The following is a 56,907-nucleotide window of genomic DNA, read 5'->3' as shown; positions in this document are numbered from 1 at the left end:
ATGGCTGGCCTCGAAGTCGAGGAACTGCAGCCCGTCGCACCCGCCTTCACGAGCGTTGTCGTCGCTCAGGTTCTTGAGGTCGTCAAGCATCCGGATGCCGATCGTCTGAATGTCTGTCAGGTCGATATCGGCAGCGGTACGCCGCAGCAGATCGTGTGCGGTGCGCCGAACGTCGCGGCTGGCCTCAAGGTTCCCTGCGCCTTGCCGGGGGCTGAGCTACCCGGCGATTTCAGGATCAAGGTTGCCAAGGTGCGCGGCATCGAATCATCCGGCATGCTCTGTTCGGCGAAGGAACTCGGCATCGCCGAAGAGGCTTCCGGCCTGCTGATCCTGCCAGTTGATGCACCGGTCGGGCAGAGCATTCGCCAGTATCTCGACCTCGACGACCAGCAATTCGAGCTCAAGCTGACGCCGAACCGTGCCGACTGTCTGTCGCTGCTTGGCATAGCCCGCGAAGTGGGAGCCATCACCGGTGCCGCAACCTGCTTGCCTGTCGTTCAGGAAGTCCCGGCGAGTATTGCCGACCAGCGTTCCGTCGTACTCGATGCGCCGGATGCCTGCCCACTTTACTGCGGCCGGGTGATCAAGGACGTCAACGCCAAGGCCCCGACACCGGAGTGGATGAAGCGCCGCCTGGAGCGGAGCGGTATCCGTGCCATTTCCGCCTTGGTCGATGTGACCAATTACGTCATGCTCGAACTGGGCCAGCCGTTGCATGCTTTCGACAATACGAAGCTCAATGGCGCCGTGCATGCTCGCCTGGCCCGAACAGATGAGAAATTGCTGCTGCTCAACGAGCAAACCATTGCGGTCGATTCAGACGTTCTGATGATCGCCGACGATGCCAAGCCGTTGGCCATGGCCGGCATCATGGGGGGAGAGGAGAGCGGTATCACGCTGGAGACGACGGAACTCTTCCTTGAGTCGGCATTCTTCTCCCCGCGCGCGATCGCCGGCCGCGCCCGGCGCTATGGTTTTGCATCCGACGCCTCGCACCGTTTCGAGCGTGGAGTCGATTTTGGCGGTGTTCGTCGCGCCATGGAACGGGCGACGCAACTCATTCTTGACGTCTGCGGCGGCCAGGCGGGTCCGGTCGTCGAAGCGCGGGCCGAGTTGCCGGCGCGCACGCCGGTTCGCCTGCGTACTCCCCGCGCCGAGAAGGTGCTCGGTCTGCCATTGGGGAGCGAGCGCATAGCTGCCTTGTTCAAGGGGCTGGCCTTGTCCTTCGAACAGAATGGTGACGATTTCCTGGTGACGCCGCCAAGCTGGCGCTTTGATATGGAAATCGAGGAGGACCTGATCGAGGAGATCGCACGTCTCTACGGCTACGACAACATTCCGTCGCCGGCCCCGCAGGCGCGTCTGGCCATGATGCCTCAACCCGAGGCCCAGCGTCCGGCCTATCGCATCCGTCAGATGCTGGCTGATCGCGGCTATCAGGAAGTGGTCAATTTTGCTTTCGTCGAGGAGGCCTGGGAGGCTGATTTCGCAGCCCGGACGGCGGAAGCCGACTTGATCCGTCTCGCCAATCCGATCGCCAGCCAGATGGCTGTGATGCGTTCCAGCCTGTTTGGCGGTCTGGTAGCCAATCTGGTGACCAACCTGAAGCGCAAGCAGGGGCGTGTTCGACTCTTCGAAGTCGGTCGCACCTTCCATCGTGATGCCCAGGCTGCGCCGGTCAGCGGTTTCCGTCAGCCATGGAAACTGGCCGGCCTGGCCTTTGGTAACGCATTGCCGGAAGGTTGGGCCGGGGGGGCGCGCAAGGTCGATTTCTTTGATGTCAAGGGCGACATCGAGGCCTTGTTCGCTCCGGCGCAACTGCGCTTCGAAAAATTGCAGCATCCGGCCTTGCATCCCGGGCGTGCAGCCCGTGTGTTGCTCGATGAGCAGGACATCGGTTGCCTTGGCGAATTGCATCCCGAGTGGGTGCAAAAATATGACCTACCGAATGCACCGGTGCTCTTTGAGCTCGACTTTGCGGCAGCCAAGGCGGTTAACGTCCCAGTCTATTCCGAGGTATCGAAATTCCCGCCGGTGATTCGTGACCTGGCCATTGTCGTGGACCAGAATGTCGCTTTGCAGACCTTGCTCGATGGCTTGAAAGGGCAAATTTCCGGCCTTATCCGGGACATTCAATTGTTCGATGTATACGTCGGAAAGGGTGTCCCCGAAAACAAGAAAAGTCTTGCTTTCCGGATAGTTATGCAAGATACTCAACGCACTTTGCAAGATTCGGAAGTTGATGCTGCGATGCAGCAACTGGTGTCCTGTTTCGAACAGGCATTCGGTGCTCAACTGCGTGCCTGACGGAACAATAACGATGACGCTGACCAAAGCGGAACTCGCCGACCTGCTGTTTGAGAAAGTTGGCCTCAACAAGCGTGAGGCCAAGGACATGGTTGAGGCCTTCTTCGAAGAAATCCGTAATGCGCTGGAGACCGGGGACGGTGTCAAATTGTCCGGCTTCGGCAACTTTCAGTTGCGCGACAAGCCGCAGCGCCCCGGGCGCAACCCCAAGACCGGGCAGGAAATCCCCATTACCGCGCGTCGTGTGGTGACTTTCCATGCCAGCCAGAAACTCAAATCGGATGTTGAACTAGCCTTCGATGGAACAACGGCATAAGACTGCGGGCGGCGATGAGTTGCCGCCCATTCCCGCCAAGCGGTACTTCACCATCGGTGAAGTCAGCGAGCTATGCGGCGTCAAGCCGCATGTCTTGCGTTACTGGGAGCAGGAATTCAATCAACTCAAGCCGGTCAAGCGCAGGGGTAATCGTCGCTATTACCAGCACCATGAAGTTCTTTTGGTCAGGCGGATTCGTGAACTTCTTTATAATCAGGGGTTTACGATTAGTGGTGCGCGTAACAGGCTGGACGAAGGCGGGGCTGTTGATATGGCTGCGGCCGAAGTCGCCGATTCCGCCAAGGTTCCAGGGGGCTTGCGCAGCGAATTGACTGCAATTATCGAGATGTTGCGGCTTTGAAATCGGGGCTTTTCAGGTATAATGCTTGGCTCACGTCGGGGCGTAGCGCAGCCTGGTAGCGCACTTGCATGGGGTGCAAGGGGTCGCGAGTTCGAATCCCGCCGCCCCGACCAGTGAAATCAAGGAGTTAGGCCAGTTTCTCGGAACTGGCCTTTTCTTTTGGGCCGAATCAGGCCGGGCTGCCTAACGATTCAGGGCGGTGGCAATCAAGAGACTGTTCTTCGAGGCTTGCCAATGAATCAATCCAATACAATGTTCTCCAGTCTGCAACCAGCGCGGGTGTGGGCTCATTTTGCCACTTTGTGCAGTGTTCCTCGCCCATCGAAAGATGAGGCGGCGCTACGAGACGGCCTGTTGGCCTGGGCTTTGGCACGTGGCCTGGCGGCGGAGGTGGATACGGCGGGTAACCTGATCGTCCGGAAGCCGGCGACACCTGGCTGGGAAAAATCGCCGGGCGTGGTGCTGCAGGCGCATCTGGACATGGTGTGTCAGAAGAATGCTGACAGCGAACACGATTTTTCCTACGATCCCATTATCCCGGAATGCCGTGATGGCTGGCTGGTGGCGGAGAAAACGACACTGGGGGCTGATAACGGGATCGGTGTTGCCTTGATCCTTGCGGTTCTGGAGAGCGACGACATCGCTCATGGCCCACTCGAAGCACTGCTGACGGTGGATGAAGAGGCCGGCATGGGTGGAGCGCGTGGCCTGGTGCCAGGGGTGTTGCAGGGGAGGCTGATGTTGAACCTGGATACCGAGGACTGGGGCGAGTTCTATCTGGGCTGTGCCGGTGGCCTGGATGTCAATGTGGTGCGCCATTCTCCGGCTGAGCCTTGTCCGGCCAGCTACGAAGGCTGGCGTCTGACGCTGCAAGGGCTGCGTGGCGGGCATTCCGGGGTTGATATCCACGAGGAGCGCGGTAATGCCATCAAGCTGCTGGTTCGTACGCTGCATGGCCTGGCGGCTAAATTTCCCTTGCGCTTGGCCAAATGCAAGGGCGGGACTGCGCGCAATGCATTGCCTCGCGAAGCTGAGGCGATATTCGCGCTGCCAGCAGGACTTGGTCAGCCGTTGGCCGAAGCTGTCGCTGGGTGGGAAAAGACCTTGCGGGACGAGTTGAGTGGTGTGGACGATGGCCTGCGGCTGCTGCTCGGCGCCTGTGCCGTGTCATCCGTGCTGCCGGTGGCTGAGCAGGGCGTCTGGTTATCGTCGCTCCATGCCGCGCCCCATGGTGTTCGACGGATGAGCCGACGGGTGCCCGGTGTGGTGGAAACCTCAAACAATCTGGGGATGCTGGATCTCGGGCCGAACGGCGGTACATGTAATTTCATGGTACGTTCGCTGGTCGACTGCGGTGGCCAGGCGTTGGCCGATGAAATTATCAGCCTGTGGGCCTTGAGTGGCACCCCGGCGCTACAGGATGGCCATTACCCGGGTTGGGCGCCGAATCCCGATTCCCCGTTGCTGAAGACCTGCCAAGAGGTCTATCGGCGGGATTTCGGTACCGAGTCGAAGGTGCAGGTGATCCATGCCGGTCTGGAGTGCGGCATCATCGGTGCGAAATATCCGGGTATGGACATTGTTTCGTTCGGCCCGACCATACGCGGCGCACATGCGCCGGGCGAGCGGGTCGAGATCGCCTCGGTCGAGCGTTGCTGGCGACTGTTGACGGCGATTCTGGCCGAGTTGCGCTGAAGGTCCGGTTCAGCGGCCGCGTATGGCCTCGCGACGGGCGAGGCCGAGTTTGCTGGAGCGTTCCATTTTCTGCACGAAGGCCGGAAAGTCGAGACCGAATTTGGCGCGCAGTTCCTTGGCGAAATTGTGCAGCCAGCGCCAGCGCGGTTCGAAATAGCGTTCCTTGAAAGCGTACAGCACGTGGTTGCCGTCGTCCGGCACCGAGATGACGATGACCTGGTCGTCGAAAACATGCATGACTTCGCCGATCAGGCCCGCGTAACTGTCCTTTTCGCCGGCCAGGTTGATGACCAGCACGCCGTTGCCGGCCAGCTTGGCGTAGGCGTTCTCGAAGAACTCACGGTTGGCCAGCGCTGGGGCAAAACCAGTCTTGTCGAAGGCGTCCACGAGCAGGACATCGAGGCCTTTTTCCGTTGACGCAACGAATTCAGCACCGTCACCGGTTACGATTTGCAGGCGCTCGTTGTCGGGCGGCACGAGGAAGGTATCGCGGAAGGCGATGACGTCGGGGTCGAGTTCGACTGCCGTCATGTGTGTCCCGGGCATCCGGTGGTAGCAGAACTTGACCAGCGAGCCTCCGCCCAAACCGATCAGGGCGACGCGTTTCGGGCGCGGCTGGAAGAGCAGGAAGGCCATCATTTTCTGGGTATATCGGATGGCCAGGTCATTCGGTGCCTTGAGCGACATTTCGCTCTGCATCAGGCGGACGTTGAAATACAGGAAGCGCGACTTGCCGTCGTCGATGACGAAGGGCTTGGGGTAGCTCTCGTCCAGCAATTGGGCACGCAGTTCTCCGGCACGTGCCCAAGGCGGTTCATGCAGCAGCACGGTGCCCGTCTCGACTTCGAACGGACTGGGTAATTCGAAGAGTCGGGTCAATCCGGTAGGTCGCTGGCGTGGAGCAGGAAGACGTACTGATCGCCAGCGGCGGTATCCAGCCAGATGAAGGGCAGCGTCGGGTAGGCAGCTTCCAGTGCCTCCCGGTTATGGCCGATTTCGACGACCAGGATGCCGTTGTCGGTCAGGTGCTGCTTCGCTTCGTGCAGGATGATGCGGGTGAAGTCGAGGCCGTCCTCGCCCGAGCCGAGCGCCAGTTCGGGTTCGTGCAGGTATTCCGGCGGCAGGCGGGCAACCGACTCGGCATTGACATAGGGCGGGTTGGAAACGATCAGGTCAAACTTGCGGCCGGCCAGATTCTGGAAAGCATCGGACTGGATCAACTCGATCCGGTTGTACAGGCTGTAATCGGCCACGTTGCGTTCAGCGACGGCGATGGCATCGGGCGACAGGTCGACGGCGGCAACCTCGGCATTGGGGAAGGCGAGGGCGGTCAGGATGGCCAGGCAACCGGAACCAGTGCAAAGATCGAGCGCCGATTCGATGGCCCAGGGATCGTCGATCCACGGCGCGAGTTGTTCATCGAGCAGTTCGGCGATGAAGGAGCGCGGTACGATGACGCGGTCGTCGACATAGAAACGGTGCTCGCCCAGCCAGGCTTCATGCGTCAGGTAGGCGGCCGGCAGACGGTCCTGGCAGCGGCGGGTGTAGATGTCGAGCAGTTGTTCGCGTTCGTGCGGCAAGAGGCGGGCGTCGAGGAAAGGCTCCAGGCGGTCAAGCGGCAGGTTCAGCGTGTGCAGGGTGAGGTAAACCGCTTCGTCCCAGGCATTGTCGTTGCCGTGGCCAAAAAACAGGCCGGCGGCATTGAAGCGGCTGACGGCGTAGCGGATGTAATCGCGAACGGTGAAGAGTTCGGTCTTGGCGGCGGTGGTCATGGCGAGTTGCGAGTTGTTGGCTTTGGGTCGTTAGCAGAAGGGCTTTGCTAGCAACTAACGACGAGTGACTAACAACTGCCGCAGGATGCGGTCATAGATGGCGGAGAGTTTGGGGAACGCGTCGATGGCGATGCATTCGTCGATCTTGTGGCTGGTCGCATTGACCGGGCCGATCTCCAGCATTTGCTTGCAGATGTCGGCGATGAAGCGGCCATCAGACGTGCCGCCGGTGGTCGATAGCTCAGTTTCGAGGCCGCAGATTTCGCGGATGGCTGCTATTGCCGCATCGGCCAGCGGGCCCCGGCCGGTCAGGAAGGGGCGGGCGCCGAGCGTCCATTTGATGTCGTAATCGAGCTGGTGCTTGTCCAGGATGGCGCACAGGCGGGACTGCAGGCTTTCCGGCGTGCTCGCCGTCGAGAAACGGAAATTGAACTTGATCTCGACGCTTCCTGGGACAACGTTGGTGGCGCCCGTACCGCCGTGGATATTGGAGATCTGCCAGGTCGTCGGCTGGTAGTACTCGTTGCCCTCATCCCAGACGGTGGTGGCCAGTTCGGCCAGAGCCGGCGCTGCTTCGTGGATCGGATTGCGGCCTTTTTCCGGGTAGGCGATATGGCACTGGATGCCCTTGACCGTCAGCACGCCGGACAGCGAGCCGCGCCGGCCGTTCTTGATCATGTCGCCGAGGGTGTTGACCGAGGTTGGTTCGCCGATGATGCAGAAATCGATGGTTTCGCCGCGCGCCTTCAGTGCCTCGACGACAGCAACCGTACCGTCGGTGGCATCGCCTTCCTCGTCGGAGGTGAGCAGGAAACCGAGCGAGCCGGAATACTCCGGATGCGCCGCGAGAAAGGACTCGACGGCGGTGACCGAAGCTGCCAGCGAGGATTTCATGTCGGCCGTTCCACGCCCGTAGAGCATGCCGTCGCGGATTTCCGGGGCAAAGGGCGGTGAGGTCCATTGATTGAGCGGGCCGGTCGGCACGACGTCGGTATGACCGGCGAAGACAAACAGCGGCGCCTGCGTGCCACGACGGGCCCACAGGTTGGTCACGCCGTTTCGGTTGATGTATTCAAGGGTGAAACCGAGCGGCTTGAGGCGCTCGCCGATGATTTCCATGCAGCCGCCGTCTTCGGGTGTGACGGAGTGACAGGCGATGATTTGCTTCGCCAGTGCGAGAGTGGGGTCGGACATCAGGAGGTTTCTTCGTCGTGGTCGGCCAGGCTGAGCGTGAATTCCTTGAAGGAGGTGCCGCCTTCGTTGGTGCTGTCGAATTCGAGCGTCGCGTCGGCCTTCTTTTCGTCCTTGCCGTTGCTGCTGCCAAATTCGGAGTTGTTGATCAGCCAGGACAGATTGGTTGGCGAGTCGGCGTTGGCCAGTGCTTCGTCGATGGTGATGGTGCCGGCGCTGTACAGGTTGAACAAGTCCTGCTCGAAGGTCTGCGATCCTGGGGCCAGGGTTTGCTCCATGGCATCCTTGATGCCCTGCACCTCGCCACGCTCGATCAGTTCGCTGATGTGGCGGGTATTGAGCATGATCTCGGTGGTCGGAATGCGCTTGCCATCCGGCTTCTTGACGAGGCGCTGCGAAATGATGGCGCGCAGGGCGACGGACAGGTCGAGGAAAAGCGCCGGGCGGTTCTCGGCGGGGAAGAAGCTGATGATGCGGTTCAGCGCATGGTAGGAGTTGTTGGCGTGGAGCGTCGCCAGGCACAGGTGGCCGGTCTGTGAATAGGCGATGGCTGCCTGCATGGTTTCCTTGTCGCGGATTTCGCCGATCAGGATGCAGTCCGGCGCCTGGCGCATGGCGTTCTTCAGCGCGGCTTGCCAGTCCTGCGTGTCCATGCCGATTTCACGCTGGTTGACGATCGATTTCTTGTGCTTGAAGAGAAATTCGATGGGGTCTTCAACCGTCAGGATGTGGCCGGAACGGTTGGCGTTCCGATGGTCGAGCATCGAGGCGATGGTCGTCGACTTGCCCGAGCCCGTGGCGCCGACGATCAGGATCAGACCACGCTTTTCCATGATCAGTTCGCCGAGGATGTTGGGCAGGCCGAGCTGGTCGAGGGCGGGAATGTTGCCGAGGATGAAGCGGATGACGATACTGGTCGAACCACGCTGCCGGAAAATGTTGACACGGAAATTGCCGACATTCGGGACACCGAAGGAGAGGTTCATCTCCCAGGTGGATTCGAAGGTCTTGACCTGGTCCGGCGACATCAGTTCGTAAGCGATCTTCTCGATCATGTCCGGCAGCATGATCTGCTGGTTGACCGGGATCGTGTTGCCCTGGATCTTGATGTGGATCGGCGCGCCGGCGGATATGAAGATATCCGAGGCCTGCTTTTCAGACATCAGCTGGAACAATTTGTCGAGGATCATGGCAAGACCTTCGTGATGAGTGGAACTCAGGCGCGCAGCAGTTCGTTGATGCTGGTCTTGGAACGGGTCTGCGCATCGACCTTCTTGACGATCACGGCCGCGTACAGGCTGTACTTGCCACCGTCCTTGGGGAGCGAGCCGGAAATCACGACCGAGCCCGGGGGCACCTTGCCGTAGCTCACTTCGCCGGTTTCGCGGTCGTAGATCGGCGTGCTCTGGCCGATGTAAACACCCATCGAGATCACCGAGTTCTCGCCGATGACGACGCCTTCGACGACTTCCGAGCGGGCGCCGATGAAGCAGTTGTCTTCGATGATGGTCGGGTTGGCCTGCAGCGGCTCGAGCACGCCGCCGATGCCGACGCCGCCGGAGAGGTGCACGTTCTTGCCGATCTGGGCGCAGGAACCCACGGTAGCCCAGGTGTCGACCATGGTGCCTTCATCGACGTGGGCGCCGATGTTGACGAAGGAGGGCATCAGCACGACGTTCTTGGCGACGAAAGAACCCTTGCGGGCGAAGGCGCCCGGCACGACGCGGAAGCCGCCGGCCTTGAACTGCTCGTCAGTCCAGCCCTGGAACTTGGTGTCGACTTTGTCGTAGAAACGGACATCGCCGCTTTCCTGGATACGGTTGTCGCGGACGCGGAAGGAGAGCAACACGGCCTTCTTGATCCACTGGTGGGTGAACCACTCGTCGGCGATCTTTTCGGCAACGCGCAGCTTGCCGGCATCCAGGTCACCGATCACGGATTCGATGGCGGCGATGGTCGTCGGGGCGGATTGCGGCGACAGCTCGGTGCGGCGTTCCCAGAGTTCTTCGATGGTGGCTTGCAAGGGATGGGTCATGTGATTCTCTCTGAATGAAGATTACAGTTGTTGGGCAAACTGGCGGATGCGCCGGGTGGCTTCGAGGCACTCTTCCTGGCCGGCGACCAGCGCGATACGGATGAAATTGGCCCCGGGATTGACGCCCTGCGATTCGCGAGCGAGGAAACTGCCGGGCAAAACGACGACATTATAGTGTTCGAGCAAAAGGCGGGCGAAGTCGGTATCGGCAATCGGTGTTCTTGCCCACAGGTAGAAGCTGGCGTCCGGCATGCCAGTGCCCAGTACCTCGGCGATCTGCGGTGTGCAGGCAGCGAACTTGTCGCGGTACTGGTTGCGGTTGTCGAGCACATGGGCTTCGTCATTCCAGGCGGCGACCGAGGCGGTCTGCACCGGAGGTGCCATGGCGCAGCCGTGATAGGTACGATAAAGCAGGAATTTTTTGAGGATTTTTTCGTCACCAGCCACGAAACCGGAGCGCATGCCCGGCACGTTGGAACGCTTCGAGAGGCTGGAGAACATGACCAGTCGCTCATTGCTGCGGCCGAGCAGCTTGGCAGCCTGCAGGCCGCCAATCGGCGGGTTGGCCTCGTCAAAATAGATTTCCGAATAGCACTCGTCGGAGGCGATGATGAAGCCGTATTTATCGGACAGCGCGAACAGCGTTTTCCAGTCATCCAGAGACAGCACCTTGCCGGTCGGGTTGCCTGGCGAGCAGACATAGAACAGTTGGACGCGAGCCCATTCGGCTTCGGTCAGCTGGCCATAGTCAAAGGCAAAGTCGTTTTCCGGCAGATTGTTCAGGAAACGTGGTTCGGCGCCGGAGAGGTAGGCGGCGCCTTCGTAGATCTGGTAGAACGGGTTGGGGCTGACGACGATGGGAACGTGGCCGCGGCTCGGGTCGATCACGGTCTGGGCGAAGGAGAACAGTGCCTCGCGCGAGCCGTTGACCGGCAGGATCTCGGTTTCCGGATTCAGGAAGAGGCCGTAGCGACGGTCGCACCAGGCGGCGATGGCCTGACGCAGCATTGGCGTACCTTGGGTGGTGGGGTAATTGGCCAGCCCCTTCAGGCCGCCGGCCAGGGCATCCATGATGAATTGCGGCGTGGCGTGCTGCGGCTCGCCGATGGAGAGCTTGATCTCCTTGTATTCGGGATTCGGCGTCACGCCGGCGAACAGGGCGCGCAGCTTTTCGAAGGGGTAGGGCTGGAGATGGGCGAGATGCGGATTCACGTCGAGCGTCGAATGGGTGTAAAAGGTCGATTATCGCCGAAAACGACTTGCCTGCCTCATGAACCCGCGCACCGTCCTGCTGATCACGATCATGTCCTTGTTGGCCGCTGGCTGTGCCTTCGGCTACCACGCACGCGGTACGTTGAGCGATATTCCCGGCGAGATGCGGGGCAAGGCTTTTCCCGGTAACACCCAGGGCGGTGGGCGCTTCATGTTGGTTGACGCGCGGGGCGCCCTGCGTTGCGACGGCGAGATGGCACCGCCCGATACCGCGCCGCAGCCCGGGAGTTGTCTGGGCGAGTCGGGCCGGGGCAGCATTCGCTGCAGCGATGGCCGGATTCTGGCGGCCCGTTGGCGCGCGCTCTCCTGCCGTACCTTCGAGGGCGAGGCGGCTGATGCGCAAGGTAACCGCCTGATATTTCAGGTGGAACGCAAGCGCTGACCTATCCTGTTTGACATATTGTTAAAACTGTAACGATCGACTAGATTTCTCCGGATGGGGCTCCGACTTTTCGGGCGCCTGTTCGACATGGATTCGGGAGGGATATGGATAGTCGATCGTTTTCCTATTTGCCCGGTGCGCTGCTCATCAATGTGCCCGAGATCGATGCGCAACATGCCGATCTGTTCGAACGTCTGGCGTCCCTGAAGATTTCCTGCATCGAACACAATACCTACATGAAGGAAGAAGCAGATGAGCTTTTTGTAACCTTGGTGGAACATTGTGAAACCGAGGGGCGGCTGGCCCGGGAGGCCGGGGTCGATTTCCGGCGGCACGGCGAGAAGCATCTGGCCATGCTGCACGGTATCCGGAAACGCCTGGATGAGATGGAACACCCCGAGGCCGATGTGTACGGGGTGATCCGCTATATCGAATACTGGCTGGAACGACACATTCGGGAAGAGGACACGTTGCTAGGCAAAAGCCTGGGAGCGTCTGCCTTCAGCGGTGTGGTACAGGCACATGCCGGGATGTGGCTGAGTCAGGACGGCGCCTGTTGATCACCTGCTTGCTCAGCCGAGCAGGGTGATCCGTATTTTCTGTACCAGGTTGAGTTCCGACCACCAATGCAGCCCGGTTTCGCGGAACTGGATGCCGGTTTCAGTCAGCGCCAGTTTCCGGGCGCCCAATTCGGTCTTGCCGATGTCAACGACGAAGCCAGATTCCATCAAATAGCGGGCGATCGCCGGTTGGATCTGCTGGCCGCCAATAGTCCACCGGGAGCCGCAGCCATCATCGTCGCCGGCCAGCATCAGGATTGGTTCGCTGACGATGAGCCGCAATACCTGCAGGGTTTCGGCGCGATGGGGGATGGAGGGGAGCATTGTGGCGGGCGCTTCAGTACGCCACGCGATCGGGATTGCTCGACCAGTGTTCGAGTGGTCGGAGGGCGCCTGGCATCGGATGGTGCTCCATGATGATGCTGCGCTGCGCGAAGTGCCGGTTCAGTTCGCCATACAGTTCGTCGTCGCAAAAACCGATGGCGGCAGCCTCGGCCCGGCTGTTGGCAAAGACGATGCGCTCGATGCGTGCCCAGTAGGCGGCCGACAGGCACATCGGGCAGGGTTCGCTGGAGGCGTAGAGGGTGCAGCCGGGGAGGTGGAAGTGCCCGGCCCCGGCGCACGCGGTGCGGATGGCGCCAATTTCGGCATGGGCGGTCGGATCATTGCTGGCGACGACACGGTTCCAGCCCTCGGCAATGATGTGACCGTCACGCACAAGGACGGCACCGAAAGGGCCGCCTTCGCCGGCTTGGCTACCCCGCGTTGCCAGTTCGATGGCGCGGGCGAGGAAATAGTCGTCGTCATGCATCGCTTGCGGGCTCCGTAGGGGCTGAAGGACGGGTGCGGGACAGGCCTGAGCGGGATGCTATCATACGCCCCCCGTTGCGGTGCAGCATGAAACGCGCCACGGTCCACACCATGCGCCTGACCAAACTCAAACTCGCCGGCTTCAAGTCCTTCGTCGATCCGACAGCCGTTGCCCTGCCCGGGCAACTGGTCGGGGTCGTCGGCCCCAATGGTTGCGGCAAGTCCAATATCATGGACGCCGTGCGCTGGGTTCTGGGCGAATCCAAGGCCTCGGAACTGCGCGGCGAGTCGATGATGGACGTCATCTTCAACGGTTCGACCAACCGCAAGCCGGTGTCGCGCGCTTCCGTCGAACTGATTTTTGACAATTCCCTGGGCCGGGCGATGGGCCAGTGGTCGCAATATGCCGAATTGTCGGTCAAGCGGATGCTGACCCGTCAGGGACAATCGGATTACTTCATCAACAACCTGAAGGTCCGTCGCAAGGACATCACCGATCTCTTCCTCGGCACCGGACTCGGGCCGCGCGCCTATGCCATCATCGGCCAGGGCATGATCTCACGCATCATCGAGGCCAAGCCGGACGACCTGCGCGTCTTCCTCGAAGAAGCGGCTGGCGTGACCCGCTACAAGGAGCGGCGCAAGGAAACGCAGGGGCGGCTGGAAGATACCCGCGAGAACCTGCTGCGTGTCGAGGATATCCGCGAGGAACTCGGCCACCAGATCGAACGCCTGGAGTCCCAGGCCGAGGTGGCGCGTCGTTACCATGCCCTGAACGAGCAATTGAGCCAGCGCCAGCAGCTGCTCTGGCTGCTCCGGAAGCGTGAAGCGGAGGCCGAGCGCCAGCGCCTGGCACTGGAAGTCGAACGGGCGACGACCGAACTCGAAGCGCAGAGCGCCGCATTGCGCGAGACTGAAGCTCATGCCGAGGAAACCCGCGAGGCCCATTTTGCCGCCGGCGATGCGCTGCATAACGCGCAGAGCGAGATGTACGCCGCCAACGCCGAGGTTGCCCGGCTCGAAGCGGAAATCCGCCATCGCCGCGAATCGCGCAGCCAGTTGGAAGCGCGCCTGGTGCAACTGGAAGGCGAACTGGCGCACTGGACGGCGACTGCTGAAAAGCTGGCCGAAGATCGCCTGAAATGGGAAGAAACCCAGGAAATCGCCCGCCTGCGCGTCGAGGAAGCCGAGGAGCGCCTGCATCAGCAGATGAACATCGCACCGCAGGTCGAGGAAGACCACGCCCAGGCCCAGGAGGAGCTGCTGCGCCTGCGTACCCGCTCCAGCACGGGTGAGCAGAAGCTGGAAGTCGAACTGACCAACAAATCGCACGCCCAGCGCGCCCTGCAGGCCATTGCCCAGCGCCGGGAGCGCCTGCGCGAAGAGACCTTCGGCGAGGCGCCGGACGAGCTCGAACTGGCCGAGCGGGAAGAGGAACTGGCGATGCTGCGCGAGGAGCTGGCCGGTGACCAGGATCACCTGCAGCAGTTGCAGCAGGAAATGCCACAGCTCGAAGCCCGCCGCCGCGAGGCCCAAGGCGAACTGCAGCGTATCGAGCGCGAGCTGGCCGCCGGTCAGGCACGCCAGGCCGCGCTGGAACAGATGCAGACGCGCTCGCAGCAGAGCGGCAAGTTGCCGGAATGGTTGCGTCGGCACGGCCTGGAAAATGCTCCGCCGCTGTGGCAGACAATTCATGTCGAGGCTGGCTGGGAGGATGCTGTCGAGGCCGTCCTGCGCGAGCGGCTGTCGGCCATCGCCTGCGACGATCCGGGTAAGCTGGGTGAATGGCTGAGCGATCGCCCGGAGGCGCGTCTGTCGGTCGTACTCGGTGGGGCAGTGGGTGAGATGGCAGGTAATCCGGCTTCCCTGTCCGCCCGCGTGCGCAGCGACGACCCGGCCGTCCGCGCCGTACTGGTCGACTGGCTGGGCCAGGTGCGCGTCGCTGAGAGCCTGGCCGACGGTCTCGCAATGCGGGGCGAGTTGCCGCTCGGGGCGGCCATCGTCACCCGGGGCGGCGATCTGCTGACGCAGCACAGCGTGACTTTCTTCGCCCCCGACCAGGGCGAACATGGCCTGCTCGAACGGCAACGCGAGATTGAGACCTTGGCCGGCGGTATTGCGCAGGCGGAGGAGCAGGCCGAGGCCGTGCGCGAGCAACTGGTGATGTTCGATGAGCAGGTAGCGGACAAGAAGGAGGAGATGGACGAAATCCGCCAGTACGTCACGGATCGCCAGCAGCGTGTGCATGTCATGCAGATGGAGGTGCTGAAGCTGACGCAGGCCATCGAGCGCTACAAGGAGCAGAAGGAACGCATCGCCGAACAACTCGCCGAACTGGCCGAGGAAGAGGAGGGCGAGCGCGAGCGCGAAATGGCGGCCGACGAACGGATCGAGGAAATCCGCGACGGCCTGGGCCGCATCCGCGTACTGGTCGCCGGCGCCCAGTCAAGGCTGGATGAATGCGAGCGGGCCGTGCGCGCCGAGCGTGAGCGCAATGCCGACCTCGACCGGGCCCTGCGTGAAGCGCAGTTCTCGTTGCGCGAGGCTGACGGCAAGTTGCAGGATGTTTTCGCCCAGCAGGCCATGGCGCAGCGCGAGCTCACCCGAATCGAGAAGGATCGCGCCCAGTGTGCCGAGCAGGTGCAGGCGGCGCCGGCTGACGTGATGGAGGAGGCGCTGCAGGCAGCGCTCGAAGCCCGGCAGGCGGCTGAAAAGGTCCTGGCCGGCAAGCGCGATGCGCTGGAAGCGGCGACGGGCGCGCTGCGGGCGCTGGAGGAGCAGCGCCTGAAGATCGAGCAGGGCCTCGAACCCTTGCGTGTGCGTATCGGTGAGCTGAAGTTGAAGGAACAGGCCGCCGCACTCAACACCGAACAGTTCGCCATGCAACTGGTTGAGGCCGGGGCTGACGAAGGTGCGTTGCTGCTCGAGATCGGCCAGGCCAAGGCACCGTCCCTGCAGGGTGAAATCACCCGTTTGAACAATGCCATCGCCGAACTCGGTGCGGTCAACCTGGCTGCCTTGCAGGAGCTGGAAACCGCTGCCGAGCGCAAAGGTTACCTCGATATGCAGGCAGCTGACCTGACCGAGGCGATGGAAACCCTTGAAAACGCCATCCGGCGTATTGACCGCGAAACCCGCGAGCTGTTGCAGAACACGTTCGACACGGTCAACGGCCATTTCGGCACGCTGTTTCCGGAACTGTTCGGCGGTGGTCGGGCCGAGTTGGTGATGACCGGCGAGGAAATCCTCGATGCCGGTGTACAGGTCATCGCCCAGCCGCCGGGCAAGAAGAATTCGACCATCCACCTGCTGTCCGGTGGGGAAAAGGCGCTGACCGCCATCGCGCTGGTTTTTGCCATGTTCCAGCTCAATCCGGCGCCGTTCTGCCTGCTCGACGAGGTTGATGCGCCGCTCGACGATACCAATACCGAGCGCTTCTGCGGCATGGTCAAGAAAATGTCAGGTGCAACACAATTCCTGTTCATTTCCCATAATAAAATCGCGATGGAAATGGCCGAACAGCTGGTCGGCGTCACCATGCAGGAAAGCGGCGTGTCGCGCGTGGTGGAAGTGGATATCGAAGAAGCCTTGAAGATGAGCGATGCTGCCTGAGGGCGGCGTCGGGAAGAGATCGAGATGACCGAATTGCAGATGGGATTGATCGGGCTGGGCGCAGCGGCGGTGGTCGGTGTGTTCGGCTACAACAAGTGGCAGGAAATGCGCCAGCGCAAGCTGGCCGAGGCAGTCCTCAAACCGCAACACGAAGATGTCCTGCTGGCCAGGGTGAAGACAGGCGAACCGGTCGCCGTAGCGCCGGAAAGTCCGCGCCAGGAACCGGAACTGCGGGTCGAGGAGAGCGAGCCATCCCTCGAGCGCGTCGAGCCGGTATTGGTCGACCCGACGCCGACCGAGGTCGAGGACGCGATGGCCATGGCGCCAACCCCGGAGCCCGAGCCGGCCATACCGGCGCCGGCGATTGCCGCCGAACCGGTGGCGCCGCTGCCGGTTGTCGGCGGGGTTGCCGAAGCGGCTCCGGAAATCGATGCCGGCCCGGTACCCGCCGAACTGCTCGACCCGCGCCTCGAATTCGTCGTCGCCATGGAACTGGTCGAGCCGGTCTCCTCTCTGCAAATCCTGCATTCCCAACGTTCGGCACTGCATCGCCTGAACAAGCCGGTGCACTGGATCGGTTTCAACGAGAAGACCCGGGAGTGGCAACGCCTGGCGCAGGATGGGGAAGTGGACGTGCGTCGCCTGCGCGTCGGCCTGCAATTGGTAAACCGCCTCGGCCCGGTGTCGGAAGGCGATCTCGCCATCTTCACCAACGCCATGCAGGCGCTGGCCGATGAGCTGATGGCCGTGGCCGACATGCCGCCCTCCCGCGTGCTTGACCAGGCTGCGGAGATCGACCGCTTCTGCGCCGCGGTGGATCTGGAAATCGGCCTCAATCTGGTTAGCCGCGGTTCAGCCTTCCCGGGTACCAAGATTCGCGCCCTGGCTGAAGCTGCTGGCATGATGCTGGGGGCCGACGGCCTGTTCACCCGTTACGACGATGCCGGCCGGGCCCAGTTCAGCTTGCAGAATTTCGAGAGCACGCCGTTTTCCGTCGAAGCCCTGCGCAGCCTGACGACGCATGGCCTGACCTTCCTGCTCGACGTGCCGCGGGTCGATCATGGCGAGCGCGTCTTCATGCAGATGACGGAAGTGGCCAAGCGCTTCGCCGATACGCTGCAGGGGGCCCTGGTCGACGACAACCGGCAGCCGCTGTCCGATGCGCAGCTTGACCACATCCGCCGCGAATTCATTGGCAAACCGCAGGCGACCATGGCCGGTTTCGGCCTCGCTGCCGGTTCGCCGCAAGCCCTGCGCCTGTTTTCCTGATGCCACCGCAGGGGGTAGTTGAGCGGGCCGCCTGGCTGCGTGGAGAAATCGAGCGGCACAACCATGCGTATTACGTCCTCGACGCGCCAACCATCCCGGATGCCGAGTACGACAAGCTGTTCCGCGAACTGCAGGATCTGGAGCAGCAGTATCCTGACCTGCTGACAGCCGATTCGCCGACCCAACGCGTCGGTGCGCCGCCGCTCAAGGAGTTTCAGCCGCATGCCCACGGCGTGCCCATGCTGTCGCTGAACAATGCGTTCGCACCGGAGGAGGTCGAAGCCTTCGACAAGCGGGTGCGTGATGGCCTGGAGACCATCGCGGCCATCGATTACGCGGTGGAGCCGAAATTCGATGGCCTGGCCATCAGCCTGACCTACGAAAATGGCATTTTTTTGCGTGGCGCGACCCGCGGCGACGGAGTGACCGGCGAGGAAGTGACGCCCAACTTGCGCACGCTGCGCGATATCCCGCTCCGCCTGCAGGGTGAAGGCTGGCCGAAGCGGATAGAGATTCGCGGCGAGGTGCTGATGTTCAAGGCGGATTTCGCCGAACTCAACGCGCGCCAGCGGGAGCGGGGCGAAAAGGAGTTCGCCAATCCGCGCAATGCCGCGGCCGGCAGCCTGCGCCAGCTCGATTCGCGCATTACCGCCGGCCGGCCCTTGTCCTTTTTTGCCTATGGCGTCGGGCTGGGCAGTGATGCGGTGGCCGCGACGACCCATGCCGAGTTGATGGACAGGCTTGCCGCCTGGGGTTTCCCTGTGGCGGCAGAACGCCGGGTGGTGCAGGGGGCGCGCGGTCTTCTCTCTTATTTCAACGAAATCGGCGAGAAGCGGCCGGAGCTGCCCTACGATATCGATGGCGTGGTGTACAAGGTCAATCGCCTCGATTGGCAAGCTGCCCTCGGTTTCGTATCGCGTGCGCCGCGCTTTGCCATCGCCCACAAGTTTCCGGCGGAAGAGGCATTGACCGAGGTGCTCGGCATCGACGTCCAGGTTGGCCGCACCGGTGCCATTACGCCGGTGGCCCGCCTGAAGCCGGTTTTCGTCGGCGGCGTGACGGTCACCAATGCCACGCTGCATAACGCGGACGAGGTGCGGCGCAAGGATGTGCGTGTCGGTGATACGGTGATTGTCCGGCGGGCCGGTGACGTGATCCCCGAGGTCGTGGCCAGCGTTCCGGAAAAGCGGCCAATGCGCGACTTGTTTGGCGGGGAGCCGCTGCAGTCGCCATTCGAGTTGCCGGGGAACTGTCCGGAATGCGGTTCCCGCATCGTGAAAGGCGAGGACGAGGCAATCGCCCGCTGCACCGGCGGCCTCTACTGCCCGGCCCAGCGCAAGCAGGCACTGTGGCACTTCGCGGCGCGGCGGGCAATGGATATCGAGGGGCTGGGCGACAAGCTGGTTGATCAACTGGTCGAGGCCGGCTTGGTCCACACCCCTGCCGACCTCTATGCCCTGACGGTCGAGCAATTGGCTGGGCTGGAGCGCATGGGCGAGAAATCGGCCCGCAATCTGGTTGACGCCATCGCTGCCAGTCGGCAGACGACGCTCGCCCGTTTCATTTTTGCGTTGGGTATCCGCAATGTCGGCGAGGCGACGGCGCGTGACCTGGCCAAACACTTCGGCAGCCTCGATGCTCTGCTGGTCGCCGATAGCGATGCCCTCCAGGCGGTGCCGGATGTCGGCCCCATCGTCGCCGCGAGCATTGCGGCCTTCTTCGGGGAGGCGCACAACCGTGAGGTGATCGAGGGGTTGCGGCGGGCTGGCGTGCAGTGGCCGGAGGGCAAGCCGGAGCCGGCCGGGCCGCAGCTGCTGGTCGGCAAAACACTGGTTCTTACCGGTACGTTGCCAACCCTGAAGCGCGATGAGGCGAAAGCGCGTATTGAAGCAGCGGGCGGCAAGGTAGCCGGCTCGGTGTCGAAGAAGACGGATTACGTGGTCGCCGGCGAAGAGGCGGGTTCCAAGCTGGAAAAGGCATTGGAACTGGGTATCCCGGTGATCGACGAGGCAGCATTATTGAGTTTGCTAGAACAGGGAGTTCAAGAATGAAAAAAGTTCGCAAAGCAGTTTTCCCGGTTGCCGGCATGGGCACCCGTTTCCTGCCGGCGACCAAGGCCAGCCCGAAGGAAATGCTGCCCATCGTCGATAAGCCGTTGATTCAGTATGCGGTGGAGGAAGCGGTGGCCGCCGGCATCACCGACATGGTGTTCGTGACTGGCCGCTCCAAGCGGGCCATCGAAGACCATTTCGACAAGGCCTACGAGCTGGAGAGCGAACTGGCGGCGCGGGGCAAGAACGAGATGCTGGAATTCGTGCGCAACATGATTCCGAAGAACATCAACTGCATCTATATCCGCCAGGCCGAGGCGCTTGGCCTTGGCCACGCGGTGCTGTGCGCCAAGCCGGTGATCGGCGACGAGCCGTTTGCCGTGCTGCTCGCCGACGACCTGCTCGACGGCACGCCGGCCGTGATGAAGCAGATGACCGACACCTACGATTACTACCGGTGCTCGGTGCTCGGCGTGCAGGATGTGCCGCGGGCTGACACCAAGAGCTACGGCATCGTCGATGCGCGTAAGGTGGCCGAGCGGGTCGAGCAGGTCAACGCCATTGTCGAGAAACCGAAGCCCGAGGATGCCCCGTCCACACTGGCCGTCGTCGGTCGCTATATCCTGACGCCACGCATCTTCCACCATCTGGAGAACATCAAACCGGGGGCTGGCGGCGAGATCCAGTTGACCGACGGCATTGCTTCGCTGCTCGCCGAAGAGCAGGTCCTCGCCTACCGCTATGACGGCATCCGCTACGATTGCGGCTCCAAGCTGGGCTACTTGCAGGCGACGGTCGATCTCGGACGGCGCCATCCCGAAGTAGGCGCCGCTTTCGATACTTACCTGAAGAGCCTGGGAGGCTGAATGGATCTGCAAAAAGCCAAGGCCATGCTGGCCAATGCCGAAGTCGTCCACGACGAAAAGGCAGTGCAGGAAGCGCTGGATCAGGTGGCGAAGGCCATTACGGCCCGCCTGGTCGACAAGTATCCGCTGGTGTTGTGCGTGATGACCGGCGGTGTCGTGTTCTGCGGCCAGTTGATGACCCGCCTGCAGTTTCCGCTCGACTTCGATTACCTGCACGCCACCCGCTACGGCCCGGAGACCCAGGGTGGCAAGATTTCGTGGCGTACGGCGCCGTGGACTTCGGTTAAGGGGCGCTCCGTGCTGGTGGTCGATGACATTCTTGACGAAGGTGTCACCCTGGCGGCGGTCAAGGAAAGCCTGACCCGCATGGGGGCCGCCGAGGTGCTGACGGTGGTTTTCGCCGACAAGCTGAATGGCAAGAAGAAGCCATTGTCGGCCGACTTCGTCGGCCTCACCGTGCCGGATCGCTTCGTCTTTGGCTTCGGCATGGACGCCGGTGGTGCCTGGCGCAACCTGCCGGCCATCTATGCCATGAAGGACGAGGCGTGAGCGGTCAGACCGTCGCGGAGTTCATGGCCTATTGGGAAACCGAGGGCCAGTCTTATGTGCGGCGGGGCGATTACGCCTGGATGGCCGGGCTGATTCCCGGCCAGCGGGTGCTGGAAATCGGCTGTGGCGTCGGGTATTCGACGGCGGCCCTGCTCGGCAGGGAGCTCGCCGTGCTGGCCATCGATGCGCTGCCCGAGTGTCTGGCAGCGACCGGGCAGCGGGCGACTGGCCAGGGGCTGACGCTGCTGCAGGCTGATCTGGCCGATCTGAACGCAACGCAGCGTGACACCATCAGAATCTTTCAGCCCGATACCGTCGCCTGCTGGCTGATGGGCGCCCCGGCCGAGATCACCGGTGCCACGCCGAGCGAGGCCGGGCAACAGGCGGTGGCCGCCTACCGCGAGAAAATGCACCGCCTGGTCGCCGAGCTGGCGGTCGACCTGCCGTCGGTCCGCTACCTGCATCTCGTCGACCGGACGGCCATTCCCTGGCAGGCCAAGGATATCGGGCGCGATACCCTGGTCCGCTACCACAACGACAAAACCCTGCGCGACCTGCCTTTCGTCGGCGAGCGGCGCCATGCGCTGTATCGCAAGATCGAGGACGGCGCGGCGCCATTGGCGCAACTTCGCAAATCTCACCCCGCGCTGAAGGGCGTGGTGCCTACGCTGGCCTCGCTGCTGGCGGAAAGGAAGCAATAACATGTTGGCAATCATCGGCGGCAGCGGCCTGACCACGCTGTCCAATCTCGACGTCTCGCACCGCGAAGTCGTTCGCACCCCTTATGGCGAGGCTTCCGGCGCGCTGGTCTTCGGCCAGATCTGCGGCAAGCCGGCGGTTTTCCTGCCGCGCCATGGCTACGGCCACACCATCCCGCCGCACCGGGTCAATTACCGCGCCAACATCTGGGCCCTGCATCATCACAAGGTCAGCGGCATCATTTCTGTGGCGTCGGTCGGCAGCATCCGCAGCGACCTGCAGCCTGGCGACATCGTGCTGCCCAACCAGATCATTGACTACACCTGGGGGCGCAATTCAACCTTCTTCGATGGCAATGGCACGCCGGTCAATCATGTCGATTTCACCGAGCCCTACGATGCCGAACTGAGCCGGCGCATCCTGGCGGCTGGCCAGGAGTTGGGAATCGAGATCAAGGTTGACGCCGTCTATGCCGCGACACAGGGGCCGCGCCTTGAAACGGCGGCGGAAATCAACCGCTTGGAGCGGGACGGGGCCGACGTGGTCGGCATGACCGGCATGCCGGAAGCCGTGCTGGCCCGGGAATTGGGGGTTCCCTACGCCGCCATCAACGTCGTTGCCAACCACGCGGCCGGGCGTGGCGACAGCGCCAACGGCATCCATTTCGAGAGCCTGGAACATGTGCTGCACGAGGCGATGGGCCGGGTGCGCAGCATCATCGAGCGCCTGGTCGGCTGCCAGGACAACTGCACACCGATGGGGATGTCAGTCTGATCGGTTGAGCGGCAATCAGCTTGTCGGCGGGGGCCGACAAGCTGTGATCCTCAAATTTTCAACCGCTCCATCAACTCGGTTTCCAGCCGGATGCGATGCTGCGTGTCGCGCAGGTCGCCACCACTGATCAGGAAAACGTCCTCAGCCCGCTCGCCGAGCGTGGTGATCTTCGCGGTCTGCAGGCTGGCCCCATGTTCGGCCAGCGTATTGGCCACCGTGTACAGCAGGCCGGGGCGGTCGGCGGCGATCAGCGACAAAATGAAATGCGTACCCTTTTCATCGCCGCGGATACTGACCTCCGGCTTGATCGGGAAGTGCTTGACCTGGCGCGACAGCCGGCCGCTCGACGGAATCTCCGGCGGCAGTTGATGCAATAGCCGGTGCTCCAGTTCGTGCTCGATGTAGGGCACCATCTCGCGCTCGTTCTCGCGGTTCTCGACATCCAGGACAACGAAACTGTCCAGCGCATAGCCGTGGGCCGTGGTGTGGATCTTGGCATCCACGATGCTGTAGCCGGCCCGGGCAAAAAAACCGACGATGCGGGCGAAGAGGTCGGGCTGGTCCTGCGTGTAGACCATGACCTGCAAGCCTTGACCTTCCTGGTAGGGACGGGCGCGAACCACAGGCTGGTTGTTGAAGATCCGGTAATGCAAAGACCGTGTGTGCCAGGCGATTTCCTCGGCCGAATGGCGCAGGAAATAGACGGTGTCGAGCTGCTTCCACAGGCGTTCGTGGACGGTATCCGAGAGGGCGAAGAAACGCAGCAGGCGCATCGCTTCGGCCTGCCGTTCGGCAATCACGCCGTGCGCTTCTGGTGCCTTGCCCTGCGTGATGTGGTGCTGCGCCTGGAAGTAGAGGTCAGCCAGCAGTTTGCCCTTCCAGTGGTTCCAGACCTTCGGGCTGGTGCCCCGGATGTCGGCATGGGTCAGCAGGTAAAGCGCCTGCAGATGGCGCAGGTCGCCGACCAGCGTGACGAAGCGGGCGATGACCTCCGGGTCGGTCAGATCCTCTTTCTGGGCGACCTGCGACATGACCAGATGGTTGCGCACCAGCCAGACGACCAGTTCGGTGTCTTCCTCGCTCAGGCCGTGATCGACGCAGAATTCGCGGGCATCGACCGTGCCCAGCTCCGAATGATCCCCGCCACGCCCCTTGGCGATGTCGTGGAAGAGGGCGGCGACATAAAGCAGCCAGGGGCGGTCGAGTTCACTGGCGATGCGCGAGCACATCGGGTACTCGTGAGCAAATTCGCTCATCGTGAACCGGCGGATGTTGCGCATGACCTGCAGGATATGCTGATCCACCGTGTAGACGTGGAACAGGTCGTGCTGCATCTGGCCGACGATCTTGCCGAAGTTGGGCAGGTAGCTGCCCAGGATGTCGAGCTGGTTCATGCGCCGAAATTCGTGCACGATGCCTCGCTCGCTCTGCAGCAGCTTGAGAAAGGCGGCGCGGTGCTCGGGATTGGCGCGAAATTCCGGCGTGATCAGGTCGCGTGCCCGCCACAGTGCCCGTAGCGTACGGGTCGTCATGCCAGACAATTCGTGGCATTCCTGCATGACCAGAAAACTGTCGAGGATGGCCGACGGCATGCGCTCGAACAGCTTTTCGTCCCGGATGTCGAGCAGGTTGCCGATCATCTGGAAGTTGTCGTCGAGCGGCTGCGGTACCTGTTCGGTCTTCGGCGTCAGCGCGGCACCGATATTCTGGGTAAGCAGCGTGTTGAGCACCGTCACGGTCTTGGCGTGCCGGTAGTAAACCTGCATCAGTTGTTCGGAAGCGCGCTTGGCTTCGTTATTCGCGAAACCGAACTTTTCGGCCAGGTTGTTCTGGTAGTCGAAGAGCAGGCGATCCTCACGCCGGCCGAGCATGAAATGCAGGCGGATGCGCAGGTGGGTCAGGTATTCCTGGCAGGCCTCGGTCATCCGCGCGCCTTCCGGCGTGATGATTCCGTGTTCCTGTAACGCAGTCCAGGTCGAACCGTAACCGGCTGCCTGGGCCATCCAGAAAATGACCTGCAGGTCGCGCAGGCCGCCCGGCGATTCCTTACAGTTCGGTTCCAGACTGTAGGGCGTTTCGTTGAAGCGCTGGTAGCGTTCCCGTTGCTCCAGCCGCTTGGCTTCGAAGAAAGCCAGCGGGTCGAGATTGTCGTACAGGCGCTTTTCGAAGCTGGCGAATAGTTTGGCGTTGCCAGTCAGCAGGCGGGCTTCGAGCAGTGCCGTTTGCACCGTGATGTCGTTGGTCGCCGCCTCCAGGCATTCCGGGATGGTTCGTACGCTGTGGCCGATTTCCAGGCCGATATCCCAGAAGTGGCCGACCAGGCGTTCCAGTTTTTCCTGCGTCGTCTTGCTGGCATCCTTGGGCAGCAGGATCAAGAGGTCGATGTCGGACGACGGGAACAATTCCCCGCGGCCATAACCACCGACAGCGGCCAGCGCCAGCGAGGATGGGAAGTCAAAGGACGCCCACAGCTTGACGAGGGCGGCATCGACGAAGGCGCTCCGCTCGCGAAGGAGGGCCCAGGCGTCGTTGCTGTGTTCGTAGTTCTGCTGAAGTCGTTGCTGATTGGCCTTGATCTCGGCGCGCAGGGCGGCAACGTCGCAGGTCATCAGGCAATCCAGTCCGGTTTGGCCCGACAGCCGGCCGACAGGGTCAGCACTTCGTAGCCGGTCTCGGTGACCAGAACGGTATGTTCCCATTGCGCCGACAGGCTGCGGTCCTTGGTGACGATGGTCCAGCCGTCAGCCATTTCACGGATCGCAGCCTTGCCTGCATTGATCATCGGCTCGATGGTGAAAATCATGCCCGGCTCCAGCTTCGGGCCGGTTCCCATCCTGCCGTAGTGCAGGACCTGCGGATCCTCATGGAATTTCTTGCCGATGCCGTGGCCGCAGAATTCCCGAACGATCGAATAGCCGTTCTTTTCAGCGTGCTTCTGGATGATGGCGCCGATATCGCCGAGATGGCCACCCGGTTTGACGACCGAAATGCCCAGCCACATGCATTCAAAGGTGATTTCGCACAGGCGCCTGGCCTGGATGGAACTTTCCCCGACCACGAACATTCGGCTGGTATCGCCATGGTAACCGTCCTTGATGGTCGTGATGTCGAGGTTGATGATGTCGCCGTTTTTCAGAATGCGCTCACCGGGAACACCATGGCAGACCTGTTGGTTCACCGAGGTGCAGATCGATTTCGGATAAGGATCGTATCCGGACGGGGCGTAGTTCAGCGGGGCAGGAATGCAGCCCTGCACGTCGACCATATAGTCGTGGCAAAGCTTGTCGAGTTCGTCGGTAGTAATGCCGGCCTTGACGTAGGGCTCGATGAAGTCGAGAACCTCGGCGGCGAGACGCCCGGCAACCCGCATTTTTTCGATTTCGTCCGGGGTCTTGATGGTGATGCTCATGGCTGTTCTGGGGTGCGTTGGAGGGAAACAAGGATAAATGATGGGGCGGCAATCGCAAAGCAGATGCCCGGGAAATGGCATACTGCGCGGGTTTTCAGCTTGTCGGTGATGTCATGAAGATTCTCCTGCTCGGTAAGGATGGCCAGGTCGGTTGGCAATTGCAGCGTTCGCTGGCCCCCCATGGCGAGGTCGTCGCCTGCGGGCGCTCCGAATGCGATTTGTCCGATACGGACCGGATTCGTTCCGTCGTCCGCGCCGTCAGGCCATCGATTATCGTCAATGCGACGGCCTACACCGCGGTGGACAAGGCGGAGTCGGAGCCAGAGCTGGCCTATCGCGTCAATGCCGAAGCGCCCGGCCTGCTGGCCGAGGAGGCCCGGGCGCTGGGTGCGCTGCTGGTGCATTACTCGACCGACTATGTTTACGATGGCGGCAAGCCGACCCCTTACGTCGAAACCGATCCGACCGGGCCGCAAAGTGTCTATGGCCGCAGCAAGCTGGCCGGTGAGGAGGCCATTCGTGCGGTGGGTGGCCGTTCGCTGATCTTCCGGACGAGTTGGGTGTTTGGCGCTCGCGGCGGCAACTTCGTGAAAACCATCCTGCGCCTGGCGCGGGAGAAGGACAGTCTCAATGTCGTCGCCGATCAGGTTGGCGCCCCGACCCCGGCTGCGCTGATCGCGACGGTCAGCGGTGTCGGGCTGGCCATGCTCAAGCATGGTCGGTTGATCGAGCTGGGGGAGAGTCGCCTCTACCACCTGACCGCGGCGCGGCCGGTCAGCTGGTGCGAGTTTGCCCGCACCATCGTCGGCCTGGCCGGTCAGTCGCCCGGCTTTGACCTCCGCCTCAAGCCGGAGGCGATCCAGGCGATCACGACAGACGAGTATCCTACGCCGGCCCGACGCCCGGCCAATTCCCGTCTCGACTGCAGCCAGCTGGAGCGCGATTTCGGCTTGCAGATGCCCGACTGGCAGCCCTACCTGGAGCGCATGCTGCAACTCCTCGCCCTCAAGCGGAACGGGTATTGATCCGCCTGGCTGGAAACAGGCTGTTTGACGAGTCCTGTGCAGCACTACGGGGCTTTTGGCTTCGCGCTTCTGCTGCTATAATCCGCAGGTTTTTCTCGGTCGTTTCGATCGTGAAGAACGGTTGCCTGCGTGGTGCAGGTGGCCAAAATCCACACATCCGCCGATTAAGGGTGCTCGTCAAAATCCAAGAATGACGGGCGTTTCCGGCGGGTGGCGGTTCAACCCTTAAAAGGAATATTGCAATGTCCGTTACCATGCGCGAAATGCTGGAGGCTGGTGTTCACTTCGGTCACCAGACCCGTTTCTGGTCCCCCAAGATGGCTCCGTACATCTTCGGTGCCCGCAACAAGATTCACATCGTCAACCTCGAGAAGACCCTGGCCAAGTACAACGAAGCCATGGAATTCGTCAAAAAGCTGGCGGCCAACCGCGGTACCATCCTGTTTGTTGGTACCAAGCGTCAGGCTCGTGAAATCATCGCCGAAGAAGCGGCCCGCGCTGGCGCGCCGTATGTTGATCAGCGCTGGCTGGGTGGCATGCTGACCAACTTCAAGACGGTCAAGACCTCCATCAAGCGCCTGAAGGATATGGAACTGGCTGTTGAAGCCGGTGACCTCGAGCGCATGCCGAAGAAGGAAGCGCTGACCTTCCGTCGCGAACTCGAGAAGCTGCAGAAATCCATCGGCGGCATCAAGGATATGGGCGGTCTGCCGGACGCCATCTTCGTTGTCGACGTCGGCTACCACAAGATCGCCATCACTGAAGCCGAAAAGCTGGGTATCCCGGTTATCGGCGTGGTTGATACCAACCACTCGCCGGAAGGTGTTTCCTACGTCATCCCGGGTAACGACGATTCGTCCCGCGCCATCCAGCTCTACGCCCGTGGCGTGGCTGACGCGATCCTCGAAGGTCGCAGCCAGGTGGTTGCCGACATCGTGGCAGCCGGCGGCGATGACGAGTTCGTCGAAGTCGAAGAAGCGGCTGAATAAATACGGATGTAACGGCGGAGCCCCAGGCTCCGCCAGTTTTATAAGCTCAGGAGAAAGAAATATGGCGGCAATTACCGCAGGTATGGTGGCAGAACTGCGTGGCAAGACCGACGCACCGATGATGGAATGCAAGAAGGCGCTGACCGAGGCCGATGGCGACATGGCCAAGGCCGAGGAAATCCTGCGCGTCAAGCTGGGCAACAAGGCCTCCAAGGCTGCCACCCGCATCGCTGCCGAGGGCATCGTCGCGGTCAGCGTCTCGGCCGATGGCAAGACCGGCGCGATCATCGAAGTCAACTCCGAAACCGATTTCGTTGCCAAGAACGACGATTTCATCGCCCTGGCCAACGGTTGCGCCAAGCTGGTCGCCGACCACAACCCGGCTGACGTGGCTGCGCTTTCTGCCCTGCCGATGGGCGAAGGTACCGTTGAATCGACCCGTACTGCCCTGGTCGGCAAGATCGGCGAGAACATGACCATCCGCCGTTTCGCCCGTTTCGAAGCCAAGGGCAAGCTGCTGACCTACATCCACGGTGGCTCCAAGGTAGGCGTCGTGGTCGACCTGGTTGGTGGTGACGAGCAGCTGGGCAAGGACCTGGCCATGCACATCGCCGCTTCCAAGCCGAAGTCCCTGGATGCCTCCGGTGTTCCGGCCGACCTGCTGGAAACCGAGCGTCGCGTCGCCATCGAGAAGGCTCGCGAAGCCGGCAAGCCGGAAGCCATGCTGGAAAAGATCGCCGAAGGCACGGTCCAGAAGTTCCTGAAGGACGTGACCCTGCTCGGCCAGGTCTTCGTCAAGGCCGAAGACGGCAAGCAGACCATCGAGCAACTGCTGAAGGCCAAGGGCGCTTCCGTCGCCGGCTTCACGCTGTTCATCGTTGGCGAAGGCATCGAGAAGAAGGTTGACGACTTCGCTGCCGAAGTTGCCGCCCAGGCTGCTGCCGCTGCTGCCAAGAAGTAATCGAAAGGAAGGCTGATGACCACCCCCAAGTACAAGCGCATCCTCCTCAAGCTCTCCGGCGAGGCCCTGATGGGCAATGACGCCTACGGCATCAACCCGCAAGTGATTGCAGGGATTTGCGGAGAGATCAAGGCGGTTGCCGACCTGGGGGTGGAAATCGGTGTCGTGATCGGCGGTGGCAACATCTTCCGCGGTATGGCCGGCACGGCCACCGGGATGGATCGCGCCACGGCGGATTACATGGGCATGCTGGCCACGGTGATGAACGCCATGGCACTGTCCGACGCGATGCGTCAATGCGGCCTGAATGCCCGTGTGCAGTCGGCCCTGAATATCGAGCAGGTGATCGAGCCGTACATTCGCGGCAAGGCCATCCGCTATCTGGAAGAGGGCAAGATCGTGATCTTCGGCGCCGGCACCGGCAACCCCTTCTTTACTACCGATACCGCTGCAGCGTTGCGCGGCTCGGAAATTGGCGCGGAAATCGTGCTGAAGGCGACCAAGGTCGACGGTGTCTACACGGCTGACCCGAAAAAGGACCCTTCGGCCACCCGCTACGACAAGATCAGCTTCAATGAAGCGATCTCGAAGAATCTCGCAGTGATGGACGCCACAGCTTTCGCACTGTGTCGCGACCAGAAACTGCCGATCAACGTATTCTCGATCTTCAAGGCCGGGGCGCTGAAGCGCGTGGTCTGTGGCGAAGACGAGGGTACGCTGGTCTATTGCTGACGGAGAGACAGATGATTGCCGAACTCAAGAAGAGTGCCGAACACAAGATGCAGAAGTCGCTGGAGGCACTGAAGAACGACCTCCAGAAAATCCGTACCGGCCGTGCCCATGTCGGCTTGCTCGACCATGTGATGGTCGACTATTACGGTTCGCCGGTTCCGGTGAATCAGGTTGCCAACATTACCCTGGTCGATTCCCGCACGCTGGGTGTTCAGCCGTGGGAAAAGAACATGGTGCAGAAGGTCGAGAAGGCGATCCGCGATTCCGATCTCGGTCTCAATCCCGCGACCCAAGGTGACTTGGTCCGTGTGCCGATGCCGGCGCTGACCGAAGAGCGCCGCAAGGAAATGATCAAGGTCGTCAAGAACGAGGGCGAGGGCGCCAAGGTGGCGATCCGCAATTTGCGCCGTGATGCCAATACACATCTCAAGGATGCGCTGAAGAAGGGCGAAATCCCGGAGGACGACGAGCGCAAGGCGCAGGACGACGTCCAGAAGCTGACCGACAAATACATCGCCGAAGTCGACAAGATGCTCGCCCAGAAAGAGGCCGAGCTGATGCAAGTTTGATCGTCGGCTGAATGGCCCTGTTTTCCAGTTCGACACGTGACTTGCCCAGTGTAGCGGCCGTGCCCGGGCACGTTGCCGTCATCATGGATGGCAATGGCCGCTGGGCAAAGAAACGCTTTTTGCCGCGCGTGGCGGGGCACGTCAAGGGCGTCGAACTCGTCCGTGAAATGGTGCGTGCCTGCCTGGAGCGGGGCGTCCAGTACCTGACGCTGTTCGCCTTTTCCTCGGAAAACTGGCGTCGTCCGCAGGAAGAGGTCTCGCTCCTGATGCAGTTGTTCGTCAAGGCATTGGAGCAGGAGGTCGATAAACTGGACAGGAACGGCGTCAGGCTACGCGTTATCGGTGATTTGTCGCGCTTCGATCCGCACCTGCAGACCCTGATCCGCAAGGGCGAGGAAAAGACGGCCAGCAATACGCGTCTGGATCTGACCATCGCCGCCAATTATGGTGGGCGCTGGGACATCATGCAGGCCGTCAATCGCATGCTGGCTGATCAGCCGGAGAAGCGCGATGGCTGGCTGGAAGCCGATCTCGAACCCTATCTGTCGATGAGCTTTGCGCCGGAGCCCGATCTGTTCATCCGGACGGGGGGCGAGGAGCGCATCAGCAATTTCCTGCTCTGGCAACTGGCCTACACCGAGCTTTACTTCACCCCGACATTGTGGCCAGATTTCGATACTGCAGAGTTCGACAAGGCCATCGCTTCCTACCAGCAGCGTGAGCGCCGGTTCGGCAGGACTAGCGAGCAACTGGCAAAGACCCATGCTTAGGACGCGCATCCTGACGGCGCTGGTCATTGCCGCGCTGCTGATCCCGGCTATTTTCTGGCTGGATGCGTCGCTATGGGCAGTACTGACCGCTGTCATCACCGGTATCGCCGGCTGGGAGTTCGCTCGTCTCGCCGGTTTGGCCAGGCCGTTGCAGTTCGCCTATGGCGTTCTGGTGGGGGCGCTGGCGGTGGCGCTTGGCTGCTTGCCTGCCGAGCAGTTGCGCGATGCGGGACTTATCTTGCTCATCCTTTCAGTGCTTTTCTGGCTTGGCGTTGTCCCCTTCTGGTTGCGGGCTCGTTGGGCGGTCAAAGCGCCGACCACGATGGCGCTGGTGGGCCTGCTTGTCCTGCTGCCAACCTGGTATGCCTTGTTCGCCATTCGCGGCCAGGGCCCTGCTTGGTTGTTCGGGGCGCTATTGCTGGTTGCGCTGGCCGACATTGCCGCGTATTTCTTTGGACGTGCCTTCGGGCGACGCAAGCTGGCTCCCAACATCAGTCCGGGCAAGACCTGGGAAGGCGCCTATGGTGCGATGTTTACGGTGACACTCCTGGCCCTGCTTACCCAATGGGTGGTCGGCGGGCCGGACCTGGTTCGCCTTGTCGCACTTCTGCTCGTCATGCCGCTGCTGACGCTGGTGTCGATCGCCGGCGACTTGTTTGAATCACTGCTCAAGCGCCAGGCCGGCCTGAAGGACAGTAGCCAGTTGCTGCCCGGCCATGGCGGCGTGCTCGATCGTATCGATAGCCACACTGCTGCGCTGCCGCTCATCGCCCTGTTGCTGACGGTGCTGGCATGACACGGCATGGGGTGACCGTCCTCGGGGCGACCGGCTCCATCGGCCAATCGACGCTGGATGTCATTCGGCGCCACCCGGAGCGCTATCGTGTCGTTGCGCTGACGGCGCATCGTCAGGTCGAACGCCTGGTGGCCGACTGTATCGAATTCAACCCACAATTGGCCGTCGTGGGTGATGCCCGAACGGCAGCGCAGGTCCAGGAGCGTCTGGCCGCCACTGCTTGCCGCTGTGAAGTGACCTGGGGCACGGAGGCACTGGTAACCGCAGCGACGCTCCCTGATGCGGACATGATCATGGCTGCCATCGTCGGAGCTGCCGGACTGGAGCCGACGCTGGCTGCAGCCAGGGCCGGCAAGCGCATTTTGCTGGCCAACAAGGAAGTGCTGGTCATGGCAGGCGAATTGTTCATGCATGCGGTGCGTACGCACGGTGCAACTTTGTTGCCGGTCGATAGCGAGCACAATGCAATCTTTCAATCGTTGCCGGCCGATTTTGCACGTGGCCTGGCGGCCTGCGGCGTGCAGAAAATTCTCCTCACCGCTTCTGGCGGGCCGTTCCGCAGCAAGGCACTGAGCGAACTGGCGCATGTCACGCCGGAGCAGGCCTGTGCACACCCGAACTGGGTCATGGGGCGCAAGATATCGGTCGATTCGGCGACCATGATGAACAAGGGTCTGGAAGTCATTGAGGCACGCTGGTTATTCGATGCGCCGCCCGAGATGATCCAGGTTGTCGTGCACCCGCAGAGTGTGATCCATTCGGCAGTGCAATATGCCGATGGCTCGGTACTGGCCCAGATGGGCAACCCGGACATGCGGACGCCGATTGCCTACGCCATGGCCTGGCCGGAGCGTATTGCCGCTGGTGTCGAACCGCTCGATCTGTTCCGGATTGCCCGCCTTGATTTCTACGCGCCGGATTTCGAACGCTTTCGCTGCCTGCAGTTGGCCTACGACGTGCTTCATGCCGGCGGGACTGCACCGGCCATCCTCAATGCGGCGAACGAAGTCGCGGTTGCCGCATTTCTCGATGGTCAGTTGCCTTTCCTCGGAATCGCCCGCCTGAACGAGAGTGTCCTGCAATCGCTAGCCGCAGGGCCGGAGGGCAGTTTGGCCGATGTGGTTGCTGCCGACGCCGAGGCGCGCCATCTCGCAACCGGCCTGGTACGGGAACGTCGTTTCGCGTGAGCGACCTGCCGTTCTACCTGGCTGCCTTTGCAGTCGTCCTCGGTGTCCTGATTGTTGTCCATGAACTGGGCCATTTCCTCGTTGCCCGCTGGTGTGGCGTCAAGGTGCTGCGCTTCTCGGTTGGTTTTGGTCGCGTCCTGTGGCAACGCAGGCTTGGCCGGGATGGTACCGAGTGGGCTGTCAGCGCTTTTCCGCTGGGGGGCTACGTCAAGATGCTCGACGAGCGGGAGGGCGAAGTTGCCAAGACTGAACTGCATCGCGCTTTCAATCGGCAGAGTGTCGGCAAGCGCAGCCTGATCGTTGCGGCTGGGCCGCTGGCCAATTTTGCCTTGGCGATTCTTCTTTATTGGGTTGTCTTCATGTACGGCAGCAATGAGTTGCTGCCGGTCCTCGGGACGCCGCCTGCTGGTTCGCCCGCCGCCATCGCGGCCATCACGAATGGCGAACAGGTGCGTTCCGTCGACGGCCAGCCGGTCGCGACTTGGAACGATCTGCGCTGGTTGCTGTTGGAGAAGGCGGTTGACTACGAAACGGTCGAAATGGAGTTGGTCAATGAAAGGGGCGAAATCGCCTTTCGTCGTCTCGCCCTGAATAGCGTAGCCGAACAGGGCTGGGAAGGTGATGCGCTCGATCATCTCGGCATTCGTTTCTTTCGCCCAAACGTGCCGCCCGTGATCGGAGATGTCGTGAAAGGCGGGCCTGCTGCCACTGCCGGCTTGCTGACCGGGGATCGGGTCGTTGCCGTTGATGGGCAGCCGGTTGATCTCTGGCTCGATTTTGTCTCGATCGTGCGCGAGTCGGGTGGGCGCTCGTTGCATCTGGACATCCGGCGAGGCGATGAAACCCTGGGTTTCGATATTGTTCCGGAGAGCGTTTCGGAGCGCGGTCGTGCCGTCGGAAAGATCGGTGTTGCCGTCAAGGAAGTTCCAGGCAGTCCGCGCGAAATACGCACCTTCATACGCCACGGCTTCGTCGAATCGGGCCGCCTCGCGGTGGCAGAAACCTGGAACAAGGCGGTTTTCAGCCTGGTTATGATGGGAAAAATGCTGGTCGGCGAGGTGTCCTGGAAGAACCTCTCCGGCCCGGTGACCATCGCCGACTATGCCGGGCAATCGGCACGCCTTGGGCTCGACTACTATCTGAAGTTTATGGCCCTGGTCAGTATCAGCCTGGGTGTCCTGAATCTGCTTCCCATCCCGGTTCTGGACGGTGGGCATTTGTTGTATCATATGATAGAAGTCGTCAGGCGCAGGCCGCTCTCCGAGCGGTCAATGGAGGTTGCCCAGCAGGTTGGCATGTCCTTACTGTTTGCCTTGATGGCTTTTGCCTTTTTTAACGATATTGCCCGCCTGTTCAACGGCTGAATAATGAAGAAAACCCTGTTGTCCGTCCTGATTGCCAGCGTATTCTCCGCCCCGGTATTGGCATTCGAACCCTTCACGGTCAAGGACATCCGGGTCGAGGGGATTCAGCGTACCGAAGCCGGTACCGTTTTCGGCTATTTGCCGGTCAAGGTCGGCGAGACCCTGAACGACGAGAAGGCTGCACAAGCCATCAAATCCCTTTTTGCTACGGGTTTTTTCAAGGACGTCCGGATCGAAGTCGAAAAGGATGTCATGGTCGTCGTCGTCCAGGAGCGGCCGGCTGTTGCAACGATCAACTTCGTCGGCCTCAAGGAGTTCGACAAGGACGTCATCATCAAGGCCTTGAAGGAAACTGGCATCGCCGAAGGCCGTATTTTTGATCGTTCGTTGCTCGAAAAGGCCGAGCAGGAACTGAAACGGCAGTATCTGACGCGCGGCAAGTATGCGGCGAATATCACGACTACCGTGACGCCGCTGGAACGTAACCGTGTCGGCATCAACTTCAACATCGAGGAAGGCTCGGCTGCCAAGATCAAGCAGATCAACATCGTTGGCGCCAAGGCTTTCCGCGAGAAAGAATTGCTGGGGCTCTTCGAGTTGACGACGCCGGGTTGGCTGACGTGGTATACCAAGAACGACCAGTATTCGCGCCAGAAGTTGTCGGCAGACCTCGAGAAGGTCAAGTCCTTCTACATGAACCAGGGCTATCTCGAGTTCGCGGTCGAGTCCACCCAGGTCTCTATCTCGCCGGATAAACAGGATGTTTACATCACGGCGAATATCGTCGAGGGTGAGCGCTATCAGGTTTCGGCTGTGAAGATTGCCGGTGATTTCTCGCTTGCCGAGGACGAGTTGAAGAAACTGGTCAAGGTGAAGGCCGGCGACGTCTTCTCCCGTGAAAAGTTGAATGAAACGACGAAGGCGATCAGCGATCGCCTCGGCAAGGAAGGCTATGCCTTCGCCAACGTTAATGCCGCACCGGAAATCGACAAGGAGAAGCGCAAGGTCGCTTTCACCATTTTCGTCGATCCGGGCAAGCGGGTTTATGTGCGCCGTATCAATGTCACCGGCAACACGAAGACGCGCGACGAGGTCATCCGGCGCGAAGTCCGCCAGATGGAGGGCGGCTGGTACGATGCCGACAAGGTGACAGCCTCGAAGCAGCGTGTGGACAAACTTGGCTTCTTCTCCGAAGTCGCTGTGGAAACGCCAGCGGTCAGCGGTACATCCGATCAACTGGACGTCAATATCAACGTGACGGAGAAGCCTACTGGCAACCTGATGCTCGGTCTTGGCACCTCCAGCACCGACAAGGTCATCCTGTCTGGCTCGATTGCCCAGAACAACTTCATGGGTAGCGGCAACAACGTGGCGATCCAGGTTAATTCGGCGAAAACCTACCGGACCTATGTCTTCTCCTACACCAACCCCTATTTCACGCAGGATGGTGTAAGCCAGGGCTTCGACGTCTACCACCGGACCTTCAACACGACGTCAACGACGCTGGCTTACTATTCCTCGTCGTCCACCGGTGGCGCGATCCGTTTCGGTTTCCCGATCGGTGAGAAGGAGTCCATTGGTGTCGGCCTGGGCATCGACTCGACCAGCATCAAGACCTACGAGCAGACGCCGCAGTACTATAAGGATTACGTTGCCAAGTTCGGGGAGACGAACTTGTCGGTTCCGCTTACGCTGAGCTGGGCCAGCGATGGCAAGGACAGCTTTTTCTTCCCGACCAAGGGTACTTTCCAGCGGGCCTCGCTGGAACTCGCTCTGCCGGGGGCAGACCTGACCTATTATCGCGCCAGCTACCAGCTTCAACACTTCATTCCGCTGAATTCGAAATTCACGCTGATGCTGAATGGCGAGTACGGCATGGCGAACGGCTATGGGCAATCCGGCCTGCCGTTCTTCAAGAACTACTATGCTGGTGGTGTAACATCGGTGCGTGGCTACAAGGCATCATCGCTCGGTCCGATCTATACCGATCCGTCGACGACAACGCAGTATCGCCTCGGCGGTAACCGTCGCCTCGTCGGTAATGCCGAACTGCTGTGGAGTCTGCCGGGAATGGACAAGTCTTTCCGCATGGGCTGGTTCTTCGACGGTGGTCAGGTCTATGGCAGCGACGAGAAGGTGGAGCTTGCTGAGTTGCGTTATTCGACGGGCTTGACCGCCGCCTGGATCTCTCCGATCGGTCCGTTGAAATTCAGCATCGGCAAGCCTTTGAACAAGAAAGAGGGCGACAAGGTTGAAGCCTTCCAGTTCCAGATGGGCACTACGTTTTAATTCAGGAGTATCAAGTTGAAAGTTAAATCCCTTGTCCTGGCATCCCTGATGTCCGCATTGTTCGTGACCGGTGCTTCCGCTGCCGAATTGAAGGTCGGCTACGTCAACACCCAGCGGATTTTCCGTGATGCTCCGGCTGCCCAGAAGGCGGCGAAGAAGCTGGAAGGCGAATTCGCCAAGCGCGATCAGGATCTGCAGCGTATGGCCAAGCAATTGCAGGGCCTGCAGGAAAACCTGGAAAAAAATTCGGTCACGATGGCGGAGAGCGAGCGCCGCTCCAAGGAAAAGGAATTCGGCGAACTGTCGCGTGAATTCCAGCGTCGCCAGCGTGAATTCCGCGAGGACCTGAACCTGCGCCAGAACGAAGAGAACGCTGCCGTGATCGAAAAAGCCAACAAGGCGATCAAGCAGATTGCTGAAAGCGACAAGTACGACCTGATCCTGCAGGATGTCGTGTGGGTTAGCCCGCGTCTGGATATTACGGATCGCGTGATCAAGGCGCTGTCGGAAGCCAAATAATGGCCGAGACGAACGAGCTTTCGTTCACGCTTGCCGAGATCGCCGCCCAATTGGGCGGCGATGTGCTTGGAGATGCACAAACGCGTATTTCGCGGGTGGCGTCACTGGCGGCGGCTGGTGATGGAGACATCGCCTTCCTGTCCAACCCGAAACTGCGGAGCCAACTGGCGACTTGCCGGGCGTCGGCCATGATTCTGCGGGGCGATGCGGCGGCAGATTTTCCTGGAGCCCGCATCGTAACAGCCAACCCCTATGCTTATTACGCACGGGTGGCGACCTTGCTGAACCCGTATCAGGCAGGTTTCAATGGCATTCACGCTAGTGCGGTACTCGAATCGGCAGTGCCCGCAAGCACTTCCATCGGCCCACATGTTTCGGTCGGCAAGGGTGTGACGCTGGGCGAAGGGGTCGTCATCAATGCCGGTTGTGTCATCGGTGACGGTGTCTCTATTGGCGATGGCTCGGTGCTTTATCCCCGCGTGACGGTTTACGACGGTTGCCAGATCGGTCAGCGCTGCATCATCCATGCTGGTGCGGTGATTGGTGCCGATGGTTTCGGTTTCGCGCCGGATGGCCAGGAGTGGGTGAAGATTCCGCAAATCGGTCGAGTCCTGATCGGCAATGATGTCGAAATCGGGGCCAATACGACAGTTGACCGCGGGGCGCTGGACGATACCATCGTCGAAGATGGCTGCAAGCTCGATAATCTCGTGCATATCGGTCATAACTGCGTAATCGGCAGGAATTCGGTGATGGCCGGGTGTGCCGGTATTGCGGGTAGTACGGTATTTGGTGAGCATTGCATTGTTGGCGGCGCCGGGATGGTTTCCGGGCATCTCAATATCGCGGCCGGGACGACGATTTCCGGCGGGTCGACCCTGATGAAGAGCATTGCCAAGCCGGGTGTATATACCAGCGTCTTCCCGATCGATACGCATGAGGAGTGGTTGCGTAACGCATCGCATCTGCGTCGTTTGTCCAAGCTGGCCGATCGCATTTCTGAACTTGAGAAAATACTTAAACAAAAAGATATAGAGGGTTGATTAAATGGATATTCACGAAATTCTTGAGTACTTGCCGCACCGCTACCCCTTCCTGCTGATCGACCGTGTGGTCGAGGTTGTTCCGGGCAAGTCCATTCACGCGTACAAGAACGTGACCATTAACGAACCCTTCTTCGTTGGCCACTTTCCGCACCACCCGGTGATGCCGGGCGTGCTGATCATGGAAGCCCTGGCCCAGGCCGCCGGCATTCTGTCGTTCAAGACTGAGGACAAGAAGCCGACGCAGAGCGATGTTTTCTATTTCGCTGGGATCGACGAGGCGCGCTTCAAGCGCCCGGTCATGCCGGGCGACCAGTTGCACCTGCATGTCGAGATCGAGCGCCAGATGCGTGGTGTCTGGAAATTCAAGGGCGAGGCCCGTGTCGATGGCCAACTGGCGGCCGAGGCCCGCCTGATGTGCGCCAAGCGGGATCTCTGACATGATCCACGCGACTGCACTGGTCGATCCGGGCGCCAAAATCGGCGCCAATGTCGAGATCGGCCCCTATTCGATCATCGGTCCGCACGTCGAGATTGGTGACAACACGATCATCGGACCGCATTGCGTGATCCGGGGCCATACCCGTATCGGGCGCGACAACCGCATCTTCCAGTTCTGCTCGCTGGGTGAAGTGCCGCAGGACAAGAAATATGCCGGCGAACCGACCCGTCTGGAGATCGGCGACCGCAACACCATTCGCGAGTTTTGCACCTTTAACCTGGGCACGGTGCAGGATCGCGGCGTGACCTCGATTGGCGACGACAACTGGATCATGGCCTACGTGCATATCGCGCACGATTGCCAGGTCGGCAACAAGGTAACCTTCGCCAACAATGCCTCGCTGGCCGGTCATGTGGTGGTCGATGACTGGGCAATTCTCGGCGGTTTCACCGGCGTGCATCAGTTCTGCCGCATCGGGGCTCATGTCATGACGGCAGTCAGCACGGTCATCCTGCAGGATGTGCCGCCTTACCTGATGGCGGCCGGCAATACGGCGCAGCCTTACGGTATCAACGTCGAGGGCTTGAAGCGGCGCGGTTTCACGGCGGATGCGATCACCTCGCTGAAGCGGGCCTACCGCACCCTGTACAAATCGGGCCTGTTGCTCGAAGAGGCGAAGGCCAAGCTGATCGAGGACGCCAAGACCCAACCGGACGTTCAGCGTTTCGTCGATTTCCTCGAGGTCTCGAAGCGCGGCATCATTCGCTGACATGGGGAAGGCAGTTCGTATCGCCGTGGTGGCGGGAGAGGCCTCCGGGGATCTCCTGGCCAGCCACTTGATTGCCGCGTTGAAGCAGCATCTGCCGGATGCCGTTTTCTACGGCATCGGCGGACCGAAGATGCAGGCGCAGGGTTTCGACAGCTGGTGGCCGATGGAAAAGCTATCGGTCATGGGCTATTGGGACGCGCTGAAGCATTATCGCGAAATCGCCGGCATCCGCCGCCAGTTGAAGCACCGCTTGCTGGAACTGCGGCCTGATGTCTTCATCGGGGTCGATGCACCGGATTTCAATCTCGGTCTGGAAGCCGATCTCAAGGCGGAGGGCATACGCACCATCCATTACGTCAGTCCGTCAATCTGGGCCTGGCGCGGCGGGCGCGTCAAGAAAATCGCCCGAGCGGTTAACCGGGTTCTGGCACTTTTCCCGATGGAGCCGCCGCTCTATGAAAAGGAGCGCGTGCCGGTGACCTATGTCGGGCATCCGCTGGCCGACATCATTCCGCTGGAAACCAACAAGGTAGCGGTACGCGAAAAGCTGGCGCTGCCCCGCAACAACCCGGTCTTTGCGCTGTTGCCGGGCAGCCGGCGCGGCGAACTGGAGATGATGGCGGAAACCTTTGTCGAAACGGCCAAGATCATCCGCGAGCGCTTCCTGCCGCAGGCGGTTTTCGTCGTGCCGCTGGCGACGCGCGAGACGCGCCTGCAGTTCGAAACGGCGATCTACAAGCGGCAGGCCACTGAAGTACCGTTCCGTCTGCTGTTTGGCCATGCCCAGGATGCGCTCGGTGCGGCTGACGTATCGCTGGTGGCGAGCGGGACCGCGACGCTGGAGGCGGCCCTGCTCAAGCGGCCGATGGTCATCACCTACAAGATCGCCAAGTTTTCGTACTGGCTGATGAAGCGCATGGCCTATCTGCCGTACGTCGGGCTGCCCAACGTGCTGGCCGGGCGTTTCGTCGTGCCGGAAATCCTTCAGGATGAGGCGACGCCCGAGCGGTTGGCCGAGGAACTCGTCAAGCTGTATGGCGACAAGGAAAACGCCGCGGCGGTTGAGGAGGCGTTCACCGACATCCACCTGCGGTTACGCCAGAACACCGCTGACAAGGCTGCCCGGGCGGTCATCGAATGCCTGAACTGATCGTTCCCGGCGGCCTCGTCTGTGGTATCGACGAGGCCGGGCGCGGCCCGCTGGCCGGACCGGTCGTGGCAGCCGCCGTCATTCTCGATCCGGCGAGGCCGATTGCCGGTTTGAACGATTCCAAGAAGTTGAGCGAACGGAAGCGTGTGGCGCTCGCCGATCTGATTCGACAGAATGCCCTGGCCTGGTGTGTCGCCGAGGCGAGCGTCGAGGAGATCGACCGCCTCAATATCCTGCAGGCGACGTTGCTCGCCATGCAGCGGGCGGTGGCCGGCTTGTCGGTTCGGCCGGAAAGTGCGCTGGTTGACGGCAATCGTTGTCCCCGCCTCGATATTCCGGTCGAAGCCGTGGTCAAGGGGGATGGCAAGATTGCATCGATCGCGGCTGCCTCCATTCTGGCCAAGACCGTCCGCGATGCCGGGATGCTCGCCCTGCACGCGCAGTATCCACAGTACGGTTTCGATCGGCACATGGGCTACCCGACTGCTGCCCACTGTGCCGCGCTGCAAGCGCATGGCGCGTCGCCGGTGCATCGCAAGAGCTTCGGGCCGGTCGCTCAGCAACTTTCGCTGTTATGAAACTGATCCATTCCCGCGACAACGCCTTTTTCAAGCAACTCAGGAAACTGGCGGAGTCCGGGCGCGAGCGGCGCAAGGCGGGGCGCATCGTTCTCGACGGTGTGCATCTCGTCGAAGCCTACGAGCAGGCCATCGGTCCGGTAGACAGCCTGATCGTTGGTGAATCCGCCCTGGCGGGAGATGAAATTGTGCGCCTGGTGGCTGGGCGGGAGATCGTGGTACTGGCTGATGCGCTGCTACAGGATGTCGCTCCGGTCGATACACCAAGTGGCCTGCTGGCGCTGGCCGCCTGGCCCATGGCGACGCCCCCCCTGCAGCCAGGCAGGGACGCTCTGCTGCTCGACGGCGTGCAGGATCCCGGCAATGTCGGGACCTTGCTGCGTACGGCGGCGGCGGCTGGCGTGACGCAAGCGCTGCTCAGCCCCGGCTGCGCTGCTGCTTGGTCGCCGAAGGTGCTGCGCGCCGGACAGGGCGCTCATTTCGCGCTGGCCATTCACGAAAATGCCGATCTCGGCGAATTCGTTTCGCGCTATCAAGGAACGACGGCTGTCACCTGTCTGGATGGCGCCACTTCGCTCTATGCCGCGCAGTGGGGTGGGGCGGTTGCCTGGATTTTCGGCGCCGAGGGGCAGGGGGTTCGCCAGGAACTGATTGCCGCAGCGGACTGCCGTATCCGGATTCCCATGCCGGGTGCGGTCGAGTCCCTCAACGTCGGAGCCGCCGCCGCGGTCTGCCTGTTCGAGATGGTGCGCCGCCGCCAGGCCTGAACTGCACCGCTTATTACGCTGCCTGGCGACGGACTGGCCAGCGGCGATCATTTTTCCGCAAGGCCTCAGAAAACCCCGCTGGACTTTACTCAATAGTTCGATAGCACTCGGACCATGGAAACGTTGAGTGCTGCCGAACTGCTTGCTGCCCTGAGGGATGAATCCCGGTTGGCGATCTTCCGTCTGTTGGTCGAGGCCGGACCAGAAGGCATCAACCCCAGTGCGATTGGCGAGCAACTGGGCATGGCGCCGGCCACGCTCTCCTTCCATCTAGCCCATTTGAGCCCGGCGGGCTTGATTGGCGGGGAGCGGGAAAGCCGTTTCATCCGTTATTCGGCCAATTACGCCACGATGGACGACCTGATCGCTTTCCTGGCCAGCAACTGCTGCGGTGACGCTCTTCTGCCTGCTGCTGATTCCGCTGACCCGACGCTTCGAGGCCCGGGACGTGCAGCAATGGCTGTGGGAAACCTGGCGTTTTGTGAAGATGATTTTCCCGTTGCGGGTGGTCGGTGTCTTCCTGGTCGGCGTCATTCGCAGATTCATTCAGCCCGAGTGGATTCGGGGTGTTCATGTACTTCCCGACCCTCGTCGAAGTGCCTATCGCCAATATGTTCCTGTCGCTCGGCATGCATCCGGGGCCGCTCATCGCTTACCTGATGGCCGATCCGGAACTGTCGCTGCAAAGCATCCTGATTACTGCCGCCATTATCGGCAAGCTGCGGGCCTGGACCTATGTTGGCTTGGTCGCCCGGTTCTCAAGGGAGCTTCGTCGCGCTCATCGTGGGCGCGCTGCATTGGATCGAAATCCGCCGCAAGGCGGGAGAAAGGAGCGCACCATGCTGATCAACATACTCGGCACCGGCCGTGCCAAGTGCAACCGTCTGGAGCAACTGACCCGCGAAGCGGTGGCCGCGTTGGGGATCGACGCACGCTTCGAGCATGTCAAGGAGATGGACCGGATCATATGGCCTATCCGATCGTGATGACGCCGGCTCTGGTGATCGACGAGGAGGTCAAGGTGTCCGGGCGAATTCCAGCCAGGGATGAATTGCTGGCCTTGCCGAGCGGGCGTTGAGGGAGGCCCGACGCGCGGAAGTCTGCTCTCCCCCAAAGGAAGACGGCGCACTGGAAAGCATGCGCCGTCTTGTTGTCGGGGGGGACCACCGCGATTCAGCGCAGCTTGAGTTCCTGCAGGATGGTGGTCGAGATTTCCTCGATCGACTTGCTGGATGAGTCGAGCCAGCGGATACCCTCGCGACGCATCATCTTCTCCGCTTCGGCAATTTCGAAGCGGCAGTTGGCCAGCGAAGCGTACTTGCTGCCAGCCCGGCGTTCCTCGCGGATCTGGTGCAGGCGCTCGGGCTGGATGGTCAGGCCGAACAGCTTGGCGCGGTGCCGCTCCAGTGTGCCGGGCAGGCGGCCACGGTCGAAGTCTTCCGGAATCAGCGGGAAGTTGGCCGCCTTCAGGCCGAACTGCATGGCCAGATAAAGCGAGGTCGGTGTCTTGCCGCAGCGCGAGACAGCGACCAGGATGACGTCGGCTTCTTCGAGGTCGCGGTCGGTGATGCCGTCATCGTGGGCCAGCGTGTAGTTGATGGCCTCGATGCGGTTCTTGTAATCCGAGCTGTCGGCTGAACCATGCGAGCGGCCGACCGTGTGGTTGGACTTGATGCCAAGTTCGGCTTCGAGCGGCGCGAGGAAGGTGTCGAAATAGGACAGGCTGAAGGCGTCGGCCTGATGGACGATGCCGGCCAGTTCCGGATTGACCAGCGTGGTGAACACGATGGGTCGCATGCCGTCGGCTTCACCCTGGGCGTTGATGCGGGCGACGGCCTCCTGGGCTTTTTCAACGTTATCGAGGAAAGGGATGCGAATCTGCTTGAATTCGATATCCTCGAACTGGGTCATCAGACTGTGTCCGAGGGCCTCGACCGTGAGGCCGGTGCCGTCGGACACGAAGAAGACGGTGCGTTTGATTGAAGTGGGCATGGCCGGATTTTAACCGCTGTTGCGCAGCCCGGAAGCGATGCCGTTGATCGTCAGGTGGATGCCGCGGGCGATCCGCTCGTCGGTGTCGCCGGCACGATGGCGCTTGAGCAGTTCGACCTGCAGATGGTTCAGCGGGTCCATGTAGGGCGCGCGCAGCTTCAGAGAATTGAGCAGCATCGGGTTGTCGGCCAGCAGCTCGTCGCGCTCCTCGATGGCCAGCAGGTGGCGGCGGGTGAGTTCCCATTCCGCCTTGATGCGGCTGAAGATGCGCTCACGCAGCTCGACGTCGGCGACCAGCTCGGCGTAGCGCGAGGCAATGGCGAGGTCGGTCTTGGCCAGCACCATGTCCATGTTGGAGAGCAGGGTGCGGAAGAACGGCCAGGACTTCAGCATGCGGCGCAGCGTGGCCAGGCCGTCCGGATTGTTCGCTAGATAACCCTCCACGGCCGAGCCGAAGCCGAACCAGCCGGGTAGCATCAGCCGGCACTGCGCCCAGCTGAAGACCCAGGGAATGGCGCGCAGGTCTTCGATGCGGTCGGAGGCCTTGCGCGAGGCGGGGCGGCTGCCGATGTTCAGCGAGGCGATCTCGGAAACGACCGTCGATTGCCGGAAATAGGTGGTGAAACCCGGCGTTTCATAGACCAGGCCGCGATAGGCGTTGAAGGCGCGAGTAGACAGGTCGTCCATCACGGCATGGAAGGGCTGGGCAGGCTCGATCTGGTTCTCGTGGTCGGTCAGGCTGGCTTCCAGCGTGGCGGCCAGCAGCACTTCCAGGTTGCGACGGCCGGTGTCCGGGTTGCCGTATTTGGTCGAGATGACCTCGCCCTGTTCGGTCAGACGGATCTGGCCAGACACGGCACCAGCCGGCTGGGCCAGGATGGCATGGTAGGACGGGCCGCCACCGCGGCCGACCGAGCCGCCGCGGCCGTGGAACAGGCGCAGGCGTACGCCATGCTGCTGGAAAACGCGGGCCAGTTCGATTTCGGCCTTGTAGAGCTCCCAGCCGGAAGTCAGGAAGCCGCCATCCTTGTTGGAGTCGGAGTAGCCGAGCATGACTTCGTGCTCGTCGCCCCGGCCGGCGATCAGGGTACGGTAGGCCGGCAGCGTGAAGATGCCCGCCATGGTGACGGCACTCTTCTGCAAATCCTCGATGGTTTCGAAGAGCGGGATGATGTTGACGTCGAGGCGCGGTTTTTCACCCGGTAGCAGCAGGCCGGCTTCCTTGAGCAGCAAGGCGAGTTCAAGCAGGTCGGAGACGCCGTCGGTCTTCGAGATGATGCAGTTGGGCAGGGCCGCGTTGCCGTATTTCTGGCGCAGCTCACGGGCGGCGAAAAAGATGGCGAGCTCGCCCTGGCTTTCTTCCGAGTAGTCGAGGTAGGGCGAATACAGCGGGCGGGGCGTGGCGATTTCCTCGATCAGCAGCTCGATGCGTCGCTCTTCGGCAAGCGCCTCGTAATCCGGGCAGCGGCCGGCCTGTGCCAGCAGCTCGGCCACGGTGCGGGCGTGTACGTCGGAGTTCTGGCGCAAGTCGATCGGCGCGAGGTGGAAGCCGAAGACCTGCACGGCACGCAGCAGTCGGCGCAGGCGTCCGCCGGCCAGACGGGCGCTGCCGTTGAGCTTGAGGGAATTGGCCAGTACCTTGAGATCGGCGCGCAGGGCATCCGGTGTGGCATAGGGCTCGGCACTGCCGATTTCGTGGCGCACCGGCTCGATGCCGTCGAGAAAACGGGCCGTGGCCGCCAGGCGCGCGTAGATGCCGGACAGGGCGCGGCGATAGGGCTCGTCGGCACGTTGCGGCGACTGGTCTGTGGAGTGCTCGGCGAGCGCCAGCAATTCGGGGGTGACCTGGATCAGCAGGTTGGAGAGCGGCAATTCGCCCCCCAGTTCATGCACTTCGGTCAGGTAGTGGTTGAGGGCGGCGGCCGATTGCAGGCGCAGGGCTTCGCGCAGGATATCGGCGGTGACGAAGGGGTTGCCGTCACGGTCGCCGCCGATCCAGGAGCCCACGCGAAAGAAGGGGGGCAGGGCCCAGACTTTTTCCGGGTAGCGCTTCTGCAACTGCTGGGTGGCCTGGATGTAGAGGCGCGGCAGTTCGGTGAAGAAGGTTTCGTTGAAGTAGGAAATACCGTTCTTGACCTCGTCGATGACCTTCAGCCGCACCGGGCGCAGCATGCGCGACTGCCACAGGGTGAGGATCGCGGTGCTCAGCGCCCAGTCGTTCTCGGCCTCCTCTTCCGGCGTCATCTGCAGGCGTTCGCGCTGTTCAAGCAGGCGGGCGATGTCGCGGTGGTTGCGGATCAGGCTCTGGCGCTGCACCTCGGTCGGGTGAGCGGTGAGCACGGGGGCGACCAGGGCATGGGCGAAGAAATCGGCGATGGTGTCCGGCGAGACCTGGGCGGCCGCCAGCGAATCCAGCGCAAAAATCAGGCTGCCCTCGCGCGGCGGAGAACCCGCCAGGTCATGGGCGCGACGCCGGCGGATGTGGTGCTCGTCCTCGGCGATATTGGCCAGTTGCAGGAAGTAGGAAAATGCGCGGACGACAGCCTGCGTCGTATCACGTGGCAAGGGATCGAGCAGGGCGGCCAGTTCGGCGCGGGCGGCCGGGTCGTTGTCGCGGGCAAAGCGCACCGCTGTCTGGCGGACACGCTCGACGATCGTGAAGACGGCATCGCCCTCCTGCTCACGTACGGTATCGCCGAGAATGCGGCCGAGCAGGCGGATGTCGTTGCGGAGGGGTTCGTTCTTGTCGGTGTCGAGCGTGTGCAGGTGCATTAGTGTTTCCTGACGAGAAGGACGGAGGCGTCAGCGATCTTGGCCAGTTGTTCGGCGACCGAGCCGAGGATCAGGGTGGCCAGGCCACGGCGGCCATGACGGCCGATGATGATCAGGTCGCAGCCGAGTTCCCTGGCCTTGTCGGCCAGCGTTTCGGAAACGCGGCGCTGGCGGGCTTCGAGGAGCAGCGGTTCGGCATCAAGGCCGGTGATGCCCTGCATGGCCTCGTCGAGCAGCTTGCGGCCGGCTTCGGCGATGGCGGCCAGGGCGTGGTCGAGGTTCATGGTGGTGCTGAAGGTACGGCCGTGCATGCCCATCAGCGTTTCATCGGCGACATGGGTGACGTAAAGCTTGGCATTGCTGCAGCGGGCGATGTGCGCCGCCTCGACCAGGGCGCAGCGCGAGGTTTCGCTGTCGTCGATGGCGACCATGATGTTCTTGTACATGGGAGGACTCCTGAGAAAAATGTTCAACGGGCAGAAGGTACCAAGGCCGCGGTCTTGGCACAGTTAGGGAAATCCTGAGGCAACCGGGAAGCTCGTCTCGCCCGCTGGACAATGCGATGTGGCAGTCACACGAAACGATTTCGTACTGGCTGGCCTCCTCAGCAGCCCATCGCCTCCTCCTTGCGCGAGCAGGCTTCGAGCAGATAGGCCACCGAACGATAGGTGACACCGGTTTCGGCGGTCAGTCCGATTTCGCAGGTACGGTTGGTGGAGACGCCGCAGGCGCAGTCGGCCGGCAATTCGGCATGGATGTGGCGCAGGGCGTGCTGGTTCAGTTCCGGCACCATGAAGCCACGGTCACCGCCGAAGCCGCAGCAGGTGGTGCTGGCCGGCTCGATGACCTCATTGACGCAGGCCTTGAGCAGGGCGCGCAGCTTGCCGTCGGCCCCCGTCCGCTTGACGCTGCAATTGATGTGCAGGGCGATCGGGCCGGGCTGCTTGGTGATCATCAGGCGTGGCAGCAGGGCGTCGTGGGCGAATTCGTGGAAATCGTAGAGCTTCAGCCGGCCGGCCAGGTGCTTCTGCATGCGGGTCGAACAGGCGCTGGCGTCCATGATGACCGGGATGCGGCCGTTGTCGGAAGCCTTCATCAGCGCGGCTTCGAGCGTGTTCGACATGTCTTCGGCTTCTTGCTGCATGCCCTTGCTGGCCAGCATCTGGCCGCAGCACAGCTGGTCGAAGCCTTCCGGCAGGATGGGGCGGAAGCCGGCCCGGATCAGCAGTTCCTGCACGACGTCGCCCAGTTGCGGGTCGGTATGGTTGGCCGGCCCGAAGATGCGGGCGCCGCAAGTCGGGAAATAGACCACCGGGTCGCCTTGCGCGGTGCGCGGGGCAGGCGGTCGGGCGGCGGACGGCATGTGGTTGCGCCAGGCGCCGCCACTGACGCGTTTGAGCAGCTTGTCGCCCAGCACGCCGGCAACGGCATGGCCGACCTTGAGGCCGGTGCGGCTGAGGCTGGCGAAAGTGCCGAAGTTCTCGCCCGTCCAGTTGTGCAGGGCGCGGGCCTTGTCGCCGAGCTGGCGGCCGCGCAGGCGGCGGGTCAGGTCGCCGGTGTCGATACCGACCGGGCAGGCCGTCGAGCACAGGCCACAGCCGGCACAGGTGTCGAGGCCCATGTAGGCATAATCCTCGGCCATCTGGCCGGCATGCTCGCCGGCTGCGGCACGGCGGGCCAGTTCGCGGACGCTGGTGATGCGCTGGCGGGGCGACAGGGTCAGGCGGTGCGACGGGCAGAGCGGCTCGCAGAAGCCGCATTCGATGCAGCGGTCGACGATGTCCTCGGCGGCCGGCATCGGCTTGAGGTTTTCCAGGTGGGCGTGCGGGTTGTCGTTGATGATGACACCGGGGTTGAGCAGGCCTTCCGGGTCGAACAGTGTCTTGATGCGGCGCATCAGGTCGGCCGCTTCCTTGCCCCATTCCATTTCGACGAAGGGTGCCATGTTGCGGCCGGTGCCGTGCTCGGCCTTCAGCGAGCCGTCGTATTTTCTGACCACCATGTCGCACAGGTCGTCCATGAAGCGGGCGTAGCGGTCGATCTCGGCCTGGTCGCCGAAGTCCTGGGTGATGACGAAGTGCAGGTTGCCTTCCAGCGCATGGCCGAAAATGATGCCCTCGTGGTAGCCGTGATGGCGGAGCAGCGCTTGCAGGTCGAGCGTGGCGTCGGCCAGCGACTCGATCGGGAAGGCGACGTCCTCGATCAGCACCGTGGTGCCGGTGCGACGCATGGCGCCAACGGCCGGGAAGGTGCCCTTGCGCACCTTCCAGTACTTGTCGCAGGTGGCCGGGTCGGTCGAGAACTGGACAGGCTCGACGGTGGCGACGCCATCCATCGCGCCGAGCACGGTGGCGATCTTTTCCTGCAGGCCGGCCGGGGTTGGCGAGCGGACTTCAATCAATAGCGCGGCGGCCTCTTCGCCCAGTTCGCGCATAATGGCCGGCAGGCCGGGCTTGTTTTCGACGGAATGGATGGCCGGGCGGTCGAGCAGTTCGACGGCCGATACCGGTTGCGGCTTGAGGCGGATGACGGCTTCGCAGGCGGTGCGGATATCCGGGAAGAAAACCAGAGCCGAGGCCTTGCACGGGTCTTCGACGACGGTCTGGTAAGTGATGCGTGTCATGAAGCCCAGCGTGCCTTCCGAGCCGATCATCAGGTGGGCCAGGATGTCGATCGGGTCTTCGAAATCGACCAGGGCGTTGAGGCTGTAGCCGGTGGTGTTCTTGATCTTGAACTTCTGGCGGATGCGGTTGGCCAGGGTGACATTGGCCCGCGTGTCGCGGCCGAGGCGTTCCAGTTCGCCGAGCAGCACGGCGTGCGACTTGGAGAAGGCGGCGATGCTGAGCGGGTCTTCGGTGTCGAGCAGGGTGCCGTCGGCCAGCATGACGCGCACGCCGGCCAGGGTCTTGTAGCTGTTCTGTGCCGTGCCACAGCACATGCCGGAGGCATTGTTGGCGGCGATGCCGCCGATCTTGGCCGCACCAATCGAGGCCGGGTCCGGGCCGATCTTCTTGCCGAGGGGCGCGAGGCGGCGATTGACCTCGCCGCCGACCATGCCGGGGCCAACGCGCACCTGGCTGGCATCGTCAGCCAGTTCGAAGGTGGCGAAACCTTCGCCGATCAGGGCCAGCACGCCGCTGGAGATGGCCTGGCCGGAGAGGCTGGTGCCGGCCGCGCGGAAAGTGACGGGTGCCTTGTGCCGGCGGGCCGTGGCAAGGACGGTACGCGCCTGTTCCTCGTCTTCGATGACGGCGACGACCTGCGGGATCAGGCGATAGAAGCTGGCGTCGGTTCCGTAGGCGAGACGGCGGAGATCGTCGGTGATCACTTGCCGCGTGGGCAGGGTGGCGAGAAGGTCTTGGATCAAGGTATTCATTTCTCGTGTGTCTTAATTGGACTTGCGGTGGCGAGCGGCAGGGCTGAGAAAAAAATCCCGGAAGCCGGTGTTGCCGGCCCTCCGGGAAAGAGGGATCAATGCCGTTCCTTGATCAGGTCGCGCAAGCGCTTGGGGGCGGGTTGCAGCGGCGTTCTGACGCTGGTCCAGCCGGCTTGCCGGCGCGGTGTCAGCCAGCGGAAGCGGCTGGCCAGCCAGGAGGCGGTGCGATACAAGGCCGGCGAACTGTACACCGCCGACCAGCCGCGCCAGATGGCCGAAATCAGCGCATTGTGCCCGGCACCCTGGCCCCGCATGGCGGGGTTCGCCTGCGGCGCGGAGAAGGCTTCCTCGCGCAGGCGGATGAGCAGGTCGGGAATGGGAATCTTGACCGGGCAGACCTCGCCGCAGGCGCCGCACAGCGACGAGGCGGTGGTCAGGCCGGCGGTGGCTTCCAGACCCAGCATGTGCGGCGAAATGATCTTGCCGATCGGTCCCGGGTAGGTCGTGCCGTAGGCGTGACCGCCGATGCGGGTGTAGACCGGGCAGTGGTTCATGCAGGCGCCGCAACGGATGCACTGCAGCGTCTTGCGCAGTTGCTCGTCGGCATAGGCCTGGCTGCGCCCATTGTCGAGCAGCACCAGGTGCACTTCGCCCGGACCGTCCTTCTCGCCCGGCTGGCGCGGGCGGGAGATCATGTTGAAGTAGGTCGAGATGTTCTGGCCGGTCGCCGAGCGGGTGAGCAGCGAATAGAGCGGCGGCACATGCTCCAGCTTTTCGACGATCTTCTCGATGCCGGTGATGGCGATATGTACCGGCGGCGCCGTGGTGCACATGCGGCCGTTGCCTTCGTTCTCGACCAGGCACAGGGTGCCGGTCTCGGCGACGGCGAAATTGACGCCGGAGAGGCCGATGTCGGCGATCTCGAATTTCTCGCGCAGCACCTGGCGGCCAATCTGGATCAGCGCATCGACGTTGTCGGTGTACTCGACACCCGGTACGTGCTCATGGAACAGCTTGGCGATCTGCTCCTTGGTCTTGTGGATGGCCGGCATGATGATGTGCGACGGCTTCTCACCCGCCAGCTGGACGATGTACTCGCCCATGTCGGACTCCAGCGCACCGATGCCGGCCGCTTCGGCGGCATGGTTCAGCTCGATTTCCTCGCTGACCATGGACTTGCCCTTGACCATCAGCTTGGCCGAGTGCTTCTGGCAGATGCCGAGGATGATGGCGTTGGCTTCCTCTGGCGTCTCCGCCCAATGGACCTGGATACCGTTGCGCGTCAGGTTGGTTTCGAGCTGGACGAGCAGGTCGGGCAGCTTGGCCAGGTTGTACTGGCGGATGCGCTCGCCCAGGCTGCGCAGGCTTTCCAGTTCTTCCGGATCGGGAAACTGGGCGGCGCGCTTGGTCATCAGGAAATCCATGGCGCCGCGGAAACTCTGGCGCAGGAAGGGATTCTCGACGACATCCTTGGCCCGGGCGCGGAAGCCGGCCGAGGGCATGAAGTGCAGGGCGTGCGGGGTCTGCGGGGCGTTCATCAGACGTTCTCCTCGATCATCAGCACGACCAGTTCCTTCGGGCCGTGGGCGCCGTAGGCCAGGGTCTGCTGGATGTCGGCGGTTTTCGACGGGCCGGAGATCAGCAGGGAATTGGTCGGCAGGCAATCCTTCCAGCCTTCCGTCTGCATGGCTTCGTAAAAGGTGTTGTAGATATGGGCGGCGTCGAGCAGCACGATATGCACGGGCGGTACCAGCGACATCAGGCGGGGCTCGTCGACCGTCGGCCACAGGATCAGCGTGCCGGTTTCGGCGATGGCGCCGCGGGCCGCGGTGAAGCTGGCCGGCGTTTCGTTGAACATGGCAGCCTTCCAGCCTTCGATCGGGGCATCGTAGCCGGGGCAGGCGATGCCCAGAGGCGGCAGTTCGGCCTGGGCGCGGGCGCCGTGCGGCGTACCGGGGGCGACCAGGAGTTTGTCGATTTGCTTGGCGCTCAGCACTTCGTAGAGCTTTTGCAGCCAGCCGCCGCGCGAGACGGCATAGACCTCGGCATGCGCCAGTTCGATGAAGTGGCGGAAGCGCTTGGCCTTGTCGGCATTGCTTTCCTCGCCGCGGTGCGCGGCGTACCAGGCGGCGACATCGGGCAGTTCGCCGGCGGATGCCGGGGCATTGGCCTTCAACTTGGCCAGGATACGGTCACGGGCGCTCATTGGGCGTTCTCCTTGGCAGTACGGCGGAGCAGGAAGGTGGCAATGTGTTCGCCGGGCAGGCTGGGTGTGGTGCGACCTTCCTGCTGGTCTTTCCAGGCGGCGTGGCCAAGGATGTTCATCAGGCAGCCGCAATCGGCGCTGACGACGCGCTCGGCGCCGGTGGCCTTGAGCGACTTGACTTTGTCCTCGACCATGGCTGCGGAGATTTCCGGTTGCTTGACCGAGAAAGTGCCGCCGAAGCCGCAGCATTCGGATTCGTGGTCCTGCTGGGCGATGGTGACATGGTTCAGGTCGCCGAGCAGCTTGCGGCCGGTGAGATGCACGCCCATCTCGCGGCGGGCGGAGCAGGAGGTGTGCAGTACGACGGTGCAGTCGCTGCCCACATCTTCCGGCTTGAAGTTCAGCACGTCGACCAGGAACTGGGTGAATTCGTAGATGCGTGCCGACAGTTTTGCCGCTGCAGCCTGGCGAACCGGATCCTGGGCGAACAGCGTCGGGTAGTGGTGCTTCATCATGCCGGCACAGGAGCCGGAGGGCACCACAACAGGCCAGTCATTGGGGAATAGCGTCAATTGGTGCGCCGCCACCTTGCGCGCCTCATCGGGAAAGCCACTGGTGTAGGCCGGCTGGCCGCAGCAGGTTTGTTCTTCCGGAAAGTGCACGCGGATGCCCTGCCGTTCGAGCAGCGTGATGGCATCCATGCCGGCGCCGGGGAAAAACTGGTCAACGACGCAGGTGGCAAAGAAATAGACGTCGGTCGGACGCGCAGGCTGTGCGGGCATTTTGTCTCCGTTGCGAATTATTTTTCGGTAAAATGGTAAGACCAATAATTACTACGAGACAAATTTTGCGTGAATACCGATACTTAGTCAAGAAACCATGGGGAAATCCCTAGGCTTGCGCTTTCCAAAATCGATGATTAGAATGTGCTGGTCTTACCAATCAATGTGGTCTTACCAATGCCGAGCAAGCTGCAGGTTCCACGTATTTCCGATGCGATTGCCGCCACGCTGGAGCGTCGCATCCTCGAAGGCTCGCTGAAGCCCGGCGACCGCCTGCCGCCTGAGCGCGAACTGGCGGTGGACCTCGGCGTTTCCCGACCCAGCCTGCGCGAAGCCATCCAGAAACTGGCCTCGAAGGGGATGGTGACCAGCCGCCAGGGTGGGGGTACCTATGTGACAGATGCGCTGGAGTCGAGTTTTTCCGACCCGTGGCAAGACATGATGGGCAAGCACCCGAATCTGCGCGAAGACATGCTGGAATTCCGTCGCATGCTCGAAGGCCAGGCGGCAGAATGGGCTGCCGAACGGGCAACCGATGCCGACCTGCAGCGCCTGGAACAGAGCTTCAGCGCCTTGATGGCAGCTTTCGAGTCCGACGACGCTCAGAAACGCTCGGATGCCGACATCGCCTTCCACCAGGCCATCGGCGATGCTGCGCATAATGTGCTGATCGGCCACCTGTCCGGTGCGCTGCTCAACCTGATGCACGACAACATCCGCCTCAACCTGGGCGAACTGAAGAGCGTGCCGGCGGCCAGCCGTCTGCTGATGAGCCAGCACGAAGCCATCTTCCGCAGCATTCGCGAGAAGAAGCCGCAGGCAGCCCGTTCTGCCGCCGAAACGCACATCGATTTCGTCCGCGAAACCCTGGCCCAGACGCTGCGTTCCGTCGCCCGCCGCGAAACGGCCGAGCGCCGGTTGAATACCGAATTCACCAATTCCTGATTTTTGACTGACTTTTGATTCGACCCCCGAAAGGACCCCTCCCCATGGAACAGCTTGTCATCCCCTTCGAAAAACTGCGCATGACCGACGTGGAACAGGTCGGCGGCAAGAACGCCTCGCTTGGCGAAATGATCAGCCAGCTGGCTGACACTGGCGTGCGCGTGCCGGGCGGCTTTGCCACCACGGCCCATGCCTACCGCGTCTTCCTGGCTCAGTCCGGCCTCGACGCCAAGATCAATGCCGCGCTCGATGCGCTGGATGTGGACGACGTCAACGCCTTGGTCAAGACCGGTGCTGAAATCCGTCAGTGGGTGCTCGATACCCCGTTCCCGATGGACCTGACCATTGCCATCACCGAGCAGTACCAGCGCCTGGTGGCCGATTCCCATGCCGACATGTCCTTCGCCGTGCGCTCCTCCGCCACCGCCGAAGACCTGCCGGATGCTTCCTTCGCCGGCCAGCAGGAAACCTTCCTGAACATCGTCGGCCTGGAAAACATCATGCACGCGATCAAGGAAGTCTTCGCTTCCCTGTACAACGACCGCGCCATCTCCTACCGCGTGCACAAGGGCTTCCTGCATGCCGACGTCGCGCTATCGGCCGGCATCCAGCGTATGGTCCGCTCCGACAAGGGCGCCGCTGGCGTGATGTTCACCCTCGACACCGAATCCGGCTTCCGCGATGCCGTGTTCGTTACCTCCAGCTACGGCCTGGGCGAAACGGTCGTGCAGGGCGCCGTGAATCCGGACGAGTTCTACGTGCATAAGCCGATGCTCGACGCCGGCAAGAAGGCCGTCGTCCGCCGCAACCTCGGTTCGAAGATGATCAAGATGACCTTCGCTGCCGAAAAGGTCGCCGGCAAGTCCACGATCACTGAAGACGTCGAAGAATCCCTGCGTCACCAGTTCTCGATCAATGACGAGGAAGTCATGGAGCTGGCCCGCTACGCCCAGATCATCGAAAAGCACTACGGCCGTCCGATGGACATCGAGTGGGGCAAGGACGGTGTCGACGGCAAGCTGTACATCCTGCAGGCTCGTCCGGAAACCGTGCAGTCGCAGGCCGCCGCCGGCAAGCAGGAAAAGTTCAAGCTGAAGTCCTTCTCCAAGGTGCTCGCCTCCGGCCGCGCCATCGGCCAGAAGATTGGCATCGGTCCGGTCCGCATCGTTCATGATCCGAAGGAAATGGACAAGGTCCAGCCGGGCGACGTGCTGGTGGCCGACATGACCGACCCGAACTGGGAGCCGGTGATGAAGCGCGCTTCCGCCATCGTCACCAACCGTGGCGGCCGTACCTGCCACGCGGCGATCATCGCCCGCGAACTGGGCATCCCGGCCATCGTCGGTTGTGGCGATGCAACCGAGACGCTCAACGAAGGCGAAGTGGTCACGGTCTCCTGCACGGAAGGCGATACCGGCCACGTCTATCGCGGCAAGCTTGACTTCGAAGTCACCACCCGCGACATCTCCGCCATGCCGGACGTCCCGGTCAAGGTCATGATGAACGTCGGCAACCCAGAACTGGCCTTCGAATTCGCCCAGTTGCCGAACGCCGGTGTCGGTCTGGCCCGTGTCGAGTTCATCATCAACAACGTCATCGGCATCCACCCGAAGGCGATCCTCGACGTCGAGCGCCTGCCGGCCTCCAAGCGCGACGAGATCAAGCGCCGCGCCCGCGGTTACGCCTCGCCGAAGGACTTCTTCGTCGAGAAGCTGGTCGAGGGCGTATCCACCATCGCTGCTGCCTTCTGGCCGAACCCGGTCATCGTCCGCCTGTCCGACTTCAAGTCCAACGAATACCGCAAGCTGCTCGGTGGCGAACTGTACGAGCCGGAAGAGGAAAACCCGATGCTCGGCTTCCGCGGCGCTTCCCGCTACGTTGCCCAGTCCTTCCGTGACTGCTTCGAGATGGAATGCCGCGCCATGAAGCGCGTGCGTGAGGAAATGGGCCTGACCAACGTGCAACTGATGGTTCCGTTCGTCCGCACCGTTGGCGAAGGCCAGGCGGTGGTCGATCTGCTGGCCGAGCATGGCCTGAAGCAGGGCGAGCATGACCTGAAGCTGATCATGATGTGCGAAATCCCGTCCAACGCCCTGTTGGCCGACGACTTCCTCAAGATCTTCGACGGTTTCTCGATCGGTTCCAACGACCTGACCCAGCTCACCCTCGGCCTTGACCGCGACTCCGGCCTGGTGGCCAACCTGTTCGACGAGCGCGATCCGGCCGTCAAGATGCTGCTCGGCATGGCCATTGCCGCCGCCAACAAGGCCGGCAAGTACATCGGCATCTGCGGCCAGGGCCCGTCCGACCACCCGGATCTGGCTGAATGGCTGATGGATCAGGGTATCAGCAGCATCTCGCTGAACCCGGACACCGTGGTCGATACCTGGACGCGTCTGGCGACGCACAAGAAAGGCTGATTGCTTCGGGCATCCGTGAAGAAGCAGTCAATATGAAGAAGGCCGGGAGCGATCCCGGCCTTTTTGCTAGCCAGAAACCCGAACTGAACAGCAGAACCACAGCGTTCCGGAGAATTACGGGGCGGGCTGCCTCAATAAGCCGGCAAATAAAGTGGGTAAAGTGTTTCTTCCTCGCGCTTGATCCGCGCCACCAGCGCTTCGCCGATTTGCTCCAGTTCCGGGCCGAAAGAGACGGCTAGGTCGGGCTGGCTGGCGATGTTCCTGTATTTGCCCAGGAAGGCGAGGACGACTTTGCCGATGCCATCCATTTCGTGCCGGAAGCCATGGACCAGACCGTGGCTTTCCTCATCCTGCCTCAGGGCGTGTTCAAGGTAGATATATAGTTTCACGTTTTCGGTCAGCAGATGCCCCTGTATGTCGCCGCGGAACTCTTCAAGCAATTTTGCCGTGCCGGCCAGATCTCCTGCCTTGAAGGTGGTCAGAACATGGCCAAAGGTTGCGAGCAATTTCTGGTGATCGGCTTTTAGCTGATCA

52 protein-coding genes, 1 tRNA gene and 2 pseudogenes (2 of these 55 running past the window's edge) are annotated in these 56,907 nt (G+C 62.0%); 37 read left to right on the top strand and 18 right to left on the bottom strand.

Going from position 1 to position 56,907, the window contains the following annotated elements; genetic code table 11:
• The 5 genes from pheT to K420_RS0114040 form a co-directional block, all read left to right on the top strand.
• A protein-coding gene (pheT, locus tag K420_RS0114060; protein ID WP_027458632.1) for a phenylalanine--tRNA ligase subunit beta crosses the window boundary here: on the top strand, positions 1-2,307 show its 3' portion. 78 nt of this gene lie to the left of the window's left edge; the window shows 2,307 of its 2,385 coding nt (coding positions 79-2,385); the start codon falls outside the window, past its left edge; it ends in the stop codon at positions 2,305-2,307.
• A gap of 7 nt (positions 2,308-2,314) precedes the next feature.
• Positions 2,315-2,623: an integration host factor subunit alpha gene (locus tag K420_RS0114055; protein WP_198293901.1), complete on the top strand. Its 309-nt coding sequence runs from the start codon at positions 2,315-2,317 to the stop codon at positions 2,621-2,623.
• Complete coding sequence (locus K420_RS0114050) at positions 2,607-2,984, top strand: MerR family transcriptional regulator (protein ID WP_027458630.1); 378 nt, start codon at positions 2,607-2,609, stop codon at positions 2,982-2,984. The genes K420_RS0114055 and K420_RS0114050 overlap by 17 nt, the downstream gene beginning before the upstream one ends.
• 36 nt (positions 2,985-3,020) lie before the next feature.
• Positions 3,021-3,097 (top strand) — tRNA-Pro (locus K420_RS0114045).
• Between the two features lie 121 nt (positions 3,098-3,218).
• Complete coding sequence (locus tag K420_RS0114040; RefSeq protein WP_027458629.1) at positions 3,219-4,679, top strand: aminoacyl-histidine dipeptidase; 1,461 nt, start codon at positions 3,219-3,221, stop codon at positions 4,677-4,679.
• 9 nt (positions 4,680-4,688) lie between these two features.
• Here the strand turns inward: K420_RS0114040 and K420_RS19075 are convergent, their stop codons facing one another.
• The 6 genes from K420_RS19075 to dapC are packed head-to-tail and all read right to left on the bottom strand — an operon-like array spanning position 4,689 to position 10,889.
• The gene (locus tag K420_RS19075) at positions 4,689-5,558 is read right to left on the bottom strand and encodes a fused MFS/spermidine synthase (RefSeq protein ID WP_051453146.1); all 870 of its coding nucleotides are present in this window, start codon (positions 5,556-5,558) and stop codon (positions 4,689-4,691) included.
• Positions 5,555-6,451 carry a 50S ribosomal protein L3 N(5)-glutamine methyltransferase gene (prmB, locus tag K420_RS0114030; protein ID WP_027458628.1) on the bottom strand — a complete coding sequence of 299 codons (897 nt, stop codon included), beginning with the start codon at positions 6,449-6,451 and terminating at the stop codon, positions 5,555-5,557. Before prmB ends, K420_RS19075 begins: the two co-directional genes overlap by 4 nt.
• A gap of 54 nt (positions 6,452-6,505) precedes the next feature.
• On the bottom strand, positions 6,506-7,645 hold the full coding sequence (dapE, locus tag K420_RS0114025; protein WP_027458627.1) for a succinyl-diaminopimelate desuccinylase: 1,140 nt from the start codon (positions 7,643-7,645) through the stop codon (positions 6,506-6,508).
• Positions 7,645-8,832, bottom strand: a complete 1,188-nt coding sequence (locus tag K420_RS0114020) for a PilT/PilU family type 4a pilus ATPase (protein WP_027458626.1) — start codon at positions 8,830-8,832, stop codon at positions 7,645-7,647. Before K420_RS0114020 ends, dapE begins: the two co-directional genes overlap by 1 nt.
• Before the next feature lie 26 nt (positions 8,833-8,858).
• Complete coding sequence (gene dapD, locus K420_RS0114015) at positions 8,859-9,677, bottom strand: 2,3,4,5-tetrahydropyridine-2,6-dicarboxylate N-succinyltransferase (protein ID WP_027458625.1); 819 nt, start codon at positions 9,675-9,677, stop codon at positions 8,859-8,861.
• A 21-nt stretch (positions 9,678-9,698) separates the two neighbouring features.
• Complete coding sequence (gene dapC, locus K420_RS0114010) at positions 9,699-10,889, bottom strand: succinyldiaminopimelate transaminase (RefSeq protein WP_027458624.1); 1,191 nt, start codon at positions 10,887-10,889, stop codon at positions 9,699-9,701.
• Between the two features lie 58 nt (positions 10,890-10,947).
• Between dapC and K420_RS0114005 the strand changes: the two genes are divergently transcribed.
• Positions 10,948-11,331 carry a hypothetical protein gene (locus tag K420_RS0114005; RefSeq protein ID WP_027458623.1) on the top strand — a complete coding sequence of 128 codons (384 nt, stop codon included), beginning with the start codon at positions 10,948-10,950 and terminating at the stop codon, positions 11,329-11,331.
• A gap of 104 nt (positions 11,332-11,435) precedes the next feature.
• Complete coding sequence (locus tag K420_RS0114000) at positions 11,436-11,891, top strand: hemerythrin domain-containing protein (protein ID WP_027458622.1); 456 nt, start codon at positions 11,436-11,438, stop codon at positions 11,889-11,891.
• Between the two features lie 12 nt (positions 11,892-11,903).
• Here K420_RS0114000 and K420_RS0113995 read toward each other — a convergent pair whose 3' ends face one another.
• Both K420_RS0113995 and K420_RS0113990 read right to left on the bottom strand, forming a co-directional pair.
• A complete protein-coding gene (locus K420_RS0113995) occupies positions 11,904-12,215 on the bottom strand; it encodes a hypothetical protein (RefSeq protein ID WP_027458621.1) in 312 nt (103 codons plus the stop codon).
• 13 nt (positions 12,216-12,228) lie between these two features.
• On the bottom strand, positions 12,229-12,702 hold the full coding sequence (locus tag K420_RS0113990; RefSeq protein WP_027458620.1) for a nucleoside deaminase: 474 nt from the start codon (positions 12,700-12,702) through the stop codon (positions 12,229-12,231).
• A gap of 110 nt (positions 12,703-12,812) precedes the next feature.
• Between K420_RS0113990 and smc the strand changes: the two genes are divergently transcribed.
• The 7 genes from smc to K420_RS0113955 are packed head-to-tail and all read left to right on the top strand — an operon-like array spanning position 12,813 to position 22,521.
• Positions 12,813-16,313 (top strand): chromosome segregation protein SMC, encoded by a 3,501-nt coding sequence (smc, locus tag K420_RS0113985; protein WP_027458619.1) that lies wholly within the window; start codon positions 12,813-12,815, stop codon positions 16,311-16,313.
• A 24-nt stretch (positions 16,314-16,337) separates the two neighbouring features.
• Positions 16,338-17,582, top strand: a complete 1,245-nt coding sequence (locus tag K420_RS0113980) for a cell division protein ZipA C-terminal FtsZ-binding domain-containing protein (protein WP_027458618.1) — start codon at positions 16,338-16,340, stop codon at positions 17,580-17,582.
• Positions 17,582-19,633 carry an NAD-dependent DNA ligase LigA gene (gene ligA / locus K420_RS0113975; protein ID WP_035854831.1) on the top strand — a complete coding sequence of 684 codons (2,052 nt, stop codon included), beginning with the start codon at positions 17,582-17,584 and terminating at the stop codon, positions 19,631-19,633. Before K420_RS0113980 ends, ligA begins: the two co-directional genes overlap by 1 nt.
• Entirely contained in the window at positions 19,630-20,499 is an 870-nt protein-coding gene (gene galU / locus K420_RS0113970) for a UTP--glucose-1-phosphate uridylyltransferase GalU (RefSeq protein WP_027458616.1), read from the top strand. Before ligA ends, galU begins: the two co-directional genes overlap by 4 nt.
• On the top strand, positions 20,500-21,048 hold the full coding sequence (locus K420_RS0113965; RefSeq protein ID WP_027458615.1) for a hypoxanthine-guanine phosphoribosyltransferase: 549 nt from the start codon (positions 20,500-20,502) through the stop codon (positions 21,046-21,048).
• Positions 21,045-21,749 (top strand): class I SAM-dependent methyltransferase, encoded by a 705-nt coding sequence (locus tag K420_RS0113960; protein ID WP_027458614.1) that lies wholly within the window; start codon positions 21,045-21,047, stop codon positions 21,747-21,749. The genes K420_RS0113965 and K420_RS0113960 overlap by 4 nt, the downstream gene beginning before the upstream one ends.
• A gap of 1 nt (position 21,750) precedes the next feature.
• A complete protein-coding gene (locus K420_RS0113955; protein ID WP_027458613.1) occupies positions 21,751-22,521 on the top strand; it encodes an S-methyl-5'-thioinosine phosphorylase in 771 nt (256 codons plus the stop codon).
• A gap of 50 nt (positions 22,522-22,571) precedes the next feature.
• On the opposite strand, the gene K420_RS0113950 is transcribed toward K420_RS0113955, so the two are convergent.
• Together K420_RS0113950 and map are read right to left on the bottom strand one after the other, a co-directional pair.
• Positions 22,572-25,130, bottom strand: coding sequence for a [protein-PII] uridylyltransferase (locus K420_RS0113950; RefSeq protein ID WP_027458612.1), 2,559 nt, complete (start codon positions 25,128-25,130; stop codon positions 22,572-22,574).
• Complete coding sequence (gene map, locus K420_RS0113945; RefSeq protein ID WP_027458611.1) at positions 25,130-25,930, bottom strand: type I methionyl aminopeptidase; 801 nt, start codon at positions 25,928-25,930, stop codon at positions 25,130-25,132. Before map ends, K420_RS0113950 begins: the two co-directional genes overlap by 1 nt.
• 113 nt (positions 25,931-26,043) lie before the next feature.
• On the opposite strand from map, the gene rfbD reads away from it, so the two are divergent.
• The 21 genes and pseudogenes from rfbD (at position 26,044) to K420_RS20925 (ending at position 42,958) form a co-directional block, all read left to right on the top strand.
• Positions 26,044-26,955 carry a dTDP-4-dehydrorhamnose reductase gene (rfbD, locus tag K420_RS0113940; protein ID WP_027458610.1) on the top strand — a complete coding sequence of 304 codons (912 nt, stop codon included), beginning with the start codon at positions 26,044-26,046 and terminating at the stop codon, positions 26,953-26,955.
• Between the two features lie 242 nt (positions 26,956-27,197).
• Positions 27,198-27,944, top strand: a complete 747-nt coding sequence (gene rpsB, locus K420_RS0113935; protein WP_027458609.1) for a 30S ribosomal protein S2 — start codon at positions 27,198-27,200, stop codon at positions 27,942-27,944.
• A 61-nt stretch (positions 27,945-28,005) separates the two neighbouring features.
• Positions 28,006-28,905, top strand: coding sequence for a translation elongation factor Ts (gene tsf, locus K420_RS0113930; protein ID WP_027458608.1), 900 nt, complete (start codon positions 28,006-28,008; stop codon positions 28,903-28,905).
• Positions 28,906-28,920: 15 nt separating this feature from the next.
• Entirely contained in the window at positions 28,921-29,637 is a 717-nt protein-coding gene (pyrH, locus tag K420_RS0113925) for a UMP kinase (protein WP_027458607.1), read from the top strand.
• A gap of 11 nt (positions 29,638-29,648) precedes the next feature.
• Positions 29,649-30,206, top strand: coding sequence for a ribosome recycling factor (frr, locus tag K420_RS0113920; RefSeq protein ID WP_027458606.1), 558 nt, complete (start codon positions 29,649-29,651; stop codon positions 30,204-30,206).
• Between the two features lie 11 nt (positions 30,207-30,217).
• Entirely contained in the window at positions 30,218-30,976 is a 759-nt protein-coding gene (gene uppS, locus K420_RS0113915; RefSeq protein WP_027458605.1) for a polyprenyl diphosphate synthase, read from the top strand.
• Positions 30,969-31,772 carry a phosphatidate cytidylyltransferase gene (locus K420_RS0113910; RefSeq protein ID WP_027458604.1) on the top strand — a complete coding sequence of 268 codons (804 nt, stop codon included), beginning with the start codon at positions 30,969-30,971 and terminating at the stop codon, positions 31,770-31,772. The genes uppS and K420_RS0113910 overlap by 8 nt, the downstream gene beginning before the upstream one ends.
• Positions 31,769-32,959, top strand: a complete 1,191-nt coding sequence (ispC, locus tag K420_RS0113905; protein ID WP_027458603.1) for a 1-deoxy-D-xylulose-5-phosphate reductoisomerase — start codon at positions 31,769-31,771, stop codon at positions 32,957-32,959. The genes K420_RS0113910 and ispC overlap by 4 nt, the downstream gene beginning before the upstream one ends.
• Positions 32,956-34,323 carry an RIP metalloprotease RseP gene (rseP, locus tag K420_RS0113900; protein WP_027458602.1) on the top strand — a complete coding sequence of 456 codons (1,368 nt, stop codon included), beginning with the start codon at positions 32,956-32,958 and terminating at the stop codon, positions 34,321-34,323. Before ispC ends, rseP begins: the two co-directional genes overlap by 4 nt.
• Positions 34,324-34,326: 3 nt before the next feature.
• Positions 34,327-36,612, top strand: coding sequence for an outer membrane protein assembly factor BamA (bamA, locus tag K420_RS0113895; protein ID WP_027458601.1), 2,286 nt, complete (start codon positions 34,327-34,329; stop codon positions 36,610-36,612).
• Positions 36,613-36,660: 48 nt separating this feature from the next.
• Positions 36,661-37,131: an OmpH family outer membrane protein gene (locus tag K420_RS0113890; RefSeq protein WP_198293855.1), complete on the top strand. Its 471-nt coding sequence runs from the start codon at positions 36,661-36,663 to the stop codon at positions 37,129-37,131.
• Positions 37,131-38,174, top strand: a complete 1,044-nt coding sequence (gene lpxD, locus K420_RS0113885) for a UDP-3-O-(3-hydroxymyristoyl)glucosamine N-acyltransferase (RefSeq protein WP_027458599.1) — start codon at positions 37,131-37,133, stop codon at positions 38,172-38,174. Before K420_RS0113890 ends, lpxD begins: the two co-directional genes overlap by 1 nt.
• A 4-nt stretch (positions 38,175-38,178) precedes the next feature.
• Positions 38,179-38,613, top strand: coding sequence for a 3-hydroxyacyl-ACP dehydratase FabZ (fabZ, locus tag K420_RS0113880; RefSeq protein ID WP_027458598.1), 435 nt, complete (start codon positions 38,179-38,181; stop codon positions 38,611-38,613).
• 1 nt (position 38,614) lies between these two features.
• Entirely contained in the window at positions 38,615-39,385 is a 771-nt protein-coding gene (lpxA, locus tag K420_RS0113875) for an acyl-ACP--UDP-N-acetylglucosamine O-acyltransferase (RefSeq protein WP_027458597.1), read from the top strand.
• Between the two features lies 1 nt (position 39,386).
• The gene (gene lpxB / locus K420_RS0113870) at positions 39,387-40,535 is read left to right on the top strand and encodes a lipid-A-disaccharide synthase (protein WP_027458596.1); all 1,149 of its coding nucleotides are present in this window, start codon (positions 39,387-39,389) and stop codon (positions 40,533-40,535) included.
• Positions 40,523-41,113, top strand: a complete 591-nt coding sequence (gene rnhB, locus K420_RS0113865; protein ID WP_027458595.1) for a ribonuclease HII — start codon at positions 40,523-40,525, stop codon at positions 41,111-41,113. The genes lpxB and rnhB overlap by 13 nt, the downstream gene beginning before the upstream one ends.
• On the top strand, positions 41,110-41,880 hold the full coding sequence (locus K420_RS0113860) for a TrmH family RNA methyltransferase (RefSeq protein ID WP_027458594.1): 771 nt from the start codon (positions 41,110-41,112) through the stop codon (positions 41,878-41,880). The genes rnhB and K420_RS0113860 overlap by 4 nt, the downstream gene beginning before the upstream one ends.
• Positions 41,881-41,994: 114 nt before the next feature.
• Positions 41,995-42,234, top strand: a pseudogene (locus K420_RS21200) (ArsR/SmtB family transcription factor); the annotation flags it as partial.
• Between the two features lie 31 nt (positions 42,235-42,265).
• Positions 42,266-42,641, top strand: a pseudogene (locus K420_RS21195) (permease); the annotation flags it as partial.
• A 78-nt stretch (positions 42,642-42,719) separates the two neighbouring features.
• The gene (locus K420_RS21190) at positions 42,720-42,866 is read left to right on the top strand and encodes a thioredoxin family protein (RefSeq protein ID WP_408605887.1); all 147 of its coding nucleotides are present in this window, start codon (positions 42,720-42,722) and stop codon (positions 42,864-42,866) included.
• Positions 42,848-42,958, top strand: coding sequence for a thioredoxin family protein (locus tag K420_RS20925; protein ID WP_232422788.1), 111 nt, complete (start codon positions 42,848-42,850; stop codon positions 42,956-42,958). Before K420_RS21190 ends, K420_RS20925 begins: the two co-directional genes overlap by 19 nt.
• Before the next feature lie 95 nt (positions 42,959-43,053).
• Here K420_RS20925 and ppsR read toward each other — a convergent pair whose 3' ends face one another.
• The 7 genes from ppsR to K420_RS0113820 form a co-directional block, all read right to left on the bottom strand.
• Positions 43,054-43,872: a posphoenolpyruvate synthetase regulatory kinase/phosphorylase PpsR gene (gene ppsR / locus K420_RS0113850; RefSeq protein WP_027458593.1), complete on the bottom strand. Its 819-nt coding sequence runs from the start codon at positions 43,870-43,872 to the stop codon at positions 43,054-43,056.
• 9 nt (positions 43,873-43,881) lie between these two features.
• Entirely contained in the window at positions 43,882-46,644 is a 2,763-nt protein-coding gene (ppc, locus tag K420_RS0113845) for a phosphoenolpyruvate carboxylase (RefSeq protein ID WP_027458592.1), read from the bottom strand.
• Entirely contained in the window at positions 46,644-47,090 is a 447-nt protein-coding gene (locus K420_RS0113840) for a universal stress protein (protein WP_027458591.1), read from the bottom strand. Before K420_RS0113840 ends, ppc begins: the two co-directional genes overlap by 1 nt.
• A 158-nt stretch (positions 47,091-47,248) precedes the next feature.
• Positions 47,249-50,020 (bottom strand): FAD-binding and (Fe-S)-binding domain-containing protein, encoded by a 2,772-nt coding sequence (locus K420_RS0113835; RefSeq protein ID WP_027458590.1) that lies wholly within the window; start codon positions 50,018-50,020, stop codon positions 47,249-47,251.
• 95 nt (positions 50,021-50,115) lie between these two features.
• On the bottom strand, positions 50,116-51,558 hold the full coding sequence (locus K420_RS0113830; protein WP_051453145.1) for a LutB/LldF family L-lactate oxidation iron-sulfur protein: 1,443 nt from the start codon (positions 51,556-51,558) through the stop codon (positions 50,116-50,118).
• On the bottom strand, positions 51,558-52,226 hold the full coding sequence (locus K420_RS0113825; RefSeq protein ID WP_027458588.1) for a LutC/YkgG family protein: 669 nt from the start codon (positions 52,224-52,226) through the stop codon (positions 51,558-51,560). The genes K420_RS0113830 and K420_RS0113825 overlap by 1 nt, the downstream gene beginning before the upstream one ends.
• A complete protein-coding gene (locus K420_RS0113820) occupies positions 52,223-53,008 on the bottom strand; it encodes a (Fe-S)-binding protein (RefSeq protein WP_027458587.1) in 786 nt (261 codons plus the stop codon). The genes K420_RS0113825 and K420_RS0113820 overlap by 4 nt, the downstream gene beginning before the upstream one ends.
• Positions 53,009-53,185: 177 nt before the next feature.
• Here K420_RS0113820 and K420_RS0113815 point away from each other — a divergent pair, with 177 nt between their 5' ends.
• Together K420_RS0113815 and ppsA are read left to right on the top strand one after the other, a co-directional pair.
• Positions 53,186-53,953 (top strand): FCD domain-containing protein, encoded by a 768-nt coding sequence (locus K420_RS0113815; protein WP_027458586.1) that lies wholly within the window; start codon positions 53,186-53,188, stop codon positions 53,951-53,953.
• A gap of 44 nt (positions 53,954-53,997) precedes the next feature.
• Complete coding sequence (ppsA, locus tag K420_RS0113810; RefSeq protein WP_027458585.1) at positions 53,998-56,373, top strand: phosphoenolpyruvate synthase; 2,376 nt, start codon at positions 53,998-54,000, stop codon at positions 56,371-56,373.
• A 131-nt stretch (positions 56,374-56,504) separates the two neighbouring features.
• On the opposite strand, the gene K420_RS0113805 is transcribed toward ppsA, so the two are convergent.
• Positions 56,505-56,907, bottom strand: the 3' portion of a protein-coding gene (locus K420_RS0113805; RefSeq protein ID WP_035854830.1) for a hemerythrin domain-containing protein. The gene runs 131 nt beyond the window's last position; the window shows 403 of its 534 coding nt (coding positions 132-534); its start codon lies off the right edge, out of view; it ends in the stop codon at positions 56,505-56,507.

Source organism: Dechloromonas agitata is5, assembly GCF_000519045.1.
Lineage (GTDB): Bacteria > Pseudomonadota > Gammaproteobacteria > Burkholderiales > Rhodocyclaceae > Azonexus > Azonexus agitatus.
This window is presented reverse-complemented; position numbering and strand designations above follow the sequence as displayed.

Bases quoted from the DNA above. Each gene is read 5' to 3' on its own strand.
- lpxB (WP_027458596.1), top strand. From the start codon at position 39,387: ATGGGGAAGGCAGTTCGTATCGCCGTGGTGGCGGGAGAGGCCTCCGGG.
- K420_RS0113890 (WP_198293855.1), top strand. From the start codon at position 36,661: ATGTCCGCATTGTTCGTGACCGGTGCTTCCGCTGCCGAATTGAAGGTC.
- K420_RS20925 (WP_232422788.1), top strand. From the start codon at position 42,848: ATGGCCTATCCGATCGTGATGACGCCGGCTCTGGTGATCGACGAGGAG.
- lpxA (WP_027458597.1), top strand. From the start codon at position 38,615: ATGATCCACGCGACTGCACTGGTCGATCCGGGCGCCAAAATCGGCGCC.
- K420_RS0114005 (WP_027458623.1), top strand. From the start codon at position 10,948: ATGAACCCGCGCACCGTCCTGCTGATCACGATCATGTCCTTGTTGGCC.
- dapD (WP_027458625.1), bottom strand. From the start codon at position 9,677: ATGACCCATCCCTTGCAAGCCACCATCGAAGAACTCTGGGAACGCCGC.
- ispC (WP_027458603.1), top strand. From the start codon at position 31,769: ATGACACGGCATGGGGTGACCGTCCTCGGGGCGACCGGCTCCATCGGC.
- pyrH (WP_027458607.1), top strand. From the start codon at position 28,921: ATGACCACCCCCAAGTACAAGCGCATCCTCCTCAAGCTCTCCGGCGAG.
- bamA (WP_027458601.1), top strand. From the start codon at position 34,327: ATGAAGAAAACCCTGTTGTCCGTCCTGATTGCCAGCGTATTCTCCGCC.
- galU (WP_027458616.1), top strand. From the start codon at position 19,630: ATGAAAAAAGTTCGCAAAGCAGTTTTCCCGGTTGCCGGCATGGGCACC.
- prmB (WP_027458628.1), bottom strand. From the start codon at position 6,451: ATGACCACCGCCGCCAAGACCGAACTCTTCACCGTTCGCGATTACATC.
- K420_RS0114000 (WP_027458622.1), top strand. From the start codon at position 11,436: ATGGATAGTCGATCGTTTTCCTATTTGCCCGGTGCGCTGCTCATCAAT.
- K420_RS0113910 (WP_027458604.1), top strand. From the start codon at position 30,969: ATGCTTAGGACGCGCATCCTGACGGCGCTGGTCATTGCCGCGCTGCTG.
- K420_RS21190 (WP_408605887.1), top strand. From the start codon at position 42,720: ATGCTGATCAACATACTCGGCACCGGCCGTGCCAAGTGCAACCGTCTG.
- smc (WP_027458619.1), top strand. From the start codon at position 12,813: ATGCGCCTGACCAAACTCAAACTCGCCGGCTTCAAGTCCTTCGTCGAT.
- K420_RS0113955 (WP_027458613.1), top strand. From the start codon at position 21,751: ATGTTGGCAATCATCGGCGGCAGCGGCCTGACCACGCTGTCCAATCTC.
- K420_RS0114020 (WP_027458626.1), bottom strand. From the start codon at position 8,832: ATGATCCTCGACAAATTGTTCCAGCTGATGTCTGAAAAGCAGGCCTCG.
- K420_RS0113825 (WP_027458588.1), bottom strand. From the start codon at position 52,226: ATGAGCGCCCGTGACCGTATCCTGGCCAAGTTGAAGGCCAATGCCCCG.
- dapE (WP_027458627.1), bottom strand. From the start codon at position 7,645: ATGTCCGACCCCACTCTCGCACTGGCGAAGCAAATCATCGCCTGTCAC.
- K420_RS0113830 (WP_051453145.1), bottom strand. From the start codon at position 51,558: ATGAACGCCCCGCAGACCCCGCACGCCCTGCACTTCATGCCCTCGGCC.
- K420_RS0114040 (WP_027458629.1), top strand. From the start codon at position 3,219: ATGAATCAATCCAATACAATGTTCTCCAGTCTGCAACCAGCGCGGGTG.
- K420_RS0113840 (WP_027458591.1), bottom strand. From the start codon at position 47,090: ATGTACAAGAACATCATGGTCGCCATCGACGACAGCGAAACCTCGCGC.
- ligA (WP_035854831.1), top strand. From the start codon at position 17,582: ATGCCACCGCAGGGGGTAGTTGAGCGGGCCGCCTGGCTGCGTGGAGAA.
- K420_RS0113965 (WP_027458615.1), top strand. From the start codon at position 20,500: ATGGATCTGCAAAAAGCCAAGGCCATGCTGGCCAATGCCGAAGTCGTC.
- rfbD (WP_027458610.1), top strand. From the start codon at position 26,044: ATGAAGATTCTCCTGCTCGGTAAGGATGGCCAGGTCGGTTGGCAATTG.
- tsf (WP_027458608.1), top strand. From the start codon at position 28,006: ATGGCGGCAATTACCGCAGGTATGGTGGCAGAACTGCGTGGCAAGACC.
- K420_RS0113950 (WP_027458612.1), bottom strand. From the start codon at position 25,130: ATGACCTGCGACGTTGCCGCCCTGCGCGCCGAGATCAAGGCCAATCAG.
- ppsR (WP_027458593.1), bottom strand. From the start codon at position 43,872: ATGCCCACTTCAATCAAACGCACCGTCTTCTTCGTGTCCGACGGCACC.
- rnhB (WP_027458595.1), top strand. From the start codon at position 40,523: ATGCCTGAACTGATCGTTCCCGGCGGCCTCGTCTGTGGTATCGACGAG.
- lpxD (WP_027458599.1), top strand. From the start codon at position 37,131: ATGGCCGAGACGAACGAGCTTTCGTTCACGCTTGCCGAGATCGCCGCC.
- K420_RS0114050 (WP_027458630.1), top strand. From the start codon at position 2,607: ATGGAACAACGGCATAAGACTGCGGGCGGCGATGAGTTGCCGCCCATT.
- K420_RS0113990 (WP_027458620.1), bottom strand. From the start codon at position 12,702: ATGCATGACGACGACTATTTCCTCGCCCGCGCCATCGAACTGGCAACG.
- K420_RS0113820 (WP_027458587.1), bottom strand. From the start codon at position 53,008: ATGCCCGCACAGCCTGCGCGTCCGACCGACGTCTATTTCTTTGCCACC.
- map (WP_027458611.1), bottom strand. From the start codon at position 25,930: ATGAGCATCACCATCAAGACCCCGGACGAAATCGAAAAAATGCGGGTT.
- K420_RS0113815 (WP_027458586.1), top strand. From the start codon at position 53,186: ATGCCGAGCAAGCTGCAGGTTCCACGTATTTCCGATGCGATTGCCGCC.
- K420_RS0113980 (WP_027458618.1), top strand. From the start codon at position 16,338: ATGACCGAATTGCAGATGGGATTGATCGGGCTGGGCGCAGCGGCGGTG.
- ppc (WP_027458592.1), bottom strand. From the start codon at position 46,644: ATGCACCTGCACACGCTCGACACCGACAAGAACGAACCCCTCCGCAAC.
- K420_RS0113860 (WP_027458594.1), top strand. From the start codon at position 41,110: ATGAAACTGATCCATTCCCGCGACAACGCCTTTTTCAAGCAACTCAGG.
- ppsA (WP_027458585.1), top strand. From the start codon at position 53,998: ATGGAACAGCTTGTCATCCCCTTCGAAAAACTGCGCATGACCGACGTG.
- fabZ (WP_027458598.1), top strand. From the start codon at position 38,179: ATGGATATTCACGAAATTCTTGAGTACTTGCCGCACCGCTACCCCTTC.
- uppS (WP_027458605.1), top strand. From the start codon at position 30,218: ATGGCCCTGTTTTCCAGTTCGACACGTGACTTGCCCAGTGTAGCGGCC.
- K420_RS0113835 (WP_027458590.1), bottom strand. From the start codon at position 50,020: ATGAATACCTTGATCCAAGACCTTCTCGCCACCCTGCCCACGCGGCAA.
- rpsB (WP_027458609.1), top strand. From the start codon at position 27,198: ATGTCCGTTACCATGCGCGAAATGCTGGAGGCTGGTGTTCACTTCGGT.
- frr (WP_027458606.1), top strand. From the start codon at position 29,649: ATGATTGCCGAACTCAAGAAGAGTGCCGAACACAAGATGCAGAAGTCG.
- K420_RS0113995 (WP_027458621.1), bottom strand. From the start codon at position 12,215: ATGCTCCCCTCCATCCCCCATCGCGCCGAAACCCTGCAGGTATTGCGG.